Source organism: Bacillus sp. OV322 (assembly GCF_900112495.1).
Taxonomy (GTDB): domain Bacteria; phylum Bacillota; class Bacilli; order Bacillales; family DSM-1321; genus Peribacillus.
Genome location: NZ_FOMA01000010.1, coordinates 1 through 57,671 on the forward strand (window position 1 = coordinate 1; position 57,671 = coordinate 57,671).

Sequence of the window (57,671 nt, forward strand, 5' to 3'; positions counted from 1 at the left end):
AGATCCCTGAAAGATGATCAGGTTGATAGGTCTGAGGTGGAAGCGTGGTGACACGTGCAGCTGACAGATACTAATCGATCGAGGACTTAACCAAATTGAAAAGCGGAGAAAGCCCGCATAAACCGATAGGATGATGGAGCTTCTGGCGGAAGAGACGGACGTCTCGGACAGAAGAAGCGAAGCAGCCGTACGGTTTGGCCTTCGAAGCCAGACAAAATGACGCGAAAAACCTTCTCTATTATCTAGTTTTGAAAGAACAAAAAAAGTTCTTGCAATTTGCTTAAAAAGACATTATAATAGATAATGTCCTTACAAGTGAATGAATGTCTGGCAATGATGGCGAAGAGGTCACACCCGTTCCCATTCCGAACACGGAAGTTAAGCTCTTCAGCGCCGATGGTAGTTGGGGGTTCTCCCCCTGTGAGAGTAGGACGTTGCCAGGCTAAATCTTCTAAGATGTGCATCAGGAGTTTTAGGAAACATTATACTATTCCGCAGTAGCTCAGTGGTAGAGCATTCGGCTGTTAACCGAACGGTCGTAGGTTCGAGTCCTACCTGCGGAGCCATGCTTCCATAGCTCAGCAGGTAGAGCACTTCCATGGTAAGGAAGAGGTCAGCGGTTCGAGCCCGCTTGGGAGCTTCCTAGTACACATCATGCATCGGCCCGTTGGTCAAGCGGTTAAGACACCGCCCTTTCACGGCGGTAACACGGGTTCGAATCCCGTACGGGTCACCATTATATCGGAGGATTAGCTCAGCTGGGAGAGCATCTGCCTTACAAGCAGAGGGTCGGCGGTTCGATCCCGTCATCCTCCACCATTTTTTAAAAACTTAATAGATTTATACCATCTTAAAAATGCCGGTGTAGCTCAATTGGTAGAGCAACTGACTTGTAATCAGTAGGTTGGGGGTTCAAGTCCTCTTGCCGGCACCACTTTATGGAGGGGTAGCGAAGTGGCTAAACGCGGCGGACTGTAAATCCGCTCCTTCGGGTTCGGCAGTTCGAATCTGCCCCCCTCCACCATTTTAATAAAAAAACATTGTGGATGAGTTATATTTTCCTTCAAGCTGGGGATTATATGATTACCACCTATTTTTTTGTAAAATATTTTTATTGGGCTATAGCCAAGCGGTAAGGCAACGGACTTTGACTCCGTCATGCGTTGGTTCGAATCCAGCTAGCCCAGCCATTTATGAGCCATTAGCTCAGTTGGTAGAGCGCATCTGACTTTTAATCAGAGGGTCGAAGGTTCGAATCCTTCATGGCTCACTCTTTTGCGGAAGTAGTTCAGTGGTAGAATACAACCTTGCCAAGGTTGGGGTCGCGGGTTCGAATCCCGTCTTCCGCTCCAGAGAACTGCATGCATACATAAAAATATGGGGCCTTAGCTCAGCTGGGAGAGCGCCTGCCTTGCACGCAGGAGGTCAGCGGTTCGATCCCGCTAGGCTCCACCATCTAACTACATACACAATTATTCGTCTTTGATTATATAATCAAAGGCTTTTTTTATATCCTTTTCCTATGGCTTTACCAGTATATCTGTTCTATCGTAATGAACCTTGTAAATCGGCGTTTGTTTTTGAGTGGATTAGCGGGCTTTGGGTATGAGGTGCATTGCAGGAGAGTTTATGCCCGGTTAATGGAGATCCTCTATATAAAATGAAACAGTAACCGGGGGTTACTGTTTTTTAGTTATGCGATAATATTGATTTATGAGCTGATCTAGTTCTGTGCTTGCCTTAACCACTTGGGTGTCAATTCTGGAGGAAGATAAAGCCAAATGAATCATACGCTGTCTGCATTCTTCTATATGGTGTAAAAGCTGTTTTGCAGTCATTTCAGCTGTTCCCCGCTTTCACATTCAATTTTTCTCTATATATCCCTTTTTGGCAGAATTTAAACAGGTTTCTGCTATTTTTGTTAAAATTATTTATATCCTTTTTTGAAACCTATATATGGCTGAATTCGTAAGTATCTTATAGCCGCATGAGCGGGGGTAAAAAACCAAATGGAAGCAATCATAAAAAAAAGAATTAAACAGGTTCTAAAAGGTGATCAAAATGCATTCAGTGAAATCGTAGAGCTGTATAAAGACCGCGTCTATCAGCTTTGCTACAGAATGCTTGGCAACAGCCATGAAGCGGAAGATATGGCACAAGAGGCATTTCTGAGAGCCTATGTCAATATTCGGAGCTTTCATATCCAAATGAAATTTTCGACCTGGCTATACAGGATTGCTACCAATCTGTGCATTGACAGGATTCGCAAAAAAAAGCCGGATTATTTCTTAGATGCGGAAATTGCGGGCACAGAAGGGCTGGATTTATACTCGCAGATTGCTTCAGAAAGCTCAAATCCTGAAGAAGAAATCGAATCTATGGAATTGCAGAATACGATTCAGGAAGAGATTTTAAAGCTTCCGGAGAAATATCGGTCTGCTATTGTTCTGAAGTATATTGAAGAATTATCACTTAAGGAAATCAGCGAGATACTGGATCTGCCGGTTGGAACTGTAAAAACCAGGATTCACCGGGGCCGTGAAGCTTTGAGAAAACAGCTGGGCCATTTATAAAAAGAAGGTGAAAATGATGAGTTGCCACAATGAATTCTTAGAATATATGCATGAATACCTTGATGAGGAAATCTCTGATGAAAGAGAGGGGCAGCTAAGGGAGCATTTGCAGACCTGTACTGAATGCCGGCTGCACTTTCATGAATTAAAAAAGGCGGAAGCTATGGTCCAGGGTCTGCCAAGCAGGAAAGCTCCGGCTCATTTTACTAATAAGATTATGGCAAGCCTTCCTAAAGAAAAGAAAAATGCAGGTGCAAGGCGCTGGCTGAAAAATCATCCTTTTATCACAGCGGCCTCCCTCTTTATTCTATTAATGGCGGGATCTGTTATCTCTATCTGGAATCAGGATCCCCATTTTTCGGTATCCAAAAAGCCTAATATAGTAGTGGAGAAAAACACGGTAATTGTTCCTAAAGGGAAAACGGTCAATGGAGATATCGTGGTGCAGAATGGCGATATTCGGATCGAAGGGAAAGTAAAAGGGAATGTGACAGTAATCAATGGCCATGAATACCTGGCTTCGGCAGGAAGCGTCACAGGAGAAATAGAGATGGTCAATAAGATATTCGATTGGCTATGGTTTAAAATGAAAAATGCTGGAAAAGCGGTTTTCCAGGTAGATGGGCACTAATTAGTGTCATTCAGGTCTCCAGGTCAGGTAGGACAGACAGGCTATGCCATAAGGCGGCCTGCCACGTTTTGTCCCTTTCTGACGGGAGGCTTTTTTGAATTAATCAAAAAAGAGGTCTACAATATTTAGAAGTGCGGAAAGAAAAATGGTATACTGTTTAGGTTATATTAAAAATCTATGGCTATGGAGTATATACCGACTGGAGGAAGTAACATGTCATTATCCAACTTTTCCTTCTTGGATTATGTAGTGAATTTAATTGATATTCTCCTTGTTTGGTTTGTGATATATAAACTGCTTGTGGTCATTCGGGGAACAAAGGCTGTTCAGCTCTTAAAAGGGATATTCGTCATCGTAATTGTCCGTGCCTTGAGCAGCCTGATCGGCCTGAATACACTAGGGTGGTTAATGGAACAAGTTATGACTTGGGGAGTCCTTGCTATTATCATCATTTTTCAGCCTGAGCTGCGGAGGGCGCTTGAGCAGCTTGGAAGAGGAAAGCTGTTTGTAAGAAGCACCGGCCAGGAAGAAGATGAGCAAGACCGGCTGGTGGAAGCAATCGTAAAGGCAACGGCCTATATGGCAAAACGGAGAATCGGTGCATTGATTTCCATCGAGAAGGAAACTGGACTGAGTGATTACATAGAAACCGGGATCCCGCTTGGATCACAAATTTCTTCTGAACTCTTAATCAACATATTCATTCCCAATACACCGCTTCATGATGGTGCCGTTATCCTGCAGAATAACCAGGTGGCTGCAGCAGCCTGTTACCTGCCTTTATCCGAAAGCCCGTTCATATCAAAGGAGCTTGGGACGAGGCATCGTGCGGCAATGGGCATCAGTGAAGTGACCGATTGTATCACGGTTGTTGTATCAGAAGAAACGGGAGGCGTTTCTTTAACGAAAAATGGCGAACTGTATCGCGAATTAGACCAGAACACCTTCAGGAACATGCTGCAAAAAGAATTGGTCCTGGATAATAAATTGGCTTCCTCAACGTTATGGAACTGGAGGGGGAAGAAAAATGGATAAATTCATGAACAGCAGCTGGTTCACAAAAATTGTGGCGCTCGCTTTAACTGTCCTGTTATTTACTTCCGTTAACTTTACACCTGGAACTGGAAAAAAATCCCTCGGTTTTAACACACCGGGAGAGATTGGCACGGAAACCATTAAAAATGTGCCCGTGGAGGTGTATTACGATCGCGACAACCTTGTCGTGACGGGTGCACCGAAGTCAGTGGATGTTACCTTAAAAGGGGTAAAAAGCCTATTGATCTCGGCGAAAAACCAAAGGGAATTCAAAGTATATATCGATTTGTCGGACCCTGAGATCGCTATGGGCGAAAAAAAGGTGCCATTAAAAATCAGGGATATAAATGAAAAGCTGACAGCATCAGTAAATCCTGAATATACTACGGTGAAAATTCAGGAAAAGGTGACAAAAGAGTTTTCAGTCGATCCGGAGTATAATAGGTCCCTTATTGAAGATGGATATACAGCAGATAAGCCAGCTGTCAGTCCGCAAACTGTTAAAATAACCGGCGCCAAAGATATTATCGACCAAATTGCCTATGTGAAAGCCACAATGGCACTTTCAGGCAGGGTTAATGAGACGGTTCACCGCCAGGCTACGGTGCGGGCGCTTGACAGAGATCTGAACAAGCTCAATGTATCGATAGAGCCATCTGTTGTGGATGTTTCCCTGAATGTGAATATTCCTTCTAAAACAGTAAAGCTCGTACCCGTACAAACCGGCACACCTAAAGACACTGTCAGCATTAAAAGCATGACCGTTTTCCCTAAGAATGTTACTTTGTACGGAAAGCAATCGGTTTTAGATTCCATACATGGAGTAAGCGTTCCTGTAGATGTGTCCAACATAGATAACAGTAAAGAGGTGGAATTGCCTATTACTGTTCCAGATGGTGTGAAAAAAATGTCACTGGGCACAGCGACGGTGAAAATCCAGACAGAGAAGGTAGAGCCGGCTGACAAAAATACAGCTGATACGGAGAAAAAACCGCCAGAAAAGCAAGATGAACAAACAAAAAGTCCAGATACTTCGACGCAGACAAAAGTAATTAAAAATCTCGACATTGTTTCATCTGGACTTGCTGATGATCAGGACTTGACTTTCATATCTCCGAAAGGCGGCAATATTGATCTGACTTTATCAGGAACCGCCGATGATCTGCAAAAGGTAGAGCCTGATGATATTCAAGTCACGGTAGATGCTACAGGTCTTGAAGAAGGGGAGCATGACGCAGCCATTCAGGTTAAGGTTCCTGCGAATATTAAATGGGAGCTGCCGGTTAAAACGGCTAAAGTCTCCATAACAAAAAAAGATAAAGAAACATAATACGTGCAGCGTATCATATAGGATTATTAGAAAGAAGGAGCGATATTCTATGGGTAAATATTTTGGGACAGACGGAGTAAGAGGGGTTGCAAATAGTGAATTAACCCCAGAGCTTGCCTTTAAGCTTGGCAGATTCGGAGGGTATGTTTTAACGAGGGACACAGAACGCCCTAAGGTCTTGATTGGCCGTGATACCAGGATTTCCGGGTATATGCTTGAGGGAGCTCTTGTCGCAGGACTGCTGTCCATCGGAGCAGAGGTAATGCGTCTTGGTGTTATTTCGACGCCAGGTGTCGCCTATTTGACAAAAGCATTGAGTGCAGAAGCAGGTGTCATGATTTCTGCTTCTCATAATCCCGTGGCGGACAATGGAATCAAATTCTTCGGACCGGATGGTTTTAAGCTTTCAGATGAACAGGAAAACGAGATAGAACGATTAATGGATATGGAAAAGGATGAACTTCCCCGCCCCGTCGGCGGAGACCTTGGCCATATGAATGATTATTTCGAAGGAGGCCAAAAGTACCTTCAGTATCTTAAGCAGACGGTTGATGAAGATTTCACCGGCATTCATATAGCTTTGGACTGTGCGCATGGCGCGACTTCTTCTCTGGCGACACATTTGTTTGCCGACCTTGATGCAGATATTTCTACAATGGGAGCATCACCAAATGGATTGAATATAAATGAAGGTGTTGGTTCAACTCACCCTGAAGCTTTGGCTGCCTTCTTAAAAGAAAAAGGAGCAAGCGTAGGCCTTGCTTTTGACGGAGACGGAGACCGTATGATTGCCATCGATGAAAATGGAGACATTGTGGATGGCGACCAGATCATGTACATCTGCGCCCGTTACATGAAAGAAAATAATCGCTTGAAACAAGGTACTGTCGTTTCAACAGTCATGAGCAACCTGGGATTCTACAAAGGGCTCGACCAGCATGGAATCCAAAGTGTGCAAACTGCTGTAGGAGACAGGTATGTTGTGGAAGAGATGAAAAAAGGCGGATATAACTTGGGCGGTGAACAGTCCGGCCACATTATTTTCCTTGATCATAATACAACGGGTGATGGCCTCTTGTCCGGCCTGCAGCTGGTGAATATTATGAATCAAACCAAAAAGCCGCTGTCAGAATTGGCTGCTGAGATGAAAAAATATCCTCAGACACTTGTAAACATCAGAGTGACAGACAAACATGCTGTCACACAAAATGAAAAGGTCCACCAGGTCATCACAGAGGTAGAAGCTGAAATGAACGGAAACGGAAGAATTCTGGTCCGCCCTTCAGGGACAGAACCTCTAGTGCGTGTTATGGCAGAAGCTCCTGACGCTGGTCAATGCCGCCAATATGTCGACAGAATAGCAGCAGTCGTAAAAGAAGAAATGGGTTTAAACGAATAAAATGATAGGTATGCATAAGGGGAACGCTTTATTCTTCTTATGCATATTTTTATATAGGGAGTCTTAATCCCTAGTCTTAGCCTGCCTGACTCGCCAAGGTCTAATTATAGTTGACGAAGCGGCCTGTTATAGGGTATGATTATCCTGTTTTTCGGATCTTCCGATAAACAGCAGACATTAAAAGGAAGGGCGGGCAGTGTGGATATTGAATACTAAAAGCGCCAGGACTAAGCCGGAACGGAAGCGGTTTAGTTGACGAGGTGGAGGTTTATCGAAAGTTCGGCGGATGCCTCCCGGCTGAACGTGCACAGCCGCAGGAATTCTTATCTTAAAACAGCGGGGCAACCTGCTGCACAAAGGATAAGAAATGCACATCTAAAAAAAATATGAGATAAGGGGGCAAGGCTGCCCCTGGGCATTCTTGCTCCCTGATCATCGGCTGGAGGAGCAATCACTATGTGCGGTATCGTTGGATATATTGGTAATAATGACGCGAAGGAAATTTTATTAAAAGGTCTTGAAAAGCTGGAATACAGAGGCTATGATTCTGCAGGAATCGCCGTTATAGATGGTACAGGAGTACAGGTTTATAAAGAAAAGGGACGGATTGCAGATCTTCGTGCGGTAGTTAACGAAAATGTTGCGGCGAATACAGGCATTGGCCATACGCGCTGGGCAACCCACGGTGTGCCAAGCGTTTCAAATGCACACCCGCATCAAAGCACTTCTGGGCGCTTAACACTTGTTCATAATGGTGTAATCGAAAACTACAGTCAGCTGAAGCGCGAGTACCTTGAAGGTTTCACTTTTAAAAGTGAAACAGACACAGAAGTTGTGGTGCAGCTGATCGAAAGGTTTGTAAACGACGGTTTAACTGTGGAAGATGCATTCCGCAAAACGCTGAAGCTTGTTAAAGGATCGTACGCTTTGGCATTATTGGATAACCAAAACAATGAAACCATTTTTGTAGCCAAAAATAAAAGTCCGCTGCTTGTTGGCACCGGTGAAGGTTTCAATGTTGTAGCATCTGATGCCATGGCTATGATTCACGTAACCAATCAATTCCTTGAGCTAATGGATAAGGAAATGGTTATAGTGACAAAAGATCAGGTATCCATACAGACACTAGATGGCCAGGCAATTACCCGTGAGCCGTATACTGCTGAATTGGATGCTAGTGATATTGAAAAGGGCACATACCCTCACTATATGCTCAAGGAAATCGATGAGCAGCCATTAGTAATCCGGAAGATTATCCAGGCGTACCAAAATGAACAGGGCAAGCTTGCAATCGATTATAATATTGCTGAAGCAGTGAGCGAAGCAGACCGGATTTATATCATTGCGTGCGGAACAAGCTATCATGCAGGACTGATAGGAAAACAGTTATTTGAAAATATGGCTAAAATTCCGGTTGAGGTCCATGTTGCTTCGGAATTCACTTACAATATGCCGCTGCTTTCAGAAAAACCGCTGTTCATTTTCATTTCACAAAGCGGAGAAACAGCAGACAGCCGTGCCGTGCTTGTAGCTGTTAAGGAGCTTGGCCACAAGGCGCTTACAATCACTAATGTATCCGGGTCAACATTATCCCGTGAAGCTGATTTCACTTTGCTTTTACATGCAGGTCCAGAAATTGCCGTTGCCTCTACAAAGGCTTATACTGCTCAAATTTCAGTTCTGGCCATCCTGGCTGATGTAACGGCCCAATTCCGCGGTATGTCTGTAGATTTTGATTTAGTTAAAGAACTTGGCATTGCAGCCACTGTTATGGAAGCTCTTTGTGATTCAAAAGAAGAAATGGAACAAATTGCACGTGAATATCTGTCTGTCACCCGCAATTGCTTCTTTATCGGTCGTTCTGCTGATCATTATGTGGGCCTTGAAGGTGCTCTTAAGCTCAAGGAAATTTCATATATCCAGGCAGAAGGCTTTGCAGGAGGAGAACTGAAACATGGTACGATCGCTTTAATTGAGGATGGTACACCAGTTATTGCTCTTGCTACACAGGAAAATGTTAATTTGAGCATCCGCGGCAATGTGAAAGAAGTAGCAGCCCGCGGTGCTAATACGTGCATTATTTCCATGAAGGGCCTTGAAGAAGAAGATGACCGTTTTGTCATCCCTCAAATACATGCCCTGTTAACACCTCTTATCTCTGTAGTGCCAATGCAGCTGATTGCTTACTATGCAGCTCTTCACCGCGGATGTGACGTGGATAAACCGCGTAACCTTGCGAAAAGTGTTACTGTGGAGTAAGTAATCATAATGAAAAAAGGGAGCTTCCAATGCGGAATCTCCCTTTTTTCTGGTAATTGGACTTTATAAGCCGTGTTGTTGTCCTATGTATAGTGGCCGGCAGCCAAAACATAGACAAATTACATTATTAACGAGTAAGCCATTTTTGATTATATTGGGCGTTAAATTCTTCATCTGATTTGCATAGATAAATGATGCCTTCGATGAGTCCGATGATTCCGGGAATTCCTGTCCAGCAGAACACTAAATATAAAATCCCCATTCCGATTTTTCCTAAGTAAAATTTGTGTACCCCGAAATTACCCAGTAAGATTCCTAATACGCCTGCGGCTACTTTATTTTTCATTGTCATCCTCCATTAAATTATTAAAATTGATATATATCCTATCTACCACTATTATCAATTTTTTCAAACATATGTATATTTATTTATAATTTGTTTATTTTCCTGCTGTTAATATAGGCTTCCGCTAGTGAAATTGTTTCATGTGAAACATCCAAGATGCTTAACTGTATATTAAAAGCGCTTTAAGGTACAATTTTAAATTAATAATATTATTCATCTGCTGCAATAAAAGAAAGGATGAGAGTATGATTGTTATCTCTAGTATCGCTCAGGATAAAATCAGAGAAATGAAAGAAGAAATGGATAAAGATATTATCTTAAAGTATGGGGTGAAGTCTGCCTGCTGTAATGAATTAAATTATGCTTTAAGTTTTTCCAAAATAAATAAGAATGATAGGATTTTTGAGTTTCCGGGATTCAAAGTGGCGGTTCATCCTGCAGATATCCGCTATATAGCGGAAACAAAAATAGAATACAGCGAAGAGGGAGAGGGAGGTTTTTATATAATCGGGCGCCATCCTCTGGTTTCTCAATTGACTTGAATGTCTGTTTTTGAAGAATTGCCAATGCCCCGAAAAGATACTGCGGGGTAGTTTTAAGCTTTGCTGTTTTTTAAACAGGCCCCAGTGATAATGCAAAGAGTACAAGCATGTGATGATTGCTTTAAATGAGAATCACCATTTTTTAAAAAGAGACAGCTGCTGTCTCTTTTTTTTTCGTAAATTTTGATGCTATGGAAAAAGGGGGGGCGATTTCCGCTCCAGGAGTTTCGCTTCACAGAACATATTAAAAAACAACAATCACCTTTTTTGAATTCTTTTACCCGGAAAAATGGGGGCAGCATGCATCCTTTTTTCTACATAATTTTTCCTCCGGCTGTAAACAATAATTTATAAATACTTGCGGGGAGGAAGCTGAATATGGTGAGAAAAATAGCAAAACGGTCCAATAACAGCAGCCCCGTCCAGAAAAGTGATAGTTCAAGTGTTTCGATGAAGCTTGGGCCTGATATAGAAAAAAATATTGAATTGATTAAAGCTGAACTCGGCCACAGTTCGGATTTGGCAGTCAGAATCATGAAAAATAGGGAAACGGAATTGACTCATTTTGCTGTTTTTCATATTGAGGGAATTTCAAGCGCAAAGAATATTTCGATGCAGATCATGGAGCCCTTACTAAAATTACTGCAAAGAGATGAATGGCCTTCCTTATTTGATGTGGCTGACATGTTAAGTGTGCCCATTCTCACTGAAACGGAAGATATCAAGGATTTGATTCCTTCTCTGGTGAGCGGCAATACGGTCATTCTTTTAAGAGATGCTCCTCAAGCCTTAGTCGCATCGACAGCAGAGGTGAAAAAGCGGGCAATAGAGGAATCTACTACACAAACGGTAATCCGCGGGCCAAAGGATAGTTTTACAGAAGACAACAGAGTCAATACTTCCCTTGTGCGCATGCGTGTCAAAAACCCGAGTTTGCGGCTGAAAGCCTTGGAAATAGGCACGCTGACTAAAACAAAAGTAGAGTATATGTACCTGGACGGAATCATTGAACCTTCTATTTTACAAGAACTTGACAAAAGGCTGAAAGAAATCCATGCAGATCAAGTTTTAGATTCTAGCTATATTGAAAAATTTCTACAGGATCACCCGGAGTCTATTTTTCCAACCATGATAAGCACAGAAAGGCCAGATTCTGTCGCTGCCAATCTTTTAGAAGGAAAATTTGCCATATTTGTTGAAGGCTCGCCGTTTATTTTGATTGGACCCGTTATATTTTCTCAATATTTCCAGTCGCCTGAGGATTATTATTTAAGTAAATATATCAGTTCCTTTGTAAGGATTCTAAGATTTATTTCGTTTTTTCTTACCTTGTATACACCTGCCCTGTATATTGCCCTGATTTCCCACCATTTAGGGCTTATTCCGACAGTTCTTGTTATCAGTCTGGCTGCCCAAAGGGAGGGTGTCCCATTTCCGCTTATTATTGAAGTTATCATCATGGAACTCGCTTTTGAAATCATGCGCGAGGCAGGTGTACGGATGCCCCGTGCTGTAGGAAATACTGTTTCCATTGTAGGGGCAATCATTATTGGCCAGGCAGCCGTGGAGGCGGGAATTGTGTCAGCTGCAACGGTTATTATTGTATCGATTACGGCTATCGCAAGCTTCACACTGCCTTATTACAATATGTCCAATACAGGCCGGATTCTAAGATTTTCGCTGATCTTAGCAGGAGCGTATATTGGATTATACGGGATACTGCTCGTCACCCTTGCAATTGCCGCTCACCTTTGCAGTCTAAGAAGCTTTGGCATGCCATATTTTGTTCCTTTTGCACCTGCAAGGCTTAGTAAACAAAAAGACACATTGATCAATCTTACGGTAACCCAATCACCAATAAGAAAAGAGGAAAATACAGGGGGGGATTCCAAGTGATAAGGGTTATTATTGCTGTGTCCATGTTTGCCCTCCTGCTCGGCGGCTGCTCCAGCTACAGTGAGCTTAATAAAACAGCGGTCATTGTAGGGCTGGGAATTGATTATGATTCTAAAAAAAATCTGTATGAGGTCACATTCCAGGCAATTAATCCTACGGAAAAATCAACCTCAGCCTCTGCTGGAAGAGCTTTGCCGGTAGTTGTTTTCAGCTCAAAGGGTAAAACAATCAGCGAAGCAGCCAGAAAGTCTACTGAGCGATTTTCAAGGGAAAATGATTATTCCCATATTGCGATCATTATGATAGGTGAAGAACTGGCCCGAAAAGCAGGCATAAATTATCTATTCGATGTTTTTGAGCGTGACGGCAGGATAAGAGTGAATGTCCCGCTAATGATTGCAAAAAAAGAAAAAGCCAAAAATGTGATGAATATTCTTCCAAGCATTGAAGACCCGGCGGCATCGTTAGAAAGTAAGCTGAAAAACAGCGCACAGCTTCTGGGTGAAACCTCCTATACAAAAATTTATCAGGTTATCGCAGCACTAGAATCAAATGGGGAGGAGCCGGTCATCTCGGGGATCGGAATATCAGGAAATGTGGAGCAGGGATTAACCAAGAAAAACTATGAAAAACTGTTTTATACCCATACCCAATTGAATGGATTAGGAATGTTTAAAAAAGGAAAATTAATTGGATGGATTGAAGGAAATAAAGCGAAATCCGTCCAGATCATCAAAAATACGATAAAAGGCAGCAATTTAAGCTTGTATTGCAGTAAAAAAAATTATACATCTCTTCAGCTGAGATACTCAAAAAGCAAGGCAAAAGTAATAATGAGGGATAATAAACCGATCATTACTGTTAATGTGAAGGCAATCGGGGTTATAGACGAAAGCCTCTGCAACAGGAACATATCCAGTCTTTCAGGGATAAAAAGTTTTGAAAAAGAAGCCAGCTCAAATTATGGGAAGCTGATCCGCGAAGGAATTGACTATGCCCAAGATTATAAATGTGATGTATTTGGCTTTGGAGAAATGCTGAGAAAATCAAATTTAAAAGAGTGGCAGAAAGTCCAGGGAAAATGGGAGAAGACTTTTCCAAAGGCAGAGGTTCAGGTAACCGTAGACTTTAAAATCGAGGGAACCGGCATGAGAGTGCAGCCATACCCATTTTAAACGAGAGGGGGGGAAGCATTGTGGGAAAGATAAAAATAAGCTACTTTCAGCTATTTTGCCTTATATTTCTTTTTGAACTGGGAAGCTCCGTGCTTTTCGGCATAGCTGGAGCTGCAAAGCAAGATGCGTGGATTGTTATTCTCCTATCAATAGTTCCGGGGTGTGTGCTGATTGGTTTATACCTGAAAATGCATCAGATGTTTCCTGGGCTTTCTCTAACAGGATATGTGCAAAAAATATTCGGCTCCGCTATTGGCCGTATCATTGGTTTTTTATATGTCATTTACTTTATTTATATTGCTTCAAGACTGCTTCGTGATTTTGGAGAATTACTTGTGATTTCAGCATATCAGGAAACCACATTGATGGTTATTGGAACAACCATGCTGCTGTGCCTTATTTATACATTGTTTAAAGGTTTTGAGGTGTTTTCGAGATTAACGGAACTATGCTTATATGTTATATTGCCTACCTTTTTGATCATTGTTTTGCTTCAGGCTGCCAGCGGGCTGATTGTATGGAAGAACCTCACACCGATATTGGAATATGGCTGGCAGCCTGTATTGAAAGAGACGTTTCCGAAAACTCTTACCGTTCCTTTTGGAGAGCTAATCGTTTTTACAATGGTGTTTCCTCTTCTTAATAATGTAAAGAAAACCATAAAGACTACGCTTATTTCAGTTATAATCAGCGGGCTGTTTTTGTCCCTGATCACGGCGTTAACGATTGCTGTTGTCGGTCCGAGTGTGCGCTATCGATCTGCCTTTCCCATTTTGACTGCGGTCAGCTATATTGATATTGGAGGCTTTATCCAGCGTCTTGATGCGCTGGTTATTATCAGCATTATCATTGTCGGCTTTATAAAAATATTCATATTTTTCTATTGCGCGGTGAAAGGGAGCATGGAAATTTTTAAAGTGAAAGAGCCTCGAACCTTGATATTCCCAATCAGCTTTATTATTTTAATGGGTTCAATATTTATAGCTCCCAATTATATCGAGCATATAAAAGAGGGCCTGACATATGTGCCATTTTATCTTCATTTTCCGTTTCAAATTGTTCTACCGGCTTCTTTTTTACTCATAGCATTGCTTAAACAATTAATTGCAAAAAAGCGGCAAAAGACATAAGTCTACTGCTGCTTTTTTGTTTTTTTAGATATCGTTCTCGAGGCATGGAACCAAAGCAGAAAGAAAATAATGAGCAGAGTAGTTTCTTCTTTGGAAAATTGTATGGTCATAACGTGAATATACTCCAGCATATAGCCCAGATTGCCCTGCAGAATATCAAGCAGGAAGATCAGGGAAAAAGTAAAGGTGAATAACAGAATAAAAATGATGATGTTTTTCATTAACATACTCCTTATTAACGGCCATGGATTTATTTTACTCAAAGGAAGACAATATTAACAAAAAAACTGGCCGCAATGAGCGGGCCAGTTTTTTCATCACTTATTTATCATGATTGGCAAGGCAGCTGTCACACTCGACCCGGTATGATTCGGCTTGTTCGGTCATGTGCTCTCCGCATTTCGGACAGGTTTTCGGCGGCAGGTTCCTGAAAAATTCCATTGGATTTTTAGTTTGCATGTTAACTCCTCCTTTTTATAGTACAGATTATTCAGTGTGTTTTCTTGTTATAATACAGTATATACCCCGACAAACAAAAAGTATAGCCATTTGTCTAAAAATTTAAAAAAATATGACTTTGCATTCATGAGGGAATCCGGCTTTCTATCATATTTATTGTTTGAATAACAATTCATTAAGGGTATTGGCTAATATGAGCCGTGAGATTAAGAAAATGGAGGTTTCCCTGTGACAAAAGCGATGATTATCATAAATCCTTCATCAGGAAAAGAAAAAGCAAAATCTCTTCTTCCACAGGCAGAAAACCTGCTGGGGAGTTTATATGATGAAGTAATTATTTGTGAAACAAAGGGTGAGGGTGATGCAACTCGCTTTGGGGAGGATGCATGCCGGAATCATTTTGAAGCGGTGATTTCAATGGGTGGAGACGGGACGGTAAATGAAACAGTGAACGGACTTGCAGAAAAGGAGCACCAGCCGGATTTTGGTATTATTCCCCTTGGGACGGTGAATGATTTTGCAAGGGCCATCGGTATACCTTTAGATCCTGAAGAAGCCCTTCGGCTGATTTCTTTCAAAAAAACCGTGCCGGCGGATATTGGCAAGGTGAATGAGCGCCACTTTATGAATGTCCTTGCAGTAGGGGCGATAGCTGAAGCCACAAGCAATGTAAGTGCGGTCCAAAAAACGAAAATGGGTTCACTGGCTTATTTTATTGAAGGTGTGAAGACACTGATTAATAAAACGCCTTTTACGCTTACAATCGAGCATGAACATGGAAGCTGGACAGGGAAAACTTATTTGATGCTCGCTGCAATGACAAATTCCGTAGGCGGATTTGAAAAGCTGGCACCAAATGCAGAAGTGGATGACGGAAAGATGCATATCTTCATTATAAAAGATATTTCACTGCCGAGTATCCTGAAAATCCTGCCTAAGCTAATGCGCGGCGAACTGAAGGAGCATAAGCATGTGGAATATATCCGCTCTTCATTTATTGCTGTAACGGCATCAGAGGAACTTATTGTCAATGTTGATGGAGACGAAGGAGAGCCCTTGCCGTTTCAAGCCAAAGTTTTGAGGAAGCATCTGAATTTTTTTGTACCGGATACTAAGGAGATTTCCTCCAAAGGAGAAAAGTAAAGAGGCAGAGTGGTTGTCCCAGGCAGCCAAAAAGGGGCATAAATTGTGTCTCTTTTTTTGTGTGTTATATCCACAATATGCAATAATATGGATTTATCTGTAAAATCCCGCAAGAAAAATATGATTTGGCAGAAGTTCTTTATCCATTTTTTTAAGATAATTTGTTATAATATTTGTTTGTAAGACAATCATGTATGTATATAACAAAAGCCTTGTACGTTATATCTTGCAAATATAAATGAATAGGTGGTAACAAAAAATGGAAAAGTATAGAGTATTGCTATATTACTATTATACGCCAATTGAAGATCCTGAGGTATTTGCAGCAGAGCATCTTGCTTACTGTAAAGATTTAGGTTTGAAAGGCCGTATCCTAGTAGCAGCTGAAGGAATTAATGGAACTGTATCTGGAACAATGGAACAAACAGAACAGTATATGGAAATGATGAAAAACAAACCTGGTTTTTCAGATATCATATTTAAAATAGATGAAGCAGATATGCACGCATTTAAAAAAATGCATGTGCGCCCAAGAAAAGAACTGGTAACACTTCGACTGGAAGACGACATCAATCCGAATGAAGTGACTGGAAAATACCTAAGCCCAAAAGAATTTTTCGACAGCATGCAGGATGAAGATACCATTGTACTGGATGCCAGAAATGATTATGAATATGACCTGGGCCATTTCAGGGGTGCTGTAAAACCTGATATTAAAACATTCCGGGAGCTTCCGCAGTGGGTCCGAGAAAATAAAGAAATGCTTGAAGGCAAAAAGATTTTGACGTACTGCACAGGAGGCATCCGCTGTGAAAAATTCTCTGGATGGCTTGTAAAAGAAGGCTTCGAGGATGTAGGACAGCTGCATGGCGGAATTGTGACATACGGAAAAGATCCGGAAGTCCAAGGAGAGCTTTGGGATGGACAATGCTACGTATTTGATGAAAGAATTTCCGTTCCTGTCAATCAAAAGGAGCATGTAGTGGTCGGCCGTGACTATTTCACAGGAGAGCCTTGTGAACGCTATGTTAATTGTGCAAACCCTTCATGCAATAGACAAATTATTTGCACGGAGGAAAATGAGCATAAGCACCTGCGCGGATGCTCTCATGAATGCCGTACAACACCACGCAACCTTTATGTTAAAGAGCATAATTTAACAGAAGAAGAAGTAGAAGAAAGACTTCGCAAGTTAGGCGAGGAAACTGTTACTGCATAATAAAAAAACACTTTTGGATTCTGAAAAGAGTCTAAAAGTGTTTTTTTATGGAGATTTAATAATAGATACAAAAATAGAAACTTGACGCAGTTTGGATATAAATATATACTTAGTTACGAAAAGTAAGTAAATTGGAGGCAGTTACATGAATTCTTTATTTTTAGCTCATGGTTCACCAATGCTGGCGCTTGAGGATAATGAATATACAAAAACCCTTAATGCAATTGGAAAAAGGCTGAAGCCCAAAGCTGTAGTCATTTTTACCGCACATTGGGAAAGCGGGGTTCCGGAAATCACATTTACGGATGGGGAATATGAAACCATTTATGATTTTTATGGATTTCCTGAAGAATTATATGCTGTTTCGTATCCTGCTAAAGGATCTAAGGAAATTGCTTTAAAGGTAAGGGAGAGCCTCAGCTCTCACGGCATAGCCTCCAAGCTGGATAGCATCAGGGGATTGGATCATGGATCATGGACACTTCTGTCACACCTATTTCCTCAGGCAGATGTGCCTGTTGTCCAGATCTCCATTAATCCGGCGCTTGATGCTAAAGGACAGTTTAAGATTGGTGAAGCCCTCAGAATATTAGGCGAGGATGACATATTAGTAATTGGCAGCGGAGTAACCGTCCATAACCTGAGAATGGTGAAATGGGGACAAAAACATCCGGAAGAATGGGCAGTGGAATTTGATGATTGGCTGATTGAAAAAATATATGATAAAGATTATTCCGCTCTATTTAATTGGGAAACTCAGGCACCCCACGCTAAACTGGCCGTCCCTAGAGAAGAACACTTTGTTCCGCTATTTATTGCAATGGGCAGCGGAAATGAAAAGAAAACTGGAAAAGTGGTTTATCGGGATTACGAATTTGGGAATTTAAGCTATCTATGCCTGGAATTTTAAAAAAGAAAGATTCAAGTGAATCGGCAGTTTTAAGGCAAATGCCGGATGGGTTGCTTTATTTAATAGGCTCTTTTCTTAAAGGTTGTTGTTATTTAATAAGTTTTCGAGGCAAAACTATTGTTAAAGCAGGTTGATTGGAGCGAAAGGTGCGAAGACTCCAGCGGGATTAGCGTGACAGATGAGACCCCGCAGACGCAAGTCGAGGAGGCTCAGCGCACGCCCCGCGGAAAGCGGAGCATCCTGTAGCGGATATCAACCCCTTGTTCCATAGCAACAAAGTTTAAGAAAACAGCCATTTAATATCACGCATTCTTATTCATTGGAATAGGTAAAATAGCCAATAAAAAGAAGCTGAACAGCATACGTAAAATGTGCCATCAGCTTCTGTTTAATTAGATAGGCATTATGCCTATGGTGCTTATATAATCTGCTTTCCTGTCTGCGAAAGGGCAAAGTAAATGCCGTGCTGCAGAGTCTGGAAGCAATTGAATTGGGCAAGGTCATAATCGGTCTGGGCTATAGTCATTCCCAGCTCAGCTGAAATGCCGACTAGAATGGTTTCCGTACCGATTAAAGCTGCAGCGGAAGCCAATTTATTAATAAAACCGACTGTATATTCATCAATATGCTTTTCCAGTCCGGTTAAATCAAGAACAAGATAATTAGCTTTGTAAGCTGGCAGGTTGTACAGTGTCTTCACAGTCAATTCCTCAGAGCGGAATTCGTCGTATTTCCCGAGAAGCGGAACAACTACAATGCCTTCAAGCACCGGTATGATTGGGGATGATATCTCCTTGACTAATTCTGACAGCTCTCTTGTTCTTTCATTCACCGTTTGCTCCAGGCTTCTGATATGCTCTGCTTCTGCTTTTCTGGCCAGATCATGTATATTTTGCTCAACGGTTCTATCAGATGGGAAAAATTCATAGATGAACTGCTTATTAGTATTCCCAAAGGAGGTCTGTACGTCTTTGTACCATATGTTTGTATCTAATAAGCCGGTCAATAAGCCAGAAAAATGCCCTGGAATAAATGTTCCATGACTGGATTTGCCCTGTGCTATATTAATTTTGGATTCCCAGCTGTTTTCAATCGTGATGGTTGCCGTTTTCATCTCCTGATTCATTTCTATGATATTAATTTTCCCCCAGCCTGCCGAAGCGTAAGTGTTGGGTATCATTGAAGCTACTTCTGCTATAGCTAAATTTTGGCTCTTGTAGTATTCTCCTACTGTAATTCCCTGGCGGTAGCCGGTAGTTTCTAAAACCACGCTTGCGGCATCATTTCCGGAAATTTCTTCAATGGTATCAAAAAATGATTTCATGGCAGATGAAATCCAGAATAAAACAGCATCATCATTTTCATATTGAAAAACGCCCTTTTCCAAATCCCAACCGAATTCCAGACCGCCGACGTTCACATTCATATTACTTTCAGTTCTCATAATGATCTCCTTTACTGCCAAATGACTATGCTCAGTTCCTCCTTTTAACAAAATAAAAGTGAAAAGGCAATAATTTTAAATTTTATATAATGCTAAGCTGACTATTTCTTTATCTTATACTTAAAAGGGTATAATAAACTAAGGATATCACAATTTGCTTTTAATTACGGACAATCCTGCTTTCTATATAGAAAAAGGGCTCCCGGTATAAAAAAGGAGGCACGCTGCCCTTGGAAACTTTTTTAGTAGTGCTCATTCTTCTTGCTCTTATAGGGTTATCGAATTTTATTAACCACTTTATACCGATAATTCCTGTCCCGCTCATCCAAATATCGCTTGGGGGCATGCTTGCAGTATTGCCTGCAGGCATCCATCTGCCGCTTAATCCGGAACTGTTTTTTGTTTTGTTTATTGCTCCTTTGCTCTTTTATGATGCGAAAAATGTCCCGAGAGCCGATTTATGGAAGCTTCGGTCGCCAATTTTGCTTCTCGCTTTAGGGCTCGTTTTCATAACAGTAATTGTTATGGGCTTTATCATCTACTGGCTTATCCCTTCCATTCCGCTGCCCGCAGCTTTTGCTCTTGCCGCCATTCTTTCCCCGACAGATGCAGTTGCCGTGAGTGCAATTTCAGAAAGGGTCAAGATGCCGAAAATCATCATGAGAATATTAGAAGGCGAAGCTTTAATGAACGATGCATCCGGCCTAGTGGCGTTTAAATTTGCTGTGGCAGCGACTGTCACAGGTGTATTTTCCATTGCACAAGCCACCTTTAGCTTCTTCATTATTGCAGTAGGCGGTCTAGCTATTGGTGCTGCCCTGGCTTTTTTAATTTTAAGGCTTAGGACTTTTATAAGGCGGCTGGGTATGGAGGATGTTACCATACACATGCTGATCCAAATCCTGACTCCTTTCATCATTTATCTGGTTTCAGAAGAAGTTGGAGTATCCGGCATTCTTGCTGTGGTTGCTGCTGGTATTGTTCATGCCATTGAGCGTGATAGGGACGAATCTCCCACAGTCAGGCTGCAGGTTGTTTCTGCCAGCACATGGACTGTTTTATCGTTTATATTGAATGGTCTAGTATTTATGCTACTTGGGGTGCAGGTTCCCCATGTTTTGAAGGTCATCATTTCAGATCCTGCTTTTAATAATACGAAGGTTTTTGGTTATGTCACTATTATTACCTTGCTTTTGATTGCTCTTCGCTTTATCTGGGTGACGGTGATCATTCTCATATCCCCTAAATTAAACATACGCATGCCTGGAATGGGAATGAAATCAGCCTTGACTCTGTCGTTTGCCGGTGTCCGCGGAGCTGTTACACTTGCCGGTGCATTTTCCATTCCGTTCGTTTTGGAAAATGGCAGCAAATTTCCGCAAAGAGAGCTATTCATCTTTATTTCCGCAGGAGTCATTCTCTTAACACTTATTTTTTCTAGCATTGCTCTTCCGATTCTCGGCAAGCAGAAGGAAGATCCATCTTCCAATGATGCAAATCAAAAAGAAAACCAGGCTAAAATTACAATTTATAAAGAAGTTATTCAGTTTGTGCAGTCTCTGGCAAACGAAGAAAACCGTGTCGCAATATCGTCTGTAGTTTCAAAATATACACGAGCAATTGAGGAAATTAACTACAGCGGCGTTCCGAAAAACCCTTTCCATTCACGTGAAATGGAAGCGGACATCCGTCTTTTGGGACTTCATGCAGAAGAGGAGCTAGTACGCAAACTGGCAAAAAATGAGGAAATAAAAAAAGAGCTGGCCCTTAAGTTTCTTCAAAATATCCATTATAAGGAATCGGCGGTGACCAGCAGGCTTAAATACAGGCTTTTGATTACGGTGGTCTTGTCAAAGCGTCTCCTTCATAAACTGTTTTCAAGAAATAGATCTTTTACGGATTGGGGACAGGAGTTTCTGGGAAATGCAAGAAAGCTGAAGGTCAGAACTTCGAGAGCCGCTATCGGCGCCATTAAAAAAGGGATTACTGAAGAAAATAAGGAATTCTCTTTGTTGGTGATAGCTGAATACAGAACGCTGATTGCCAGACTGAATCATGCGTACCTAAATCTAAAGACGAATGAAGACTTGTCTAATATTGAAAGAGAGCTTCATTACAAAGCCATTCAGGTAGAGAGAGATCAAGTTCAGTCTTTATTTGAACACGGTGCAATCACCCGTGAACTTTCCCATAAAATACGGCAGCAAATCAATATCAGGGAAGCTGCTTTGATAGATGAAAATAGCTATGAGTAAATTCAGGGGTTTCGCATTCGCGAAACCTCTTGTTTGTGTGCCCGGATTTTTTTAAAAATGCGGACGTTCCAGGCCATCAGGGGTGCTTAACCATAAAACAATACGTACGGGCTGATTAGCTGCTTGTGATTAGGGGAAAAAAGAAACGAATGTAAAAAGAAGGCGGGTGATGTTTTGTTCATTTATAGCGCAGAAGCCATTAGAAGAGCAGACGAAGAAGCAAGAAAGCAGGGAATGGATGCTTTTACATTGATGGAAGTTGCAGGCAGGGAGGTTTACTTGGCACTTTCTGGAAAAATCTCGAAAAGTCAGGAAATCACCGTTCTTGCCGGAAAAGGAAACAATGGCGGGGATGGAATTGTGGCTGCTCGTTATTTAAAAGAGAATGGGTATTCCTGCCGGCTGATGTTTCCTGACGGGGAGCCCTTATCAGAATATGCCATAAAACATTTGAACTATTTTAGAAACAGGGGTTTTGAGACTTCTGAACAAGAAGGACCTGCGGATGTAATAGTGGATGGCCTCCTTGGAACAGGGATAAAACTGCCATTGAGCGAAAATCTGGAAAAAACCATAAAATGGGCAAATGAAGCAGATGCCTTACGGGTTGCCATAGATATTCCTTCAGGTGTAGAAGCAGACAATGGCAAGACGGGCACGGCGTTCAGGGCAGATGTAACATTAACGCTGCATGGGTACAAGCCATCAGCATTCTTAGAGGGAAGTACCGAATACTACGGAGAAATACAGGTTTTGGATATTGGGCTCCCCCATGATTCCAAATGGCAGGTATGGACAAAGGAAAAGGCAGCTCAGACATTCAGACAAAGAATGCCAGGGGCACATAAAGGCTCTTCTGGCACCGGGCTGCTCCTTGGCGGCTCAGATGAAATGCCAGGGAGTGCCATGCTTGCAAGCCTCGGAGCAATGAGGAGCGGGATTGGGAAGCTAGTGGTAGGAACAACACGCTTTGCTTCAGGAATCATTTCTGCAAGAGTGCCAGAGTGCACCTTTGTTCATGATGGCCTAAAAAAAGCCGCGGCAGGAGACCTTCCAAAAGGCATAAAAGCAGCAGCTATCGGTCCTGGGCTGGATGACCAAGAGAACATTGAAGATGCGCTTAGGCATTTGTTTGCTGGCAATTTGCCGATTATCCTTGATGCAGGAGCTCTTAAAGAGCGCAGGTATCCAGTCAGAGAGGCTGAAATCATTGTGACGCCCCACCCTGGGGAATTCAGCAAGATGACTGGCCTTCCTATTGCGGAAATTGGGGCGAAAAGGCTTGACCATGCCAGTGATTATGCGAAAAAACATGAAATCATTGTTGTGTTAAAAGGGAGGAATACGGTTATAGCCTATCCTGATGGTTCACTGATTGTTAATAGAAGCGGAAACGCCGGTCTTGCCAAGGGAGGTACGGGCGATACATTGACTGGCATTATTCTTGCCATGATTTCTTCACAGCCTGAAATCAAGCCAGCGATTGCGAATGCCGTATACTTCCATGGAGCCAGTGCTGACTACTGGAGTGAAGATAAAGCGCCTGAAAGCATGCTCGCAACAGATGTTAGCGAGAGTATTGCATGTGTGATTAAAAACATTACAACGTAGCAGAACTGTTGTTGACTTTTCTTAGTCTATGGAAATCCTTGGAGTAAATCTCGGAAGCTGAACCTAACAAGCAGTGACCTTTTACAGCAAAACAGCCATTACAAAAGAAAAAAACCCGGATGACATCCCTATGCGGGAGGTTATCCGGGTTTTTTTAGCTTAATTTTTTCTCCATGGTCCAATCTTTTTCATCCTCTGAGGCATCCTTTTTGTCATATGCGCTTATGAGGATGCCGAACAAGGTCCCTGCGATTGCTGGAATGATCCATTCAAGGCCATATTTGGAAAGAGGGAGAAATTTCCAAACTTCCTGCAAAGGTCCAAGAGTAAGCCCAAATGCAAAGATACCGTCAATCAGCGCAAAGATGCCAGTGAATAAAATGGCGCTTCCGTAAACTTTCCTCTTGTTCCGGAAGTATTTGCTGAAAAAGGTTAATGCCACAAGAACGATGGTTAACGGATAGGCGGTGACAAGAAAGGGTACAGAAACCTTCAAAATTTGATCCAATCCTAAATTGGATAAGAAAAATCCAACAAGCGTCACCGCTGAAATAATCTGCTTATAGCTGGCCTTTGTAATAAGCTTAGAGAAATACTGCCCGCAGGCCGTTGTTAAGCCGACGACTGTTGTAAAGCAGGCGAGTGTGAAAATAAATCCAAGAAGAGCTTTGCCTCCTTGTCCCAGTAAGAGAACAGAAGCATCGGAAAGCAGCTCGGTGCCATTGCTGTAAGAGTGTCCGGCGGCCATTTTAGCGCCGATTTCACCAAGGCTAATATAAACAAATGAAAGCAGGATGCCTGCAATAATGGCAGCTTTTAAGGTATATCTTGATAATTGTTTTCTGTCATCTATTCCTTTTTGGCTGATGGATGTCAGGATAACAATCCCAAATGCGAGGGAAGCAAGTGCATCCATTGTTGAATAGCCTTGAATAAATCCTTTGAATAGCGCTCCGGATTGATAGGCTTCTGCCGGCTGCTGGATTGGTGCATGAAGCTTGAAGAATCCTGCAGCGCACAATACGACCATGCTGATAAGCAAAACCGGAGTGATCCAGCGCCCCATATACTTTTCCATTTTGGAAGGGTTTAAGCTCACCAGATAAACGAGCAAGAAAAAAACAACCGTGAATATAAATAAAAACAGGAAGGAATGCGATTGTCCAGGAAGATAAGATTTCACGCCCATTTCATAGGCAACATTGGCATTTCTCGGAATGGCCAGAAATGGTCCGATACATAAATAAATGACGACCATGAAAATAGTGGAGAAGAGCGGGTGTACCCTGTTTCCAATTGTTTGGATGCCGCCCTTTACAAGTGAAACTGCCAGTAGTACTGCAAATGGTAGGCCTACTCCTGTCAAAATGAATCCTGTCATTGCCAGCCAAAATGAAGTACCTGACTGTGCACCAAGAAAAGGAGGGAAAATGAGGTTTCCTGCTCCAAAGAACATGGAAAATAGCATAAAACCAATAAATAAGATGTCTAATTTTTTCAACGTACTCTCTCCTTTTAGTCAAAATAAAAAACTCGCCCCCAATAACAGGGACGAGTTTAACTCGCGTTACCACCCTAATTCCGGAATTCAATCAAATCCGGCTCTCAACTAGCGTACAATACATACGCGTTCCGTATAACGGCGGAAGTCCCGTCAATGCCTACTAACATTCGGCATTGCGTCTCGGAGATGATTTTCAGAAACATCCTGAACGCCTGCTTTCATCAAATGCCGGCTTTCTGTGGGGCAGGAATAAATCGTACTCTTTCTCGTCATCGACTTTCTTAATATAGATAATTTATCAAACAGATAATATTATGTCAATATATTTAGAAATTTTTAATTATTCTGTATAGCCAGCAGAATTGACCACCTCATTATTTTACATAATCGCTTTGTTAAATCTCAATGTTAATTTTTGCATTCTCCAGGTAAGCGAGCAATCGCGGAATATGGATATGGGTGGCTCTGCAGACTAAAAGCGGAGAGTACAAAAGGAACGCCTGCTGAAAGATTACAACAAGCGCGAAGCAAAGCTTTGGTAATGAAAATTGATATACCGCAATTACTTTTGGAAGAAATATCTAATGGTGAGAATACATTGTGGGGATAAAGTGGAAAATAAATCGTCTTCTGCACATTTAACACAGCAGGCATTATGGAAGCTCCCGGCCGCCGATGAAAGCGAGCGACCAAAAGCAGAATCAACATGCAATATGAAAGGTGCCCAATAAAGGAAAAGGTAACTCGGAGGTGGAAGCTGTTGCTGAAGAAAAAAGTGAAGAGTGTTCCGATTGTCTTGCTTGTGTTTATGCTCATAATTATTCCTTCGGTCAAAGATAAACGTGAACTTGCGCATGCTACCCATGGCCGAGAAGAGCTGGGACGGAAAATAACGGCTATCCTTCAAGACCCCCATTTAAACGGAGCGCTGGCAGGAGTCAGCATCCGGTCCGCTCAAACAGGGAAAATACTGTATGACAGGAATGGGAATACACAATTAAGGCCGGCTTCAAACCTGAAGCTAATGACTGCAGCGGCAGCCCTTGAAACACTTGGAGAACAATATGTTTTCCAAACAGAGGTGCTGGCAGAAGGGCCAGTGATAAACCACTTTTTACATGGCAATCTATATTTAAAAGGAAAAGGAGATCCTTCTCTTTTACAGAAGGATTTTGATGAGCTTGCTTTAAAGCTTAGAAAGGGCGGCATAAAAACTGTTTCTGGCAACCTGATTGGAGATGATTCCTGGTTTGACAAGGAAAGGTATTCCTTGGATCTTGCCTGGACTGATGAACAGGAATATTACGGAGCCCAGATTTCAGCTCTATCGGCATCTCCTGATGAAGATTATGATACGGGTTCAGTCATGTTAAAAGTGAGTCCGGCCAGCGAGACAGGAAAGCGTGCCGAAATTACTGTTACTCCTCGAACAAATTATGTGAAGGTTATCAATCATGTTCGAACATCTGGACATGATGCAGAAAAAGAATTGAAAATTGTCCGCAAGCATGGAACGAACATCATTACAGTAGAGGGGGCAATTCCGCTTGGTTCATCCCCTGTTAAACAATGGAGCGCTGTATGGGAGCCAACCGGGTATGCATTGGATTTATTTGATCAAGCACTTAAAAGGCAGGGGATTAAGCTTCTTGGCAGGATTGGGACAGGAAAGGCTCCAGAAACAGCTGCAGTTAAAGCTGTTCATTCATCAATGCCGCTATCAGAGCTTATGGTTCCATTTATGAAGCTAAGCAATAACAGCCATGCAGAGGTGCTTGTGAAAGAATTAGGCAGGGTGAAAAAAGGAGAAGGAAGCTGGAAGAAGGGTATTGAAACTGTAAGAGAAATAGCTGAAAGCTGGGGGCTGGATACTCGTGCAATGCAGATCAGAGACGGCTCTGGAATTTCCCAGGCTGATTTGATTTCAGCCAATTCAATTTCTGAGTTACTGTATAAAATACAGAAAAAACCATGGTTCCCGGCATATCTGCATGCATTGCCAACAGCAGGCGCAAGCGGCAGAATGGATGGAGGGACCCTTAGAAAAAGAATGAAGAACACAGCTGCTGCGGGAAAGGTATTTGCGAAAACAGGAACCATTTCATCGTGCAGTACATTATCCGGTTACGCAACTGCGAAAAATGGGGAAACATACATTTTCTCTGTTTTAATAAACAATTTTATAGAAGAAGACGGAATCCAAAAGATACAGGATGATATAGCCGTTGTACTCGCAAGCGAAAAATGACTTCAGGCAACGAAACCCTTCCGTCCTGTTTTTAATACTGAAAATTGAAATCAATTTTACCGGGAAACAATAGAGGCGGAGATGGTAGAATAAAGATATAAAATGCTGAGCCGCCAATAAGGAGTAAAGCAGGCAAGGGGGGGTATTATTAAAAGCTATCTATATAATCTGCCGGGGGAAAACAGCTGGAAACGGTATATGCTGTCGCTCGTGACAATGGGGGCAATCCTCATTGCAGCATCCATCTTTTACGGAATTGCAATGGCCGCATATTTGTGGGCTACGGGGGAAGACCTGTCATTAATCGATTCATTTGGGGTTCATCATCCCATGCTGGATTTTGCCTTAACCATGCTGGCAGATGTTTTTTGGATCCTGGGACTTTGGTTTTGTATAAGGGTGATTCATAAAAGAAAGCTTAGAACACTGATTACCGCAGGAAAACGGATTAATTGGAGGCAGATCTTCTGGGCGTATGGGATGTTTTTTTTCTTCATGGTGGTTTTTCAGCTAATTGATTACGCCCTTTTTCCATCTGATATTTCTTTAAACAGTGTGAAGTGGAAGGATTTTTTGATTCTGCTTGTCTTGATTCTGGTGCTTGTCCCAATCCAAACTACAGTGGAAGAATTATTTTTCAGAGGGTTTCTATTGCAATGGTTTGGCAAAAAGATCCGTAATCCTTATATACTCGCCGGCATTATTGCCATTATCTTTGGCTCCATGCATTTTTCAAACCCGGAAATGGAGCGTTCGGCTATTTTTGTAGGACTCGACTATTTATTTGTCGGATTTATGCTGACACTCCTTGCAGTTAAAATGGGGGGGCTTGAGCTGTCCATTGGAGTCCATGCTGCCAATAATATGTTTTTGTTTATCTTTTTTGCAGACGACCAATCTGTAGGCGGCGCTATTCCGTCGTTGTTTAAGGTGAAAAATAACGACCCGGTATACTCCCTGCTGTTTGATCTTTGTTTATTTGGCTTTTTTTATTATTTGGTCTGGAGAAAATATCGCAGGCAGCAATGAGGTGCAGAAAGTCCGTCGAAATGACGGCTTTTTTTATGCTTTTACGGTAGTACAGGCATAAGGCAGTGGCGGAAATCGGCAACACCGGATAATTGTTAAATCCGCGGGAAATATATTGCGGTTTACGAAATGTCATGTATAATGGATAAGGTTAAAAGTAAACTTGGAGTTTAGTATTTGAAAACAATTGTGCCTTAATGTTTACTATTACTAAACAATAAATCGAGGCTATATTATGCAAATCGGCAAAAAAATAAAAAATCTGCGCTTGAAAAAAGGATTAACGCAAGAAGAGCTTGGAGAAAGAACGGATTTAAGCAAAGGCTATATTTCACAGCTTGAGCGTGATTTGAGCTCCCCATCTATAGAAACCTTTTTTACTATTTTAGAGGTGCTTGGCTGCAGCCCAAGTCAATTTTTTGATGAAGAAGAACGCAAGCAAAAGGTCGTGTACACCCAAGAAGATCAGACTTTTTACGATGACGAGGAAAGAGGCTATCAAATTCAATGGCTTGTCCCGGAATCCAATGAAAAAGAAATGGAACCGATCCGGCTGACTTTTAAGGAAAAGGGTGAATTTAAGACATTCGAGCCTTCTCTTTCAGAGACATTTGGCTATGTGCTCAAAGGTCAGGTACAGGTCAGGCTGGGCCGGCATACCTATATTGCGAAAGCAGGCGAATCAATATATTTTCATGCTTCAGATGAACATAAAATCATTAACGACCATAAAGGGATGTCCGAGCTGCTGCTGGTGGCTACAGATTCCTATCTGTAAGAAAAATATGTATCCGAGAAGGAGGAGGCTGCAATGGCAGACCAGACAATTATCCGCTTTGAGCAGGTAACAAAGCAGTATGATCAAGATCCGGCAATACTGGATAACGTAAGTTTTGAGATTGAGAGGGGAAAGTTTTATACACTGCTGGGACCTTCAGGCTGCGGAAAAACCACTATTCTGCGCCTGATTGCCGGTTTTACGGACGCAACGAAAGGCAGCATATATTTTAACGGGAAATTAATCAATGATGTGCCGGCGAATAAACGCCAGGTTAACACCGTGTTTCAGGATTACGCCCTATTTCCACATTTGAACGTGTTTGAAAACGTAGCATTTGGCCTTAGGATTAAAAAAATGAAAAATGCTGATGTTGAAGCAAAGGTGCTTGAGGCCCTATCCTTTGTTAACCTGGATGGTTATGAGACAAGGGAAATCAGTGAGATGTCCGGCGGCCAGCGCCAGCGTGTGGCGATTGCCCGGGCGATTGTGAATGAACCGGAAGTCATCCTCCTTGATGAGCCATTATCTGCCCTTGATCTTAAGCTTCGGACGGAAATGCAGTATGAATTGCGCGAGCTTCAAAGGCGCCTTGGAATTACCTTCATTTTTGTTACACATGACCAGGAAGAGGCTTTGGCCATGTCAGATGAAATATTCGTGCTGAATAAAGGAATTATCCAGCAAAGCGGGACTCCTACGGATATTTACGACGAGCCGATTAACCGGTTTGTTGCCGATTTTATCGGAGAGTCTAACATTGTTAAAGGAACGATGATCCAAGACAATCTGGCAGCATTCGGCGGAAAGCAATTTGATTGCGTGGATCAGGGTTTTAATCCGAATGAACCTGTTGAAATCATCATCCGCCCTGAAGATCTGGAGATAACCACAGTAGACAGGGGCAAGCTGCAGGTACGTGTAGATTCGCAGCTCTTCCGCGGTGTCCATTACGAAATCAGCAGCTATGATAAAGAGGGGAACGAGTGGCTTGTCCATTCCACCAAAAAGGCTACCGTAGGCGATGAAATTGGACTTTATTTTGATCCGGAAGCCATTCATGTCATGCGTTTCGGGGAAACGGAAGAAGAATTCGATAAGCGTCTGGAAGCTTATAATGGCGGGTCAAGCTATGCAGAATAAGGCGTCGCGTAACATATATCTGATTCCATATGCATTATGGATCCTGCTTTTTGTTATTGCACCCATTCTGCTTGTCCTTTATTATTCTTTCTTTGATATTGAAGGGAATTTTTCAATTTCCAATTATCAAAAGTTTTTTACACCCGTTTATTTGAAAATGACATTGAGTTCTTTTTGGTATTCGTTTTTGATCACAGCTTTTTCACTGCTCATTGCCTATCCGGCAGCATATTTGTTAACTAAAACGAAACATAAGCAGCTGTGGCTTCTTTTAATCATACTGCCGTCCTGGATTAATTTACTGTTAAAGGCCTATGCGTTCCTTGGCATTTTCGGGACATACGGGGCAGCTAACAGCTTCCTGAAAGTAATCGGAATCGGAAGCAAACAAATACTGTTTACAGATTTCAGCTTTATTTTCGTTTCGGTATATATTTTCATACCATTCATGATTTTGCCGATCTTTAATACATTGGATAAGTTGAATCCCACATTGCTTGATGCGGCTAATGATTTGGGGGCTTCTTCCTGGACTACTTTCCGCCGGGTCATTTTCCCTCTCACCATTGAAGGTGTTAAGTCGGGATGCCAGGCAGTATTCATTCCATCATTATCACTATTCATGCTGACAAGATTGATTGCAGGAAACCGTGTCATTACGCTTGGCACAGCAATTGAACAGCATTTCCTTGTTACCCAGGACTGGGGCATGGGGTCAACGATTGCGGTCTTTTTGATTATTATCATGTTTGCGATCATGGCCCTGACAGGCAACAGAAAGCGGGGTGTCTAGAATGAGAAGAAAAAATTCAGCATTATCATCCGTCTATCTTGTTGCAGTTTTTCTGGTGCTGTATGCTCCTATTTTCTTTTTAGTGTACTATTCATTTAACAGCGGAGGTGACATGCATCAATTCGATAAGTTTACCCTTCAGTGGTATAAAGAATTGTTTCATGATACCCGCCTGCTGATTATTGTGTTGAATACCCTGGTCATTGCGCTGCTTTCCGCTGCAATTTCAACAATCCTGGGAGTGCTCGGGGCACTTGCTATCCGCAGTGTAAGGAAGAGAAAGACAAAAAATGCACTGCTTTCCCTGAATAATGTCCTGATTGTAAGTCCTGATGTTATTATTGGTGCTTCATTTCTTATTCTTTTTACCATGATTGGGCTTAAGCTAGGGTTCTTCTCAGTCCTGCTGTCGCATATTGCCTTTAGTGTGCCGATTGTTGTCATTATGGTTCTTCCTAAACTTCAGGAGATGAGCCCGAGTTTGCTTGATGCAGCCAGGGATTTAGGGGCAAGCCGCTGGGATGTGCTGTCAAAGGTAGTCATTCCTTATATTACTCCGGGCATTTTTGCTGGCTTTTTCCTTGCATTAACCTATTCGCTTGACGATTTTGCAGTAACATTTTTCGTGACCGGAAATGGATTTTCTACACTTTCTGTAGAAATATACTCACTGGCCAGAAGGGGAATTTCCCTTAATATCAACGCGCTATCTACACTGCTATTCTTATTTACCATGGTGCTTGTTGTGGGATATTATTTCATCACCCAGCGCAATGTCAGAAATGGAATGGGGGCAGGAAAATGAAACAGCTGAGCCGGGTTTTCCTTGTGATCGCTATTATTTCAGCGGTGCTCCTGTACGCAGTATCGCGACTGAACTCCTCTCAGGGATATTCAGGAGCAAAGACTTTGACGGTTTATAACTGGGGAGATTATATCGATTCTTCTCTGATCAAGAAGTTTGAAAAACAAACAGGCATTAAAGTGATTTATGAGACCTTCGATTCCAATGAAGCGATGATGACAAAGATTCAACAGGGCGGGACTGCCTATGATATTGCGGTTCCTTCAGAATATATGATTGATAAAATGAGGAAGGAGAACCTTCTTCTGCCGCTCGATCACAGCAAGCTTCCGAACCTTAAGAATATTGACAAGCGATTTATGGATCTGCCGTTTGATCCGAAAAACAAGTATTCCATTCCATATTTTTGGGGAACAGTCGGGGTTGTGTATAACCCTAAAATGCTCGGCAATAAAAAAATCACCAGCTGGGATGATTTGTGGGATAAAGACTTACGCAATCAGATTCTGCTGGCGGACAGTGCAAGAGAAGTAATCGGAATGGGACTGAACAGTCTGAATTACTCGCTGAATGATACGAATAAAAAGCATCTTCAGGAGGCAAAGAGGAGACTGGACAGTCTGACACCGAATATTAAAGCGATTGTCGGTGATGAGAGCAGGATGCTGCTTGAAAACCAGGAAGCCTCCATTGGGGTTGTATGGTCTGGGGTTGCCTCAGAAATTATGGCAGAAAATGAAGATCTGCAGTACGTGCTCCCAAAAGAAGGAACAAACTTATGGTTTGATAACATGGTTATCCCTAAAACCGCTAAGCATATTTCGGCAGCACATAAGTTTATTAACTTTATGCTGGATGCAAAGGCAGCTGCTAAAAATGCAGAGTATGTTAATTATTCTTCTCCAAATAAAATGGCATTAAAATACATGCCAAAAGCGACTGTAAATGATAAACGTTTTTATCCATCGCCTGAAATGACCGATAAGCTTGAGGTATATAAAAATCTCGGGCAAAAAAATCTTGCCTACTATAATGAACTTTTCTTAGAGTTCAAGATGCACAGAAAGTAAATAAAAGTCGGCGCCAGGCATTGGCGCCGACTTTTATTTTTGGCTTGCTCAAAAGATTCTTTACAGGAATTAAGTAAGAAAAGCCTTTTTCTGTTTTTATCAGTAATTTACATATTGCGGTTTTGGTTTATGTCAGCGGATGTATTGGAAGTGCCGCCATTTTGTTTTTTACTGTTTGCTTCCTTAAGCTGTGAACCGGCATCAGCCACTTTGGATCCGATATCCTTCAGTTCACCAGTAGCTTGTTTTGCTGTTGAAAGAGCATCAGTTGAAATGTCCTTCACTTCTCCTACGCGCCCAAGAACCTCTTCATTCACCATTTCATAAAGGCTTTGTGCATCACTGATTGCTTCCTTTAAAGTTGTTGAAGCATCTTTGAAACGGCTGATCATTTGATCCTTCAGCTCGCCTGGGTTTTCCTTTACCTGAGCAATCATGCCCATAGAAGAATCCTTTAGATCGACTGCTGTTTCTTTCACTTTAGTACGAGTGCGTGAATCCAATAAGGTTAAAGCTCCTCCAATGATTCCCCCAATAATTATACCTTTTAACATTTTACTGTTTTTCTCATTATCGCTGGTCATTTGCTGAGTCATATTTACTTCCTCCTTATTTTATAAGTAACGATGCTTGTTGGTTTTTTCCCGATATATACAAAAGTCAAACAAAAAAATTTAAAAAAGTTAACAACAAACCATTTCACTTTCTAAACTTTCAAGATGTGCATCTTATTGTTTAGCTCCAAGCCAGGGAGGACGTATGCTTCTGGACAAGGGGCATCCCTTTTGGTTATTGACAGTAAAAAAAAACCATATTATAGTTAAATACATTAATAGTTAAAGGGTTGAACTAATATGAGGATGTTGATTATTTATGCATAATGACGAGGTTCAAGGGTTAATTGACCGTTATTTAAGAGTTTCCTTCTATGTTTCAAAAATAGGAGAATCACTGATAAAGGAACAAATTTGCAGTGATCTGACAAATGAGCAGTATTATACGCTGCGATTCATCCAGCAGGCACCGCAGTGCAAGTCCACTGACCTTGCAGAGGCCTTTTATGTTAATAAAAGCGCAATCTCAGCCATTATCACCCGTTTAACCGATAAAGGGCTTATTCAGCGTAGACGGGATGAAAACGACCGCAGGGTGGTATATCTCACCCTGACAAAAGAAGGAGAAGCATTATTCGCCTCAAAAGAACAGAAAATTCACAAGCTCGTAGAATCATTTATCACAAAGTTTAATAATGAAGAAATAGAAGCTTTCATTCATACATACGAAAAACTTTCCCGAATATTAATCGAAATGACAAAAGAAATACAGGAGGAACCTTCATGAACGCAATATTAAAAGGAAAATGGCTGATCCTTGCTGCCTGGATTGCAGCAGCTGCCGTATTAATGGGGCTGGCACCCAATATGGCTGATCTTGTCAGTGAAAAAGGGCAGCTTTCCATACCTGACACCTATTCTTCTGCCATGGCTAATAAAATTATGAAGGATATCAGCGATGATGATGAATCGCAGGTGGCACTTGTTTTTCATAGCAAGTCAAAGCTTACAGCTTCAGATCTGGCTGATATAGAACAAGGAATAAACAAGCTTGAAAGCGATAAAAGTAAACTCGGAATCAATGACATTACGACCCATTTTAAAGAAAAATCCTTAAAAGACCAGCTGGTTTCAAAGGATGGAAAAACTATTTTGGCTTCACTCTCCATGAACATGGGGAACCGCGACCGGAAAGAAACGTCTAAGGCTCTGTACAAAGAGCTTAAAGAAGTAAAGGTCGGGCATTACTATACCAGCAGCTGGATGATCGATGAAGATCTTAATACAAACTCCCAGGAAGGACTGAAAAAAACGGAAGGCATTACAGTTATTTTTATCCTTGGGGTATTGCTCCTCGTATTCCGTTCGGTCATTACGCCCATCATTCCGTTGGTGACGGTAGGGATTTCCTATCTGGTTTCTCAATCTATCGTGTCCTTCCTGGTGGATTCGTTTGACTTTCCTATCTCATCTTATACACAAATATTTATGGTGGCGATCATGTTTGGGATTGGAACAGATTACTGCATCCTGTTATTCAGCAGGTTCAAAGAAGAAATATCAGAGCACGAAAGCTTGGCGGAAGCAATTATCACTACCTACAGGACAGCTGGAAAAACGGTATTTTTCAGCGGGCTTGCAGTCCTTGTCGGCTTTGCTGCCATCGGCTTCTCAACCTTTAAGCTTTATCAATCCGCTGCGGCAGTAGCTGTTGGAGTAGCAGTGTTATTATTGGCTCTTGTAACGGTCGTGCCTTTCTTTATGGCTGTTTTAGGAAAGAAAATATTCTGGCCCTCTAAAGGAAAGCTTGAGCATAAAGAAAGCAGGTTGTGGGGAGCTGCAGGAAAATTCGCGCTTGCCCGACCATTTATTGCTTTACTTATTGTAGCGGCAATATGTGTTCCATTTTTGGTTTTTTACGACGGGAAGCTGTCATATAATTCCTTAAATGAAGCAGGAGATGATATGGCATCTGTTAAGGCATTTGATATTGTTTCATCTGGATTCGGCCCAGGGCAGTCCATGCCTACACAGGTTGTCATTAAAAATGATGTGAGCATGAATTCAGCAGAGTATGTAGCCTTAGCCGAAAAAATTTCCCAGGAAGTCGCGAAAGTCGATGGAGTGGATACAGTACGTTCCGTGACCCGCCCAGCAGGAAAGCCTATCGAGAACTTGTTTGTATCCAAGCAGGCAGATTCACTGGAAAAGGGTGTCGGCAAAGGAAATGAAGGTATCAAAAAAATCAGTGATGGCCTGAAGAAGGCAGGCGGCGAACTATCCAAGTCAGCACCTCAGCTGAATAAAGCGACAGATGGAATTAACGGCCTGATTAGCGGGACGGATGAGCTGAAAAATGGAATGGGTAAAGTCCAAAACGGATTAACTGCCATTGAAACAGGCATCCGCAGCGGGTCGATGGGTGCCGGGGACATCAAAAAGGGGATGCGTGAGGTACAGGCGAACCTTGTTAAGCTCTCAAATGGAATGACAAAACTTACAAACGGCTATAAACAAGCCAGTGTAGGTTTGGGCGGCCTCCAAAGCAAGTATAAAGAAATCGGGACGGGGCTCACACAAATTTCCCAAACTCTCCAAGGACTCGATGCAAACTTTAAAGGAATAGAAAATAAATATCCTGATCTTCAATCTGACAGGGATTATCAAACGATTAAAGGAACTGTCGGTTCTGTTCAAAAAGGCTTACGGCCTTTATCCTCGGGTCTTACTCAGCTTAACGGCGGACTGTCAAAAGTGAAGGGCGGCATTGATACTGCCAATGCAAGTCTCGCATCAGCAGCTTCTGGCCAGAGTGAATTGGACAGCGGAATGACAAAGCTTATTGCCGGAATGAACCAGCTGCAGACAGGGTTGACTAAAGCAGCAAACGGACAGGAGCAAGTGATTGGAAATATTTCGAAATTTCAAGGCGGCCTTACTAGCCTGAATACAGGACAGAAGCAGCTGCTGAATGGATTTTCAAACCTGAACGGACAGATGAATTCATTGACGAATGGGCTGAATGACAGTGCGAATGGCTTGAATCAGGTCCACAAAGGATTGAATTCTGCCCAGGGTTATTTGTCTGGATTAGCCTCTTCGGACAAAAACGTATCAGGACTTTATATTCCGGATGAAGTACTAAATAGCAAAGACTTCAAACAGGCACTTGATGCATATATGTCTCCAGACCGCAAAGTGATGACCATGGATGTGATATTTAAGGATAATCCATATTCCAATGAAGCCATCAGTGAGATTGATCCTATCAAGAAGTCTATAGCCATTGCAGTGAAGGATACGAGTCTTGAAAATGCGAAGGTAGCCATTGGCGGTGTAACAAGCACCTATAATGATATGAGCAAAATATCAGATGCAGATTATTCAAGGACCGTTGTGCTTATGCTCGCAGGAATCGGTATCATACTCTTTCTGCTGCTCCGCTCAATCGTGATGCCGATTTATCTAATTGCTTCGCTGGTTTTGACATACTATACTTCCATGGCTATAACAGAAGTGATATTTGTTAACATCCTTGGCTATGAGGGCATCAGCTGGGCCGTGCCGTTCTTTGCATTCGTCATATTGATAGCGCTCGGAATTGATTACAGCATATTCTTAATGGACCGGTTCAACGAATATAAAGATATGCCGATAAAAGAAGCTATGCTTTTATCAATGAGGAAAATGGGAACGGTGATTATCTCTGCTGCCATTATCCTTGGAGGAACCTTTGCTGCCATGATGCCGGCTGGCGTTCTCTCCCTGCTCGAAATTGCCACGTTAATTCTTATAGGCCTTGTGCTGTATGCCCTGGTTATACTGCCACTATTTATACCGATTATGGCGAAAACCTTTGGCAAAGCAAATTGGTGGCCATTTATTAAATAGGCTGTTTTCGCAAACTTTGTTGCAATGGATCTTGGCTGTTGATTTCCGCTCCAGGATGCTCGTTATTCTCGGAGCGGGCGGTGAGCATCTAAGTAGGAGTCTCGCTCCTTACGCTCCTATTTAAAAATGGGAACCGCCTCACAGAACTCTGTAAAAGCAACAATCTTTAAGATAAGAGTCATTAAACTATGAAGTTTTCATAAAACAAAGAGGCCGATCACATAATGGTGATCGGCCTCTTTGTTTTTAACTTAGCTTGTAAAGCAAAGCCTCGTGCTTTGCAAGGCATTTCGCTTTTATGCTAAAACAAGATCCGGAGAGTTTGCCTGAACAATTTCATCAACTTCTGTTCCTTCGAGCGTTTCCTTCTTGAGAAGTGTTTCCACAAGGTTCTGGAATTGGACACGGTGTACATCTATCAGTTCTTCTGTTTGAAGAATGGCTTCCTGGAATAATTCCTGCATTTTTACTTCTTTTTGCCCTTTGTTGAAGGTCAGGGTGAAGCCGTCCTGCAGCAATCCAGTTTCAACCATTTGTTCGAGAACATGTTTGGCCTGCTTTACGTCTCCTGATACGCCTATGCTGTGCTCGCCCAAAAACATGCGTTCAGCTACACCGCCGGCAAGGATCATTTTGACCTGATCCAGCAATTCGCTGCTTGTTGCAAGATGAAGCTCTTTGGAAATAGGGGCAACATAGCCTAAAGCTTCTCCCCGAGGAATGATGGTTGCTTTACGCACTGATCCCGGCTTTGTCAGAGAGGCAATTAAAGCATGTCCGCTTTCGTGGATTGCGACTCTTTTTTTCGTGTCCCAATCATTCAGAGTGCGGGAGGTGCTTCCCAATATTGTACGGTCTATCGCATAATCCATATCTTCTTTATGAATGGCTTCCTGTCCATTTCTCAAAGCCTTTCTGGAAGCTGTATCAAATAATGAGCTTAAATCCGCACCTGAAAATCCAGAAGTGCTTTCAGCCAGTTCATCCAAGGATGCTAAAACATCCTCGGCAAGATTTTTGCCTTTGGCATGTATGCTGATAATTTCTTTCCTTCCTTTTGTATCCGGAAGAGGCACCTGAAAAGAGAAATCAATTCTTCCGGGACGCAGAAAGGCTTCGTCCAGCATATCCTTCCGGTTAGTAGCAGCTATGAATAAAATCCCGTCATTTGGATGTCCTCCGTCAAGCTGTACCAGAAGTTCAGTCAGGGTTTTTTCCCCTTCTTCTCCTCCGTTTGCTTTCCTTCTTGCAGCAAGAGCATCCACCTCATCGATAAAGATGACCGCGGGTGTCTGTTTTCTTGCATTCTGGAAGAGACTGCGCACCCTTGAAGCACCGACTCCGACAAACATTTCATTAAATGCTGAACCGCTTGTTGAAAAGAAGTTTGCATCGAGTTCCTTTGCGATGGCCTGGGCAAGCAGTGTTTTTCCAGTTCCCGGCGGCCCGTATAGTAAAATGCCCTGAGGCGGCTTAATTCCAATTTTTGAAGAGCGTTCCGGCTCTTTTAAGATAGTCAGAGTCTGGAGAATTTCGTCTTTGATTTCTGTCTGCAGTCCGCCGACATCCTTGAGTGTGATGGATGGGAGAGGTCTTGCAGCAGAAAGGCTGTTTTTCATTTTATTGCCGACGCCAATACCGCCTTTAGTTTTTTGCTGTATGAAAATGGCAGCAGCAACTATTAAAGCAACAAAACCGCCAAGCAGCCAGGCGCTTGTCCTGCTGGTAGATGAAAATGAATATTGAACATTATAAGTTTCGACAAGTTTATTGACCATCTGACTGTTTGGAGGCACATGAGAAACAAACTTTCCGCTGTCTGTGCCAATGGTAAGAGTGCCATTTGGCTTCTCCTGCAGGGATACAGGTTTGCCATGCTGATCTTTGATCGTTTTTTCAACAGATGAAAAAGGGATCTCGGCAGGCCCAGTCCTTGAAAGGGTATACCATGCTATTCCAGCAGTTATCACAATGAAAGCCAAAAATATTGGCAGCAGCTTCGAAACAAATTTTGAATTTGAGTTCAATATTCCATCTCCTTTTTGAATATATATCCAGTATAGAAAATTTATAATTATTATACATAGGTAATTAGTACTAAAACTAGAGGTAAATTATGCTAATTTTAAAAAAGAGGTTTAAAATTCATTTTACTTGATTTTAATATAAAAAGATGGCTAGGGGGCAGCTGTTAGACAAGCATACATAGGAATGATAAAGTAGAATTGTATGTGGTAAAAAGAAGCCTCTAAGAAGACGCTGACTGGCGATGCTTAAAGATTTTAATGTAAAGGCAGATGATTATTGCAGTATGAATAAGTTTAAACCAGATTATATACTGACTATGAAAGATATTATAAAAGAAGGCGATCCTATCCTGCGCGAAATTACGGATGAGGTAAGCCTGCCGCTTGATGAAGATGATAAGGATACATTGGCCTGTATGATGCAGTTCCTTAAAAACAGCCAGGATCCGGTCATGTCAAAAAAATATAACCTGCGCGGGGGAATTGGTTTATCGGCAAACCAAATCGGTCTGAATAAACGGATGTTTGTGATGTACTTTACAGATAGTGACGGCAAGCTTTATGAAGAGTGCCTGATTAATCCAAAGATTATAAGCACGTCCGCTTCCATGATCTATTTGCCTCAGAGCGAGGGCTGCCTGTCGGTAGACAGGGATGTAAAAGGCTATGTGCCGAGATATGAACGGGTAAAGGCAAAGGCGTTCAACATTAAAGGCGAGGAAGTGACCTTCCGTTTGAAGGGCTTTCCTGCCATTGTGTTTCAGCATGAGCTGGACCACTTGAACGGAAAAATGTTTTATGACCGGATCAATTCCGAAAATCCATTTAAGCTTCCTGAGAATACAGAGATTAAAAGCCTGTGAGAGCAGGGAGTATAGGGGCAAAGCATCTGCTTTGCCTTTTTGCCATGTATTTCAGCTTTTCAGCGGCTCGGGGATGAGCTGTTGTTTCTTTAAGTTTTCAAGGACTGCCTGGCTCATTTTAAGATAGCCTTCCCTTGTTAAATGGATGCCATCATCACTTATTAGAAGATTAAGATCACCGGCTGACTTAATGAAGGAACGGACATCGATGAGTGCAACATTCAGCTCCTTGGCAAGCATTTTCAGCCTGCGGTTATACATGCCGTGCCAGTGTTCAATGCCGCCTACAAAAGAAACAAAATGACCGATGGATGGACCGTATCTGTCAGCAATCGAACGATAATAACGGGTCGGGTCTAATGGAGGGAGAGTCAATAAATAAGGGGTTATATGCCTTGTCTGGAATTCCCTGACCATGAAAGACAGATTTTCCAGGTAACGGTCAAGGGGGACAATGGGCTGATGGTTTCCATCTGGCTCAAGCGCCACTTCTTCCCATTTAAAGTTGCAGTCATTTCCGCCTACACTGATCAATACGGCATCGGGATTTTCTGCAAGCACATCTTTTTCCAGCCGGTTTACAAGGAAGTCGGAGTTATCGTTGAAAACGCCTTTATTAAGGATTTCGATACCAGAAATGGATTCGGTCAATTTACCGAGAACGCTCGGATAATTATCCTTTAATATTCTCATTCGCCCTTTGACGAATGTAATGCCTCTTGTTAAGCTATCACCAAAACAAATGATCTTCAATCGTATCCACCTCGTTTAGTGCGTCTGCTTATATTTTAAGTTCTTACGGTAGATTTTTCAATTTATATACATCAGAAAAAAGGCACTGAAACGGGGTTCCAGTGCCTTTTTTTACACAGATTTTTTCGTCTTTTCTTCTAGAGAAGCAGATTTGACGCGGGCTTTGCCCATAAAGAAGACAGCAATTGCGGCTAGTCCAATCGGTATTAAAGCAAGGGTGAATGTAAAGGTAATTGAATCCGACATAGCCTGTAAGATTTTATCCAATATAACGGAAGGGATTTTTGCACGTTCGCTTGATTGGAATAAGGTTTGGGCATTTTCACCGTTCACAGGCGATTGAAAGCCGGCACCTTTCATTCCCTTGAAGGCATCCTTCAGTTTATCAGTAAATGCATTGTTTTGGATGGACCCAAAAATTGTAATGCCTAATGTCATTCCGAGAGAGCGGAGGAATGAATTTGTCGAGTTGGCCGAACCGCGATATCTTGGCTCGAGATTGTGAATGCTTGCAGTCGGCAGGAGGGAGAAGGAAAAGCCCATCCCAAAGCCTACGATAATCATATAGATAGTTAATAGGAAACGGCTGGTGTCTGGTGTAAGTGTACTTAATAGGAACATTCCTGCAAAATAGGAAACAACAGAAACGAACATTAAGTTCCTGAAGGTCGTTTTAGTCTGGAAAATCCCTCCGCCTGCACTGCCGGCGACAGAGCCAAGCATCATTGGCGTCAAAATGAATCCTGCACTTGTCGCAGATCCGCCGTATACCCCCTGTACAAATATAGGAATAAACACTGTCAGGATGATAAATGTCGCGCCGTAAAAGAGAGCTAAAACCTGGGAAGCTGCGAAGAGGCGCTTCTTAAACAGCCAAAAAGAAATAATAGGATCTTTGGCACGTCTTTCAAATAAAAAGAAGAGAAGGATAAAGATCAAAAAGCTGCTAAGCAGACCGGTGATCTGGATTGAATCCCACTGATATTTCTTGCCGCCAAGCTCAAGTGCGAACATCAGGCTGACAACGGAAATGACCAGTGTAATGGCTCCTCCCCAGTCAATTTTTTGTTCTTTATGCTCTTTTGATTCTTTATAATAACGAACGATAAAGAACAAAGACAATAATCCTATCGGAACATTTACATAAAAAATCCAATGCCAGGTAATGTATTCAGTAATATACGCCCCTAGAAGAGGGCCAAGTACACTTGAAGCGCCAAAAACTGCGCCAAGCAAACCAGTCATTTTTCCCCGTCTTTCAGGAGGGAAAATATCAAACACAATGGTGAAGGCAATCGGCATAAGCGCACCGCCGCCAATCCCCTGAATTGCACGGAAAATACTAAGCTGAATAATATTATGCGAAATTCCGCATAGTGCTGATCCTATAAGGAAAACAGCCAGTCCGAAGACATAAAACCGCTTGCGGCCATACATATCGGAAAGCTTCCCGAATATTGGCATCCCTGCCATCGTGGCTGCCATATAGGCGGAGGTAACCCAAATGAACTTATCATAGCCTCCTAAATCCGAAACGATCGTTCCCATGGCTGTCGCGACAATCGTGTTGTCCATGGCGGCCATCAAAATGCCTAATAAAAGTCCGGCTACAATATATTTCTGTTTTTGATCACTAGTAACCATATTCAATCTCCCTTCCAATAAATAAACTCCAGAGTGTTTTACAAAGATGATTGCTTTTCGGTAAAATAAATATAATAAAACAGGATTATCTTGATTATCAAGATAATTTTAAGTGTAGTGAGAGGGGCTTATATATGTCAAGGGAATTTTACAGTAAAGAAGAACTGACAGAGAGTTTGTCGCAAAGTCTGCGTAAATTCAGCACTAGAACTGTACTTTTTCAGCAGAACGTAGCTTACAAATTGGGTGTTGTACATACGGATTTAAAAACCGCCGATATATTAAATGAAACTGGGCCCATCACTGCCGGAGAGCTGGCCAAAATTACAGGATTAAGCTCAGGCTCTGTGACTGCGCTGATTAACCGCCTGGAAACGGCAGGCTATGTAAAAAGAGAGAAAGACCCGGAAGACCTTAGAAGAGTCATCATCGTTCCGGCAAAAGAGCGCCAAAAAGATATCAAGCAGCACTACACCTCGCTTTCGCGTGCCACAAAGGAATACTGTTCCCGCTATAATGAAGAAGAACTTTCCTTGCTTAATGACTTCATCGTGCACCTTTCGCAAATCATGCATGAAGAAAATCTTAAATTAACAAAGGGCGGACACTGACGGAGACAAAAAGACACTTAAAGGGCATCCATGTTTCGGTGCTGTTCTTCATTAACAATAAACTTACAATTCTTTTCTATTTTTAATTGAAAATGATTATCAATATCTGTTAGAATGGAGGTAATATCATACCAATGTAAATAGAGGAGAAACCATACATATGAAACATTTAAAAAAGACTGCCGCACTCTTGGTATCTATCAGTCTGCTGGCTGGCTGTGCTGGGACCAAAGAAACCAAATCACCTGAAAAGGAATCAGCTAAACCTGCTGAGTCTGTTTCAGAAAAGGAACTTAAAGGCGTTTCATCCGAATACAGAGAATATGCACTTGGCCAAATTGAGGAGTTTGTAAAAGCTACGGAAAACTTTACAAATGCTGTTAAGTCGGGGGATTTGAAAAAAGCGCAGGAATTATATGGACCCGCACGAATGTATTACGAAAGATCCGAGCCGATTGCTGAAGCATTCGGAGACCTTGATCCAAAAATAGATGCCAGAGAAGGAGACGTTCCGGAGAAGGACTGGACTGGCTATCACCGTATTGAAAAAGGTTTGTGGATGGACAAAACGACCAAAGGCAGCGAAGTATATGCTGATCAATTGATGAAGGATGTGACACTGCTGCGGGCAAAGGTGGAGGCTGTTGAGGTAACTCCTGAACTGTTGATTACAGGGGCGGTGGACTTATTGAATGAAGTATCCACTTCCAAGGTAACTGGAGAAGAAGACAGGTATTCACATACCGATCTTTATGATTTCGCTGCAAATGTCCAGGGAGCAGAAAAAATCTATCAGCTATTAAAGCCTGTGCTGGAAAAGAAAGATGCAGCAGTATCCGAAAATATTGCAAAGCATTTCCAAGCAGTTTATTCTCTGCTGAATCAGCATAAAACTGGAAACGGCTATAAGCTTTATACAGAACTAAAGGAAGATGAGGTTAAGCAGCTGAGCCAGGCAATCGATGCGCTGGCTGAACCGCTGTCCCAAATCGGAATTGTAACGGAGGAATCCTGATTGGCAAAAAAACCAGAACAAACACCACATGAACCTTCCTTATTGAATAAAAAATTCACAAGAAGAGATATGCTGAAAACGGCAGGCGCAGGCGGTGTCGGCGTGCTGATAGGTGCATCGGGCCTCGGCGGCATTCTTTCTTTGGCGAATGCTGAGGCGGACCGCAGCCAGGCAGATAAGGGTACGGACATCGTGTCCTTTTATGGGAAGCATCAGTCAGGAATTGTTACAGAAACACAAAATCACCTGTATTTTGTTTCGTTGGATACTACAGCTTCAAACAGGCTGGAACTGATTCAATTATTCAAGGACTGGACAGAGGCTGCTGCAAGGCTGACAAAAGGCAAACCGGTAGGAGACCAGTCCCCAAACGGATTTCTTCCGCCAAAGGATACAGGTGACGCGGCTGGTTTATCGCCATCAAACTTAACGATTACTTTCGGGGTGGGGCCAACCCTTTTTATGAAAGAGGGTAAAGACCGATACGGTTTAAAGCATAAACAGGCTAAGGAACTAAAAGAGCTCCCTGCGTTTTCACTTGATGCACTTGAGGATAAATGGTCAGGCGGTGACATCTGCATCCAGGCATGCGCCGATGATCTTCAGGTGGCCTTTCATGCTGTTCGTAATCTTGTGAGAATTGCAAGAGGAAAAGCTGTCATCCGCTGGGCACAAACGGGATTTCAGCGTTCAAAGCAGGCGGATCATGGAAAGGAAACCCCAAGGAACTTATTCGGATTTAAAGACGGGACCGTCAATCCGGACGTCAAAAAAGCCAGAGACATGAATAACGAGGTTTTCGTTACCCCTGGCAGCGATAAAGATTGGATGGTTAACGGCAGCTATATGGTCGTCAGGCGCATTCAAATGTTTATTGAGGTTTGGGACAGGACGACGCTGAAGGAACAGGAAAAAACATTTGGCCGACATCGGGACAGCGGGGCGCCGCTAGGCTCGCTGCGCGAATTTGATAAAGCAGATTTTGAAAAAAAGGATGAAAACGGACAGTCCATCATACCTGCTGCTTCCCATATGAGTTCTGCCCATGGAGATGGAAAGCAGCAAATTCTGCGGAGAGCCTATTCATATGCTGATGGCATGGATCCCAAAACAGGCAGCTTTGATGCTGGCCTATTGTTCATTTGTTTTCAGAAAAGCCCAAGCAAACAGTTTATCCCCATTCAGGAACGCCTTGCTAAAAACGATAAACTAAATGAATATACCGTTCACCGCGGCAGTGCCATTTTTGCCTGCTTGCCGGGAGTCAAACAGGGCGGATATATAGGAGAGACACTATTTGCATAATGGTGTCCTCTTTCTTGAAGGAGAGAAACTCGATGATATCCCCAAAACGAAGATCGATAGCCATATTAATTTTTTGTTTGTGCATGCTGTTTGGCGCTGCCCCTACAGGACATGCCGAGGATAATACGGACGGACTGTTTATGTACATTGGCGACAGCTTAATGAAAGCAAAAGCAGGGGATTTAAAAGCCGTTTCCGTAAATATGAGCCAGTTCAGCAAAGAATGGAATTCAAGCAAAAAAGAGGGTAAAAAAGCAAAACGGGTGGATAAACATCTTCTTGAAGTAGAAAAATCCTTAAAAGCAGGGGGGAATCCTGCAGAAATCAATACCCTTCTTTCTGCTCTTTCAGGCTCTCTCGCTGCCTATGATAAGGAGCAGAAACCTGATGACAGCAGTGAGGGAAAAGCACGTGTTAAAGCCATGCTTCCTATAGCTGACAGCTTGAAGTCTAAGGTGGAAAGTAAAGACTTCAATGCTGCAAAATCAGAATACCAAAATCTTATGTCTGCATGGACTGATGCAGAAAATGATGTGCGCAAGATAAGTGTTGCATCGTATGGTGATATTGAGAAGTATATGGCCTTCGTCAGAATTGCCATTACCCAGGAGCCTGCAGATCCTGCAAAGGCAAAAGAGAATATAGCAGAGTTGAAAGAATCAATCAATGGTTTGCTGACTGGCAACATCAAAAAGTCTATAAAAGGAAATTATTCATTAACTGATGTTTCCGAGCGGTTAGAACAAAGTAAAGACTACATAGAAGACGGCAAGAATAAACAGGCAATAAGCAGCCTTAATCAAATCCTGAACATTTGGCCGATGGTTGAAGGTGATGTTTCGACAAGGGACAGCAAACTTTACAGTGATATGGAAACGAAGGTTCCCTCAAGCATCTCACTGCTTCAATCCAAAAAACCTCAAACAAAAGAGGCGAAGGCCATTATTGAAGATTTGCATGACAGACTGAATCCCTTACTGAAAGATACCAGCTATTCCATGTGGGATGCTGCCCTGATTCTTCTCAGAGAAGGATTAGAAGCTCTCCTGATCGTGGCAACGCTGTTATCCTTCCTGAAGAAAGTAAATCAGGGAGACAAGCAAAAATGGATATGGGCAGGTGTCGCAGCAGGACTTGCTGCAAGCTCCGTGCTCGCTGTCATTATAAACATTCTATTTTCCAGAATCACAGCCGCTTCAAGCAGGGAATATATTGAAGGCCTGGTCGGAATTGCGGCTGTCATCATGATGCTGACTGTAGGCGCTTGGCTTCACAGCAAATCCAATGTAAACGGCTGGAACCGTTATATTAATAAGCAGATGGGAGAGGCCATTGCTACAGGAAGCCTATTCTCTTTCGCTTTTATCAGCTTTCTCTCCATTTTTAGAGAAGGTGCTGAAACCATCATTTTTTATACAGGCATGGCGCCATATATGAGTTTAAAGCAGCTTGTTATTGGAATTGTAATTGCGCTTGCCATTCTGGCGGTAATTGGATTTATCATCATTCATTACAGTGTGAAAGTGCCAATCCGCTTATTCTTCATGGCTGCAACATTACTGATTTACGTATTGTCCTTTAAAGTACTTGGAATCAGCATTCATTCTCTCCAGGTTTCACAGCTTATTTCTGCACATACGATTCATTCTTTCCCATTCATTGAATGGATTGGACTTTATCCTACGGCAGAAACTCTAGTGCCGCAGGCAGTGCTGATCCTGATTATTATACTAGCAGGCTATTGGATTAAAAAAAGAAATCAAACAGCTTTATAAATGGGGAGGCGCCCAAGCCGGCCCTTAAGCTCGAAAATGAAAAAAAGGTTCCCCCTATGGAGGGAACCTTTTTTTAGTATCTTACGTTCCGGATCTAGATTTGCGGTATCGATATTGCTGCCACTGAAAGCGGATAAAACATCCGATGCAAAAGCCAAGGATGGCAACAAAGGCGGCTAGTGCTACCATAATGGTGAAAACATATCCCGCTATCGTCCACCCTATAAGGAAGCTTGCTAAACCAAGGGCAAGGCACACAACAGCGATGACCTGATTAAATTGCTGCTGGCTATGTTCCTCCGGTATATATGAAGAAGGAGATTTCCTTAGAAACAGTTTTGCAAGCCTCATAACAGGATTATAATTGAAAACCAGACCAAGCAGACCGGCGAGTAAAGGGATGGCCAGAATCCACTCCTGTCCTGAAATCCAAGAAGATAGTACGCTTAACACAATGAACCACTGATTTGTCCTGACAAGGGGACGGGGAATGGTCCGCACTGTATTCTGCAAGTTAATCCCCACCTTTCTTATAAATTTTATCTGTTTTTTATATTTTATAAATAATTCTTTCTTTTGTGAAGGATAAAGCTCGCATAAACCCAAGAAGGAATATAATGGATGCGGGGAGAATAATAAGGGAACTGCCATATTGTTTGAAAAATCAGGAATATTGTTTAATTACCAGGAGAAAGAAGTGTGTTTATGAAAATTAGAGAGCTTGTTTCTCATCTTTTTCACGCAGATATTTCAGGAGATGAACAAACAGAAATTACCGGTCTTAAAATGGATTCCAGAAAAGTGAAACCTGGAGATTTGTTTATGTGTGTTCCGGGGATAAAGGGATTTTTAGAGGACAGGAGCCAATACGCCCAGGCTGCAGTTGATGCAGGTGCTGCGGCACTGCTGCTTGAAAGAGATGTTAATGTTAGTGTTCCTAAAATATTTGTTAAAGATGTTCGCGCTGCTATGTCAATATTATCAGCAGCTTTTTACGGGAATCCAAGCAAGGAAATGAAAGTGATTGGAGTCACTGGTACGAATGGAAAGACAACTACTTCACATATCTTAGAATCTATACTTAAAAAAGCCGGAAAAGAAACGGGAATGATGGGAAATATCGGTGTCAGTATAGGCGGAAAGCTTTTTGAAACAGACATCAACACTCAGGAGCCTCCCGTTCTGCAGGGAAATCTCCGGAAAATGCGGAATGCACAAGCAGAGTACTGTGTGATGGAAGTCACTTCACAGGGGCTTGATATGGGAAGAGTGATAGGGACTCATTTCAGAACAGCAATTTTTACAAATCTCTCAATTGACCATCTTGATTACCATGGCACAATGGATGCTTACCGGGAAACCAAAGGCCTTTTATTTAGCCGGCTTGGGAATGGCATTTTTTCATCCGAAGCAGAAAAGCAGTACAGCGTTATTAACCATGATGATTCTTCAGCTCCCTATTTTAAAAGAATAACTGCATCTGAAGTTATTTCTTATGGAATTGAAACGTCAGCGGATGTTATGGCAAAAGACATAAAGATGACTGCAGCTGGTACGGAATTTACATTGATTACTACTGATGGACATAAGCATATCAAAACCAGGATGATTGGAAGGTTCAATTTATACAATATTCTCGCTGCAGCCGCTGCTCTTGCTGAAAAAATCTCGCTGGATACAATTGCGGAAAGCGTAAGGGAGGGCGGGAATGCACCAGGGAGAATGGAAATCATTGATGATGGACAAAATTTCCTGGCCATTGCAGATTATGCCCATACTCCAGATGCACTGGAAAAGGCGCTTACGGCACTGAAGGAATTTGCACAAGGAAGAATCATAACGGTTTTTGGCTGCGGAGGAAATAGAGATACGGGCAAAAGACAAGTTATGGGAGCAATTGCGCAAAAATACAGCGATTATGTCATTATCACTTCAGATAATCCAAGGGATGAAAATCCTGATGATATCATAAATGAAATTGCGGCAGGCTTTACAGGGGAACATGTTTCCTATTGTAAGGAAGCGGACCGCCGAACGGCCATTGGCAAAGCAATTGAACAGGCGGGGACTGGAGATATCGTGTTTGTTGCAGGAAAAGGACATGAAACTTATCAGATCATTCAGGGAGAACATATATATTTTGATGATAGAGAAGAAATCCGGAAAGGGATAAAGAAGGTGAAAAACAGAAGTAATTTATAATAATTATAAACTAATATTGATTATTAATTATAATGTTATATAATATATATTAAAGAACTATAGCAAGAAGAGGAGGACACCAGAATGGCTGCTGTAAAAATATGCGAAAATTGCGGATCTCCTATTAAAAAACTCAAGCATTCCATCCTATGTCAATGCAATCATAAAATTTTAACCGGACATCCTGTTCAAAAAAAGCAATAATCCATAAAAAACTGGACAAGATAAACTTGCAAGCCGATTTATCCTCATATTGATGAATCGGTTTTTTTAATGTTCATCAACCTAAATGAATGTATGACATTCATTTAGATATGAAGGCATTAGCCTAAAAAGCCAATAAATTAGTGATTGATTAGATTTCCCTTTATAATAGAAATAAATTTTGAAACGAAGCGCCGATTCATCCGTACATATAGGGAGAGATAAAATAGTACAATTCCGTAAGAAGCTTTAATCGCGGAATGGACAAGGATATCAGGTAACCGGTTTTCTGGGGTATCCTGTCTTCTGTACAGTATAATGAAGAAATATGGAACATTACGGCAGGAGGTGCCTGGGATTTGATCATTGCCGCTCTATAGGAAGTGTATAGTGAAATGGCTTTGGTTTTCCTGACACATTGGATATAACGCTAAAATTATTTCTGGTCGCAATATTAATCGCAATGACGGCTTTTTTTGTATCATCTGAATTCGCCATTGTTAAGATTAGAAGTTCGCGTATCAATCAATTAATAGAAGAAGGCAATAAGCGTGCCATAGCAGCCAAAAAGGTAACAGATCACCTCGATGAATACCTCTCTGCCTGCCAGTTTGGCATAACAGTAACCGCATTAGGGCTGGGGTGGCTTGGGGAAAGTACGATGGAAAGATTGCTTAGCCCTTTATTTGGCATGTTGAAGCTCGATCCTTCTCTTGAACATATCATGTCATTGGCTGCCGCCTTTGCCATTATTACCTTTTTGCATGTAGTTATGGGAGAACTGGCTCCCAAAACAGCTGCCATTCAAAAAGCAGAAGAAATTACCCTGATGTTTGCTAAGCCTTTAATATGGTTTAATCGCATTCTTTTTCCGTTTATTTGGATTCTGAATAGTTCGGCGCGCGGCATTGCAGGATTGTTTGGGCTAAATCCTGCTTCCGGACAGGAACATGCCCATTCTGAAGAAGAATTGAGAATTATTTTATCCGAGAGCTATGAAAGCGGAGAAATCAATCAATCTGAATATGGTTATGTGAATAATATATTTGATTTTGATGAAAGAATATCGAATGAAATTATGGTGCCCCGGACAGAAATGGTGACTATTGAAAAAACAGCAAATCTTTCAGATGTGGTAGAAATTGTACATGAAGAACAATTTACACGTTATCCAGTAACTGACGGGGACAAAGATAACATTATCGGAATGATCAATATCAAAAGCCTATACACGGCTGCCATTACAGAGGAAAACAGAACATCACTTTCCCTGGAAGCCTTCATTAGTCCGGTTATCCGCGTGCTTGAAACAACACCGATACATGATTTGCTTTTAAAGATGCAGAAAGAGCGGACTCATATGGCTGTTTTGACAGATGAATACGGAGGAACCGCCGGGCTTGTAACGGTTGAGGATATACTTGAAGAAATTGTCGGAGAAATCAGAGATGAATTTGACCAGGATGAAAGGCCGCTTGTTCAAAAATTGGATGATACAAATTATATTCTTGATGCCAAAGTGCTTATTGGCGATGTGAATGATTTGCTCGGTGTAGAATTGCCTCAGCAGGATATTGATACGCTTGGCGGCTGGATGCTGACCGGAAGATACGAAATAGTAACGGGCGACACAATTGAATATGATGGCTATGCGTTCACGGTCAAGGAAATGGATGGACATCACATTTTATACATTGAGGCAAAAAAGGTGTAAACCAGTCCGCGACAGACATAGCAACTGAAAAACAGAGGAATAATGGCTGTCCCATGCTGAATGTCTGTCGTGTGAACCTGCGGCAATAGCTTATGGCGACAGTAACTGTCGCGGAGGAGATGCATGATTTTACAATTGCCTCAGCAGAGAGGATCTCACTCCAATTGAAAAAAAGCAGCATGGACAGACTTGGCCAGAAGGATATATCTTTGTATCCTTCTGGCTTTTTTTCTTGGCGCGACATAAAATAACATGTCTTTTCATAGGGTAATTGTGTAATAATAAAGATAATCATAAGGGAATAAATGGAGATAAAACATACAATGAAAAAACTATTTGCAAAAAACCCCTTGCTCCTTAAGTCTGTTTTTATCACAGTGATCATGCTTTTTATGATATACGAGGCTTTGCATATTAAGTCCAATATTAACTTTGGCCTTCTTTCAAAGCACATCAATGATTTAAGCTTCATACAGTACTTGATTATTCTGGGTCTCGGAGTGATTGCAGTTACGCCAATGGTGCTGTATGACTTTCTCATATCACGTGCCCTTAGAGTGAAAAGGAAGCGGTCTGAAGTGTTTATCTTTTCCTACTTAACTAATACCACATCTAACTTAGTGGGCTTTGGAGGGATTGCAGGGACGACGCTTCGAACCATCTTTTATTCTAAAGAATATTCAAAAAGGGAGATTGTTCCGCTTGTCGGCACTTTCGGATTGTTTTTCCTTTCTGGTCTATCCATTTACAGTCTGTTAATTATCACTGGTGTATTTGATAATGCCTTTATAAAAGAAAAGCATTCTTTATATATTGGCATCTTGGGCATGTCGCTGTTTTTTCCTATCATGCTGGGGATTTCACTGCGGAAGAAAAACCTTTTCGGGAAACATTTCACGCCTAAATCAGCCGTTATCTTAACAGGCATTTCTTCGCTAGAATGGCTTTCGGCCTTCTTGCTTGTCTACTACATTACACGACTGCTTGGAACGCATGTGCCTTTTTTTACTCTGTTTTCAATTTTTGTCGGGGCATCGATAGCCGGGATCATCAGCTTGATTCCTGGAGGTTTGGGGTCCTTTGACTTTGTTTTCATTCTTGGATTTTCTTCATTGGGCCTGCATGAAGAGCATGCACTGCTGATATTAATCATATATCGTTTAAGTTATTACATCGTACCGGTAATATTCGGTTTTCTGCTTTATACAAGAGTGCTTTGGGCAAAGCTCAATCAGGAATTCAATCACCTGCCTGGACAAATCCTGAGCTATATAAGCCATAAAGGGCTGAATCTCCTGATTTTCATATCCGGTACCCTGCTTCTTTTATCTGGCGCAGTACCAGGGCTGATTGAAAGGATTAAATTCATCAGCGGAATCTTGCCTGATTGGGTAATCAATTTATCGCATATCATTTCTGTAAGCATCGGCTTTGCTCTGCTGGGAATGACGCGTGCCATAGGATACAAGGTAACCCGTGCCTGGTACATTACCCTTTTTATGCTTATTCTGGGGTCAATTGCTGCATTTTCGAAAGCTCTTGATTATGAAGACGCCATCTTTTTCCTCATAGTAGCCGTTTTGCTTTTTGCTGCTAAAAAGCAGTTTTATAAAGAGAACTTTGTTATGACGTGGGGAAGAACGGTGATGGATGGCCTGATTCTTCTTGTCTTCTTTGGAGGCTATTTGTTTGCAGGTTATGTGAATCTTCCTGATACCAAAATAAAGATTCCTCTGGCTTACCAAAAATACGTAATTGGAACCTCGGATGATCTGTTAATGAGTGCATTTCTGGGCTTTTCAATCGCAGTAATATTTATTTATATAACGTTCTTTCTGTACAGGCGCCATAAATTCCCGTTTGCGATTTCCGAAAGTTCCCAAGCTGAAATCAAACAATTTTTAACACAGTATGAAGGCTGCGAACTTTTGCACTGGGGCTTGCTGAATGACCGGCATACATATTGGGATAATCATCATAAAGTATTGTTTTACTATAAAAACTACAGTGATAAGCTCATTGTCATAGGCGATCCAATCGGGGAGGACAGCAGTGTGTTTAAGGCAGTGGCCGAATTCCTTGCAGAAGCGGACCGCTTTGGATATACTCCTGTCTTCTATCAAGTGAAAAACAGCCTCCTGGCATTTTTGCATGATGAAGGATATGACTTTTTTAAGCTTGGTGAAGAAGGCCTTGTAGATTTGAAGAACTTTGATTCAAATACTGCTCCTGCGCCGATACGAACTGGCTGGGGGTCATTGGGTGAAAAGCCCTTTGAATTTGGCATCCTTAATCAGCCTATCGGGGAAGGAACGGTTAAAGAGTTAAAGGCCATTTGCGATGAGTGGCTATCCGAAAGAGATGACAAGGATATTGCGCCTTTTTATGTGGATGAAGAGTACCTGAGGAATTCACCAGTTGCTATCGTAAAAGACAGTAATGGCGATATTGCAGGCTTTTCCACCCTTGTTCCTGCATTCGATAATGAGAGTATCTCGGCAGACTTAGTGCGCTGGCGCAGCAATCAGCCAAAAGGGCTTCTCGATTATATGTTCCTTAACATGATTGACTGGTCGAGAAAGAATCATTATAAATATTTCTCCCTTGGGCTTGCGCCGCTGCCTAGTACAGGAAGTTCGCGTTTTTCTCTGCTTCGGGAAAAAATTGCTTCTCAGATCTTCAGCTACGGACATCGCTTTTATCAATATAAAGACCTGAATACAATTAAGGATAAATTCGTGGATGTTTGGAATCCAAAGTATCTTGCGTACAGGAAAAAAACGTCCATAACAGTGACAATGCTCGAGGTTACCTTTTTAATATCCAAAGGGCAGGGGACTAAAAAAATCTAAGGACTCTAAAAGGCTCCGCACAGCAGATTTTTGCTGTGCGGGGCTTTTTTAACTGGATGAATTATGAAAAAATAACAGGCTGGAAATCCCCTATTTTTATAACAAAAATGGTATAATGATAGGCGCAAGGCTAACGTTTATTATATAGCAGGCGTATTTTACGTTTTTATATCCAATATATTAAAGCAGAAGGCAGGAGAGGGAATGGGATACAAAAAGAAACAGCTGTTGGGTTTCGGTTTAATCTTGCTTTTTTTGGTCGTTTTGCTGACCGGCATCGTCATGATGCTGAATAACATAAAAAGCAATTTAACGGAAATCGTCGAGGACAGATATTACAAAGTTTCAAAGGTGGCAGAAATCCGCCAGTTATTCTCCAATTCGGACAGGGAAATCCTATTTGCTGCAAATGAAGCGAACAAAAGCGAAAGGGCCGGCAGCCTTGATATTATCAATGGCAATCATTCCAAGTTAGATAATGAAATTGCCACTCTATCAAGCGTCGCCAATACTGTAAAAGGGAAAAAGCTGCTGAAAGAGCTTGAAACTAACTACGGTTCCTATTCAGTGACAGAAGCCGATATCATCCAGAAAATAGAGTCCGGTAAAGGACAGGCTAATCTGCAGTCTCTGATGAGTGACCAAAGGGATAAACGGACCAAAGTCATTACTACGATGGACTCCTTTAAAAAATATCAGGAATCATTAATGAATAGGGCGCTAAAAAGCTCCAAGCAAACGTATGATCAAATCATCCGATTTATCATTCTTGCTGTTTTAATCAGCATTGTGGTAATCGCCATTACAGTGATTTGGATGATCAGAAGTACTTCGAAAAATCTGCAGTCCATTACAAATGTAATCAAAAATATTGACTACAATGACCTAAGCGAGATACCAAGGATACAATTTCAGTCGAATGACGAAATCGGCGACATTGCGTATTCCTTTAATGAAATGGCAGGTTCGCTTGAAGCGTATAATCAAAAAGAAAAAGAATTTACCGCCAAAATCAGCGAGCAAAACTGGATTCAGACGCGGCTTGCTGACATTGCGACAATGTATCAGCGCATTATAGATCTTGAAGTGCTGGGCCAGCGTTTCATCTCCAGGCTGGCGCCTATGGTGGAAGCCTCCCTTGGCGTGATATATCTGAAAAGAGGAGAAGGAGAAAACACCAAATTTGTTAAACTTGCCTCTTTTGCAGAAGAGGGAAAAGAGGCCGGCCGCACAAACTTTATGCTTGGTGAAGGCCTTGTTGGCCAATGTGCTCTTGAGAAGCGTTCACAGATTATCAATAACGTTCCAGATGATTATAGTCTGATTAAGACAGGCCTTGGTGAAACACTTCCTAAAAGCATTTTTATCGCACCGGTTATTTTTGAGGATGAAGTTGTGGCGATGGTTGAACTTGCCAGCCTTACTCCTTTTACAGAATTTCAGGAAACCTTCCTTGGGAAAGTGCTTGAGACACTGGGAATTACCATTAATAGTGTAAGAGGAAGAATGGAAATTGAACGTCTCCTCAAGGAATCACAGGCTCAGACAGAAGAGCTGCAGGTGCAATCAGAGGAGTTGCAGTCTCAATCTGAAGAAATGCAGGCTCAGTCAGAAGAACTGCAAACACAGTCGGAAGAGTTAAGAATGATCAATGAACAGCTTGAAGAAAGAAACAGGGATACAGAGCTGAAATCCAAAGAGCTTCAGCGGGCTAAAATCAATCTGGAAGCCCAGGCTGAAGAATTAAAACAAAGCTCGAAATATAAATCTGAATTTCTTGCGAATATGTCACATGAATTGCGGACACCGCTTAACAGCATATTGATCCTGTCCGAAATGCTTTCAGATCAGGGTGACAGCAGTCTGACGAGCGAGCAGCAGGAATTCGCGCGGGTCATTCATTCTTCTGGACAAGACCTTCTTTCATTAATCAACGATATCCTTGATTTATCAAAAGTGGAAGTCGGCAAATTGGATGTTGTCTTTGACGAAATGAATGTAAGTGAACTTCCGGAATTGCTTAAAAGGAACTTCGATCATGTCGCACATAAAAAGGGAATTTCCTTTAAAGTTACAAAAGACAAAAATGTTCCTGACATCTTCTTTACTGACCAGCAGAGATTTCAGCAGATTCTTAAAAACTTGCTGTCTAATGCCTTTAAATTTACTGAAAAAGGGACAGTGCAAGTCACAATCAAGCGGGCTGAAGAAGAGCTTGTTGCACAGTGGATCAATACAAAAGGCGCCAGCTCATGGCTTGAAATTAATGTGACTGACACAGGAATCGGAATCTCTCCTGAAAAGCAAAAGATAATATTTGAAGCGTTCCAGCAGGGTGATGGTGCAACAATGCGGAAATACGGCGGCACGGGCCTCGGACTTTCGATTTGCCGAGAGTTTGCCAAGCTGCTTGGCGGCTGGATTATAGTTGACAGTGAAGAGGGCGAAGGAAGCAAATTCACTCTGTTCATTCCAAGTCTTCCTGAAGGCATGAAGGGAGCAGGGGACGTCTCCATTGCCGCAAGCCAGGTTGCTGCTGCGGAAGTCCAGGAAATAGCTCCTCCTATTGAAAAAGAGGAAACGGTCGAGCTTTCATCTGGAGATATTTTAGATGAACCTGAAGGTGATCAGCTATTCAAAAATAAAACTGTTTTAATTGTAGATGATGACAATCGCAATATCTTTGCCCTTTCCAATGCCTTGAAACAGGAAGGCATGCAGGTCATAGCGGCAGAAAATGGACTAGAATGTTTGGAAGTGCTGCAAAACGGACATAGTATTGATGCTATATTAATGGATATTATGATGCCTGAAATGGACGGATATGAAACCATGCGCAGAATCCGCATGAACAGCATGTATGATAATCTGCCAATCATTGCATTAACAGCGAAAGCAATGAAGGGAGACAAAGAAAAATGTCTTCAGGCTGGTGCTTCAGACTATATCAGCAAGCCGCTAAAATTGGATCAGCTGCTTTCAGTGATGAGGGTATGGCTGACTAATTAATTGCCAGGAAAGCTAGGAAGGAAATACCATGAAAGATACGTTAACTGCCGAAGAACGGGAAGATTTTGAAGTTGATTTGCTGCTCCAGGCCATTTACCGCGTAACTGGTTTTGATTTCAGCCAGTATATGCGCTCATCGATAAAAAGAAGAATTGAAAACAGAATGAGCCTGGATCGCATCCGGACGATCAGTAATATGATTGAAAAGGTGCTATATGAAAAAGGTTTCGTTGAAAATCTTTTGAACGATTTCTCTATTAATGTGACCGAGATGTTCAGGGACCCAGGATTTTTTCTAGCTTTCAGGACTAAGGTCGTTCCGCTTCTTAGAGAACTTCCTGAAATTCGGATCTGGCATGCTGGATGTTCCACCGGTGAAGAAGCATTCTCCATGGCGATATTGCTAAAAGAAGAAGGACTATATGAAAAGGCAAAGATATATGCGACTGATATGAATGAAAATGTTTTGGAACAGGCTCGAAAGGGAATTCTCCCCCTTAACCGCATGCAGTCATATACGAAGAA

45 protein-coding genes, 10 tRNA genes, 2 rRNA genes and 1 other annotated feature (1 of these 58 running past the window's edge) are annotated in these 57,671 nt (G+C 42.0%); of the genes, 46 read left to right on the forward strand and 11 right to left on the reverse strand.

Going from position 1 to position 57,671, the window contains the following annotated elements; translation table 11 throughout:
* The 12 genes from BM126_RS19820 to BM126_RS19875 form a co-directional block, all read left to right on the forward strand.
* Nucleotides 1–94, forward strand: a 23S ribosomal RNA gene (locus BM126_RS19820); the annotation flags it as partial.
* A 232-nt stretch (nucleotides 95–326) separates the two neighbouring features.
* A 5S ribosomal RNA gene (rrf, locus tag BM126_RS19825) occupies nucleotides 327–443 on the forward strand.
* Nucleotides 444–491: 48 nt separating this feature from the next.
* Nucleotides 492–566: transfer RNA gene (locus BM126_RS19830), tRNA-Asn, on the forward strand.
* Between the two features lies 1 nt (nucleotide 567).
* Nucleotides 568–640: transfer RNA gene (locus tag BM126_RS19835), tRNA-Thr, on the forward strand.
* Nucleotides 641–661: 21 nt separating this feature from the next.
* Nucleotides 662–736: transfer RNA gene (locus BM126_RS19840), tRNA-Glu, on the forward strand.
* Between the two features lie 7 nt (nucleotides 737–743).
* Nucleotides 744–819, forward strand: a tRNA-Val gene (locus BM126_RS19845).
* Between the two features lie 39 nt (nucleotides 820–858).
* Nucleotides 859–934 (forward strand) — tRNA-Thr (locus tag BM126_RS19850).
* A 6-nt stretch (nucleotides 935–940) separates the two neighbouring features.
* Nucleotides 941–1,024, forward strand: a tRNA-Tyr gene (locus tag BM126_RS19855).
* A 91-nt stretch (nucleotides 1,025–1,115) separates the two neighbouring features.
* Nucleotides 1,116–1,190 (forward strand) — tRNA-Gln (locus tag BM126_RS19860).
* A 5-nt stretch (nucleotides 1,191–1,195) separates the two neighbouring features.
* A tRNA-Lys gene (locus BM126_RS19865) sits at nucleotides 1,196–1,270 on the forward strand.
* Nucleotides 1,271–1,277: 7 nt separating this feature from the next.
* Nucleotides 1,278–1,352: transfer RNA gene (locus tag BM126_RS19870), tRNA-Gly, on the forward strand.
* A 27-nt stretch (nucleotides 1,353–1,379) separates the two neighbouring features.
* Nucleotides 1,380–1,455, forward strand: a tRNA-Ala gene (locus BM126_RS19875).
* Nucleotides 1,456–1,679: 224 nt separating this feature from the next.
* Here BM126_RS19875 and BM126_RS19880 read toward each other — a convergent pair.
* Complete coding sequence (locus BM126_RS19880; protein WP_083392198.1) at nucleotides 1,680–1,838, reverse strand: aspartyl-phosphate phosphatase Spo0E family protein; 159 nt, start codon at nucleotides 1,836–1,838, stop codon at nucleotides 1,680–1,682.
* A gap of 171 nt (nucleotides 1,839–2,009) precedes the next feature.
* Between BM126_RS19880 and sigW the strand changes: the two genes are divergently transcribed.
* From sigW to glmS, 6 genes are all read left to right on the forward strand, one after another.
* Nucleotides 2,010–2,573: an RNA polymerase sigma factor SigW gene (gene sigW / locus BM126_RS19885; RefSeq protein ID WP_090991148.1), complete on the forward strand. Its 564-nt coding sequence runs from the start codon at nucleotides 2,010–2,012 to the stop codon at nucleotides 2,571–2,573.
* Nucleotides 2,574–2,589: 16 nt separating this feature from the next.
* On the forward strand, nucleotides 2,590–3,204 hold the full coding sequence (locus BM126_RS19890; RefSeq protein WP_090991149.1) for an anti-sigma factor family protein: 615 nt from the start codon (nucleotides 2,590–2,592) through the stop codon (nucleotides 3,202–3,204).
* Nucleotides 3,205–3,417: 213 nt separating this feature from the next.
* On the forward strand, nucleotides 3,418–4,239 hold the full coding sequence (cdaA, locus tag BM126_RS19895; RefSeq protein WP_071352232.1) for a diadenylate cyclase CdaA: 822 nt from the start codon (nucleotides 3,418–3,420) through the stop codon (nucleotides 4,237–4,239).
* Nucleotides 4,232–5,569, forward strand: coding sequence for a CdaR family protein (locus tag BM126_RS19900; RefSeq protein WP_090991150.1), 1,338 nt, complete (start codon nucleotides 4,232–4,234; stop codon nucleotides 5,567–5,569). Before cdaA ends, BM126_RS19900 begins: the two co-directional genes overlap by 8 nt.
* Nucleotides 5,570–5,618: 49 nt before the next feature.
* Nucleotides 5,619–6,968: a phosphoglucosamine mutase gene (gene glmM, locus BM126_RS19905; protein WP_090991151.1), complete on the forward strand. Its 1,350-nt coding sequence runs from the start codon at nucleotides 5,619–5,621 to the stop codon at nucleotides 6,966–6,968.
* Nucleotides 6,969–7,424: 456 nt separating this feature from the next.
* Nucleotides 7,425–9,227: a glutamine--fructose-6-phosphate transaminase (isomerizing) gene (glmS, locus tag BM126_RS19910; protein WP_090991152.1), complete on the forward strand. Its 1,803-nt coding sequence runs from the start codon at nucleotides 7,425–7,427 to the stop codon at nucleotides 9,225–9,227.
* 127 nt (nucleotides 9,228–9,354) lie between these two features.
* On the opposite strand, the gene BM126_RS19915 is transcribed toward glmS, so the two are convergent.
* The gene (locus BM126_RS19915) at nucleotides 9,355–9,579 is read right to left on the reverse strand and encodes a TM2 domain-containing protein (protein WP_090991153.1); all 225 of its coding nucleotides are present in this window, start codon (nucleotides 9,577–9,579) and stop codon (nucleotides 9,355–9,357) included.
* A gap of 239 nt (nucleotides 9,580–9,818) precedes the next feature.
* On the opposite strand from BM126_RS19915, the gene BM126_RS19920 reads away from it, so the two are divergent.
* The 4 genes from BM126_RS19920 (at nucleotide 9,819) to BM126_RS19935 (ending at nucleotide 14,316) form a co-directional block, all read left to right on the forward strand.
* The gene (locus BM126_RS19920; protein ID WP_090991154.1) at nucleotides 9,819–10,115 is read left to right on the forward strand and encodes a HesB/IscA family protein; all 297 of its coding nucleotides are present in this window, start codon (nucleotides 9,819–9,821) and stop codon (nucleotides 10,113–10,115) included.
* 378 nt (nucleotides 10,116–10,493) lie between these two features.
* Nucleotides 10,494–12,011 carry a spore germination protein gene (locus BM126_RS19925; RefSeq protein WP_090991155.1) on the forward strand — a complete coding sequence of 506 codons (1,518 nt, stop codon included), beginning with the start codon at nucleotides 10,494–10,496 and terminating at the stop codon, nucleotides 12,009–12,011.
* Complete coding sequence (locus tag BM126_RS19930; RefSeq protein ID WP_090991156.1) at nucleotides 12,008–13,186, forward strand: Ger(x)C family spore germination protein; 1,179 nt, start codon at nucleotides 12,008–12,010, stop codon at nucleotides 13,184–13,186. Before BM126_RS19925 ends, BM126_RS19930 begins: the two co-directional genes overlap by 4 nt.
* 20 nt (nucleotides 13,187–13,206) lie before the next feature.
* Nucleotides 13,207–14,316 carry a GerAB/ArcD/ProY family transporter gene (locus BM126_RS19935; protein ID WP_177201521.1) on the forward strand — a complete coding sequence of 370 codons (1,110 nt, stop codon included), beginning with the start codon at nucleotides 13,207–13,209 and terminating at the stop codon, nucleotides 14,314–14,316.
* A gap of 2 nt (nucleotides 14,317–14,318) precedes the next feature.
* On the opposite strand, the gene BM126_RS19940 is transcribed toward BM126_RS19935, so the two are convergent.
* Together BM126_RS19940 and yhfH are read right to left on the reverse strand one after the other, a co-directional pair.
* Entirely contained in the window at nucleotides 14,319–14,537 is a 219-nt protein-coding gene (locus BM126_RS19940; RefSeq protein ID WP_090991158.1) for a hypothetical protein, read from the reverse strand.
* 100 nt (nucleotides 14,538–14,637) lie between these two features.
* Nucleotides 14,638–14,775 carry a protein YhfH gene (yhfH, locus tag BM126_RS19945; RefSeq protein WP_083392196.1) on the reverse strand — a complete coding sequence of 46 codons (138 nt, stop codon included), beginning with the start codon at nucleotides 14,773–14,775 and terminating at the stop codon, nucleotides 14,638–14,640.
* A gap of 228 nt (nucleotides 14,776–15,003) precedes the next feature.
* Here yhfH and BM126_RS19950 point away from each other — a divergent pair, with 228 nt between their 5' ends.
* The 3 genes from BM126_RS19950 to BM126_RS19960 all read left to right on the forward strand — a co-directional run bounded on the left by BM126_RS19950 (nucleotide 15,004) and on the right by BM126_RS19960 (nucleotide 18,047).
* On the forward strand, nucleotides 15,004–15,918 hold the full coding sequence (locus BM126_RS19950; protein WP_090991159.1) for a diacylglycerol/lipid kinase family protein: 915 nt from the start codon (nucleotides 15,004–15,006) through the stop codon (nucleotides 15,916–15,918).
* Nucleotides 15,919–16,177: 259 nt separating this feature from the next.
* Nucleotides 16,178–17,137 carry an oxygen-dependent tRNA uridine(34) hydroxylase TrhO gene (locus BM126_RS19955; RefSeq protein WP_090991160.1) on the forward strand — a complete coding sequence of 320 codons (960 nt, stop codon included), beginning with the start codon at nucleotides 16,178–16,180 and terminating at the stop codon, nucleotides 17,135–17,137.
* Nucleotides 17,138–17,282: 145 nt separating this feature from the next.
* Nucleotides 17,283–18,047 carry a DODA-type extradiol aromatic ring-opening family dioxygenase gene (locus tag BM126_RS19960; RefSeq protein ID WP_090991161.1) on the forward strand — a complete coding sequence of 255 codons (765 nt, stop codon included), beginning with the start codon at nucleotides 17,283–17,285 and terminating at the stop codon, nucleotides 18,045–18,047.
* A gap of 418 nt (nucleotides 18,048–18,465) precedes the next feature.
* Here the strand turns inward: BM126_RS19960 and BM126_RS19965 are convergent, their stop codons facing one another.
* Nucleotides 18,466–19,491: an STAS domain-containing protein gene (locus tag BM126_RS19965; protein WP_090991215.1), complete on the reverse strand. Its 1,026-nt coding sequence runs from the start codon at nucleotides 19,489–19,491 to the stop codon at nucleotides 18,466–18,468.
* Nucleotides 19,492–19,721: 230 nt separating this feature from the next.
* Between BM126_RS19965 and BM126_RS19970 the strand changes: the two genes are divergently transcribed.
* Together BM126_RS19970 and BM126_RS19975 are read left to right on the forward strand one after the other, a co-directional pair.
* Complete coding sequence (locus tag BM126_RS19970; protein ID WP_090991162.1) at nucleotides 19,722–21,746, forward strand: Na+/H+ antiporter; 2,025 nt, start codon at nucleotides 19,722–19,724, stop codon at nucleotides 21,744–21,746.
* A 174-nt stretch (nucleotides 21,747–21,920) separates the two neighbouring features.
* Nucleotides 21,921–23,357, forward strand: coding sequence for an NAD(P)H-hydrate dehydratase (locus BM126_RS19975; protein WP_090991163.1), 1,437 nt, complete (start codon nucleotides 21,921–21,923; stop codon nucleotides 23,355–23,357).
* 154 nt (nucleotides 23,358–23,511) lie between these two features.
* On the opposite strand, the gene brnQ is transcribed toward BM126_RS19975, so the two are convergent.
* Complete coding sequence (gene brnQ / locus BM126_RS19980; protein WP_090991164.1) at nucleotides 23,512–24,858, reverse strand: branched-chain amino acid transport system II carrier protein; 1,347 nt, start codon at nucleotides 24,856–24,858, stop codon at nucleotides 23,512–23,514.
* Nucleotides 24,859–24,901: 43 nt separating this feature from the next.
* Nucleotides 24,902–25,143: a binding site (T-box leader), on the reverse strand.
* Between the two features lie 526 nt (nucleotides 25,144–25,669).
* Here brnQ and dacB point away from each other — a divergent pair.
* The 7 genes from dacB (at nucleotide 25,670) to BM126_RS20015 (ending at nucleotide 32,727) form a co-directional block, all read left to right on the forward strand.
* On the forward strand, nucleotides 25,670–27,109 hold the full coding sequence (dacB, locus tag BM126_RS19985) for a D-alanyl-D-alanine carboxypeptidase/D-alanyl-D-alanine endopeptidase (protein ID WP_371261480.1): 1,440 nt from the start codon (nucleotides 25,670–25,672) through the stop codon (nucleotides 27,107–27,109).
* Nucleotides 27,110–27,307: 198 nt separating this feature from the next.
* On the forward strand, nucleotides 27,308–28,138 hold the full coding sequence (locus tag BM126_RS19990) for a CPBP family intramembrane glutamic endopeptidase (protein ID WP_090991165.1): 831 nt from the start codon (nucleotides 27,308–27,310) through the stop codon (nucleotides 28,136–28,138).
* A 235-nt stretch (nucleotides 28,139–28,373) separates the two neighbouring features.
* Entirely contained in the window at nucleotides 28,374–28,916 is a 543-nt protein-coding gene (locus tag BM126_RS19995) for a helix-turn-helix domain-containing protein (protein WP_071352163.1), read from the forward strand.
* Between the two features lie 33 nt (nucleotides 28,917–28,949).
* Nucleotides 28,950–30,059 (forward strand): ABC transporter ATP-binding protein, encoded by a 1,110-nt coding sequence (locus tag BM126_RS20000; protein ID WP_090991166.1) that lies wholly within the window; start codon nucleotides 28,950–28,952, stop codon nucleotides 30,057–30,059.
* Entirely contained in the window at nucleotides 30,049–30,852 is an 804-nt protein-coding gene (locus BM126_RS20005) for an ABC transporter permease (protein ID WP_071352161.1), read from the forward strand. The genes BM126_RS20000 and BM126_RS20005 overlap by 11 nt, the downstream gene beginning before the upstream one ends.
* A 1-nt stretch (nucleotide 30,853) precedes the next feature.
* Nucleotides 30,854–31,657 carry an ABC transporter permease gene (locus tag BM126_RS20010; RefSeq protein WP_090991167.1) on the forward strand — a complete coding sequence of 268 codons (804 nt, stop codon included), beginning with the start codon at nucleotides 30,854–30,856 and terminating at the stop codon, nucleotides 31,655–31,657.
* Nucleotides 31,654–32,727, forward strand: coding sequence for an ABC transporter substrate-binding protein (locus BM126_RS20015; RefSeq protein WP_090991168.1), 1,074 nt, complete (start codon nucleotides 31,654–31,656; stop codon nucleotides 32,725–32,727). The genes BM126_RS20010 and BM126_RS20015 overlap by 4 nt, the downstream gene beginning before the upstream one ends.
* 107 nt (nucleotides 32,728–32,834) lie before the next feature.
* Here BM126_RS20015 and BM126_RS20020 read toward each other — a convergent pair whose 3' ends face one another.
* Entirely contained in the window at nucleotides 32,835–33,323 is a 489-nt protein-coding gene (locus BM126_RS20020) for a YtxH domain-containing protein (protein WP_177201522.1), read from the reverse strand.
* 277 nt (nucleotides 33,324–33,600) lie between these two features.
* Between BM126_RS20020 and BM126_RS20025 the strand changes: the two genes are divergently transcribed.
* Nucleotides 33,601–34,068 (forward strand): MarR family winged helix-turn-helix transcriptional regulator, encoded by a 468-nt coding sequence (locus BM126_RS20025; protein WP_090991169.1) that lies wholly within the window; start codon nucleotides 33,601–33,603, stop codon nucleotides 34,066–34,068.
* Nucleotides 34,065–37,172 (forward strand): MMPL family transporter, encoded by a 3,108-nt coding sequence (locus BM126_RS20030; RefSeq protein WP_090991170.1) that lies wholly within the window; start codon nucleotides 34,065–34,067, stop codon nucleotides 37,170–37,172. The genes BM126_RS20025 and BM126_RS20030 overlap by 4 nt, the downstream gene beginning before the upstream one ends.
* A 296-nt stretch (nucleotides 37,173–37,468) precedes the next feature.
* Here the strand turns inward: BM126_RS20030 and BM126_RS20035 are convergent, their stop codons facing one another.
* The gene (locus tag BM126_RS20035; protein ID WP_090991171.1) at nucleotides 37,469–39,199 is read right to left on the reverse strand and encodes an AAA family ATPase; all 1,731 of its coding nucleotides are present in this window, start codon (nucleotides 39,197–39,199) and stop codon (nucleotides 37,469–37,471) included.
* A gap of 284 nt (nucleotides 39,200–39,483) precedes the next feature.
* Between BM126_RS20035 and def the strand changes: the two genes are divergently transcribed.
* Nucleotides 39,484–40,062, forward strand: coding sequence for a peptide deformylase (gene def, locus BM126_RS20040; RefSeq protein WP_090991217.1), 579 nt, complete (start codon nucleotides 39,484–39,486; stop codon nucleotides 40,060–40,062).
* Nucleotides 40,063–40,113: 51 nt separating this feature from the next.
* Here the strand turns inward: def and BM126_RS20045 are convergent, their stop codons facing one another.
* Together BM126_RS20045 and BM126_RS20050 are read right to left on the reverse strand one after the other, a co-directional pair.
* Entirely contained in the window at nucleotides 40,114–40,815 is a 702-nt protein-coding gene (locus tag BM126_RS20045) for an SGNH/GDSL hydrolase family protein (protein WP_090991172.1), read from the reverse strand.
* A gap of 111 nt (nucleotides 40,816–40,926) precedes the next feature.
* Nucleotides 40,927–42,459, reverse strand: a complete 1,533-nt coding sequence (locus tag BM126_RS20050; RefSeq protein ID WP_090991173.1) for an MDR family MFS transporter — start codon at nucleotides 42,457–42,459, stop codon at nucleotides 40,927–40,929.
* A gap of 134 nt (nucleotides 42,460–42,593) precedes the next feature.
* Here BM126_RS20050 and BM126_RS20055 point away from each other — a divergent pair, with 134 nt between their 5' ends.
* From BM126_RS20055 to BM126_RS20070, 4 genes are all read left to right on the forward strand, one after another.
* Nucleotides 42,594–43,070: a MarR family transcriptional regulator gene (locus BM126_RS20055; protein ID WP_090991174.1), complete on the forward strand. Its 477-nt coding sequence runs from the start codon at nucleotides 42,594–42,596 to the stop codon at nucleotides 43,068–43,070.
* 160 nt (nucleotides 43,071–43,230) lie between these two features.
* Nucleotides 43,231–44,085: an iron uptake system protein EfeO gene (gene efeO, locus BM126_RS20060; protein ID WP_090991175.1), complete on the forward strand. Its 855-nt coding sequence runs from the start codon at nucleotides 43,231–43,233 to the stop codon at nucleotides 44,083–44,085.
* On the forward strand, nucleotides 44,086–45,390 hold the full coding sequence (gene efeB, locus BM126_RS20065; RefSeq protein WP_090991176.1) for an iron uptake transporter deferrochelatase/peroxidase subunit: 1,305 nt from the start codon (nucleotides 44,086–44,088) through the stop codon (nucleotides 45,388–45,390).
* 32 nt (nucleotides 45,391–45,422) lie between these two features.
* Nucleotides 45,423–47,165, forward strand: coding sequence for an FTR1 family iron permease (locus tag BM126_RS20070; protein ID WP_090991177.1), 1,743 nt, complete (start codon nucleotides 45,423–45,425; stop codon nucleotides 47,163–47,165).
* 81 nt (nucleotides 47,166–47,246) lie between these two features.
* Here BM126_RS20070 and BM126_RS20075 read toward each other — a convergent pair whose 3' ends face one another.
* Nucleotides 47,247–47,678, reverse strand: a complete 432-nt coding sequence (locus BM126_RS20075; protein WP_256213204.1) for a DUF4395 domain-containing protein — start codon at nucleotides 47,676–47,678, stop codon at nucleotides 47,247–47,249.
* A gap of 192 nt (nucleotides 47,679–47,870) precedes the next feature.
* Between BM126_RS20075 and BM126_RS20080 the strand changes: the two genes are divergently transcribed.
* The 5 genes from BM126_RS20080 to BM126_RS20100 all read left to right on the forward strand — a co-directional run.
* On the forward strand, nucleotides 47,871–49,367 hold the full coding sequence (locus BM126_RS20080) for a UDP-N-acetylmuramoyl-L-alanyl-D-glutamate--2,6-diaminopimelate ligase (RefSeq protein WP_090991218.1): 1,497 nt from the start codon (nucleotides 47,871–47,873) through the stop codon (nucleotides 49,365–49,367).
* A 622-nt stretch (nucleotides 49,368–49,989) separates the two neighbouring features.
* Nucleotides 49,990–51,285, forward strand: a complete 1,296-nt coding sequence (locus BM126_RS20085) for a hemolysin family protein (protein ID WP_090991179.1) — start codon at nucleotides 49,990–49,992, stop codon at nucleotides 51,283–51,285.
* Between the two features lie 323 nt (nucleotides 51,286–51,608).
* Nucleotides 51,609–54,137 carry a bifunctional lysylphosphatidylglycerol flippase/synthetase MprF gene (gene mprF, locus BM126_RS20090; RefSeq protein ID WP_177201523.1) on the forward strand — a complete coding sequence of 843 codons (2,529 nt, stop codon included), beginning with the start codon at nucleotides 51,609–51,611 and terminating at the stop codon, nucleotides 54,135–54,137.
* A 204-nt stretch (nucleotides 54,138–54,341) separates the two neighbouring features.
* The gene (locus tag BM126_RS20095) at nucleotides 54,342–57,146 is read left to right on the forward strand and encodes a response regulator (RefSeq protein ID WP_090991181.1); all 2,805 of its coding nucleotides are present in this window, start codon (nucleotides 54,342–54,344) and stop codon (nucleotides 57,144–57,146) included.
* 28 nt (nucleotides 57,147–57,174) lie between these two features.
* On the forward strand, nucleotides 57,175–57,671 hold the 5' portion of the coding sequence (locus BM126_RS20100; protein ID WP_090991182.1) for a CheR family methyltransferase. The gene runs 337 nt beyond the window's last position; only the first 497 of its 834 coding nucleotides appear in the window; its start codon is at nucleotides 57,175–57,177; its stop codon lies beyond the right edge, outside the window.

Excerpts from the sequence above, each read along its gene's own strand:
- BM126_RS19880 (WP_083392198.1), bottom strand. The coding sequence starts at position 1,838 with ATGACTGCAAAACAGCTTTTACACCATATAGAAGAATGCAGACAGCGT.
- sigW (WP_090991148.1), top strand. The coding sequence starts at position 2,010 with ATGGAAGCAATCATAAAAAAAAGAATTAAACAGGTTCTAAAAGGTGAT.
- BM126_RS19890 (WP_090991149.1), top strand. The coding sequence starts at position 2,590 with ATGAGTTGCCACAATGAATTCTTAGAATATATGCATGAATACCTTGAT.
- cdaA (WP_071352232.1), top strand. The coding sequence starts at position 3,418 with ATGTCATTATCCAACTTTTCCTTCTTGGATTATGTAGTGAATTTAATT.
- BM126_RS19900 (WP_090991150.1), top strand. The coding sequence starts at position 4,232 with ATGGATAAATTCATGAACAGCAGCTGGTTCACAAAAATTGTGGCGCTC.
- glmM (WP_090991151.1), top strand. The coding sequence starts at position 5,619 with ATGGGTAAATATTTTGGGACAGACGGAGTAAGAGGGGTTGCAAATAGT.
- glmS (WP_090991152.1), top strand. The coding sequence starts at position 7,425 with ATGTGCGGTATCGTTGGATATATTGGTAATAATGACGCGAAGGAAATT.
- BM126_RS19915 (WP_090991153.1), bottom strand. The coding sequence starts at position 9,579 with ATGACAATGAAAAATAAAGTAGCCGCAGGCGTATTAGGAATCTTACTG.
- BM126_RS19920 (WP_090991154.1), top strand. The coding sequence starts at position 9,819 with ATGATTGTTATCTCTAGTATCGCTCAGGATAAAATCAGAGAAATGAAA.
- BM126_RS19925 (WP_090991155.1), top strand. The coding sequence starts at position 10,494 with ATGGTGAGAAAAATAGCAAAACGGTCCAATAACAGCAGCCCCGTCCAG.
- BM126_RS19940 (WP_090991158.1), bottom strand. The coding sequence starts at position 14,537 with ATGAAAAACATCATCATTTTTATTCTGTTATTCACCTTTACTTTTTCC.
- yhfH (WP_083392196.1), bottom strand. The coding sequence starts at position 14,775 with ATGCAAACTAAAAATCCAATGGAATTTTTCAGGAACCTGCCGCCGAAA.
- BM126_RS19955 (WP_090991160.1), top strand. The coding sequence starts at position 16,178 with ATGGAAAAGTATAGAGTATTGCTATATTACTATTATACGCCAATTGAA.
- BM126_RS19960 (WP_090991161.1), top strand. The coding sequence starts at position 17,283 with ATGAATTCTTTATTTTTAGCTCATGGTTCACCAATGCTGGCGCTTGAG.
- BM126_RS19965 (WP_090991215.1), bottom strand. The coding sequence starts at position 19,491 with ATGAGAACTGAAAGTAATATGAATGTGAACGTCGGCGGTCTGGAATTC.
- dacB (WP_371261480.1), top strand. The coding sequence starts at position 25,670 with ATGCTCATAATTATTCCTTCGGTCAAAGATAAACGTGAACTTGCGCAT.
- BM126_RS19990 (WP_090991165.1), top strand. The coding sequence starts at position 27,308 with ATGCTGTCGCTCGTGACAATGGGGGCAATCCTCATTGCAGCATCCATC.
- BM126_RS19995 (WP_071352163.1), top strand. The coding sequence starts at position 28,374 with ATGCAAATCGGCAAAAAAATAAAAAATCTGCGCTTGAAAAAAGGATTA.
- BM126_RS20000 (WP_090991166.1), top strand. The coding sequence starts at position 28,950 with ATGGCAGACCAGACAATTATCCGCTTTGAGCAGGTAACAAAGCAGTAT.
- BM126_RS20005 (WP_071352161.1), top strand. The coding sequence starts at position 30,049 with ATGCAGAATAAGGCGTCGCGTAACATATATCTGATTCCATATGCATTA.
- BM126_RS20010 (WP_090991167.1), top strand. The coding sequence starts at position 30,854 with ATGAGAAGAAAAAATTCAGCATTATCATCCGTCTATCTTGTTGCAGTT.
- BM126_RS20015 (WP_090991168.1), top strand. The coding sequence starts at position 31,654 with ATGAAACAGCTGAGCCGGGTTTTCCTTGTGATCGCTATTATTTCAGCG.
- BM126_RS20020 (WP_177201522.1), bottom strand. The coding sequence starts at position 33,323 with ATGACTCAGCAAATGACCAGCGATAATGAGAAAAACAGTAAAATGTTA.
- BM126_RS20025 (WP_090991169.1), top strand. The coding sequence starts at position 33,601 with ATGCATAATGACGAGGTTCAAGGGTTAATTGACCGTTATTTAAGAGTT.
- BM126_RS20030 (WP_090991170.1), top strand. The coding sequence starts at position 34,065 with ATGAACGCAATATTAAAAGGAAAATGGCTGATCCTTGCTGCCTGGATT.
- def (WP_090991217.1), top strand. The coding sequence starts at position 39,484 with ATGAATAAGTTTAAACCAGATTATATACTGACTATGAAAGATATTATA.
- BM126_RS20050 (WP_090991173.1), bottom strand. The coding sequence starts at position 42,459 with ATGGTTACTAGTGATCAAAAACAGAAATATATTGTAGCCGGACTTTTA.
- BM126_RS20055 (WP_090991174.1), top strand. The coding sequence starts at position 42,594 with ATGTCAAGGGAATTTTACAGTAAAGAAGAACTGACAGAGAGTTTGTCG.
- efeO (WP_090991175.1), top strand. The coding sequence starts at position 43,231 with ATGAAACATTTAAAAAAGACTGCCGCACTCTTGGTATCTATCAGTCTG.
- BM126_RS20070 (WP_090991177.1), top strand. The coding sequence starts at position 45,423 with ATGATATCCCCAAAACGAAGATCGATAGCCATATTAATTTTTTGTTTG.
- BM126_RS20080 (WP_090991218.1), top strand. The coding sequence starts at position 47,871 with ATGAAAATTAGAGAGCTTGTTTCTCATCTTTTTCACGCAGATATTTCA.
- mprF (WP_177201523.1), top strand. The coding sequence starts at position 51,609 with ATGAAAAAACTATTTGCAAAAAACCCCTTGCTCCTTAAGTCTGTTTTT.
- BM126_RS20095 (WP_090991181.1), top strand. The coding sequence starts at position 54,342 with ATGGGATACAAAAAGAAACAGCTGTTGGGTTTCGGTTTAATCTTGCTT.